Source organism: Mesorhizobium sp. B2-4-15, assembly GCF_006658505.1.
Taxonomy (GTDB): domain Bacteria; phylum Pseudomonadota; class Alphaproteobacteria; order Rhizobiales; family Rhizobiaceae; genus Mesorhizobium.
In genome coordinates this window covers 1-42,261 of sequence record NZ_VFUZ01000039.1, presented here as the reverse complement: position 1 = coordinate 42,261, position 42,261 = coordinate 1, and the positions used below count along the sequence as shown (strand labels likewise).

Here is a 42,261-nt window from a genome sequence, read left to right as displayed (position 1 = left end):
TTCTCCTGTTCGATGGCTGTCAGCAGTGACGCAATCTCCTGATCCATGCCCAGACTTGCCTGGGGGCCAAGGTTGCGTTGGCTCATGCGAGGCATCGCATTCTCTTAACAAATGATATTCCTGCAAAACACTGTGAACAGGCGGCCAGCGTTTGCAAGGCGATCCCGGCCCGCAATCCGGCCGGCCTCCGGCTCTGCACAACATTGTTCGGCAATCCGAAATTTTCCCTTCGAGCCGTCACGATGGGGGCGACGATTCAGCTCAGCGCGGTCGTCCACCGACGGTCCCTCGATCGGTTGCCATCGAGCCGGCGTTGCAGGGCATGCCAATTCCACATCCATGGTTGAGCTGGTCATCGCTGCGATTCCTCTCGAACACTGGTTGAGTCGTTATGTTCCTCCGGCTCGAAGAAGAAATGCGGTCCCGTCCCAACGGCTGAACGGCATCTCTGCGTCGACGATGATCCGCATGCCGGACGCGTTTGCGAACCGATGGATATCGTAGCGGTCGAGGGCGACCGCCCCACGGTAGGAGTAGTTCAAAACCGCTGGCATGCCGCCTGGCCTGAGCACCCGCACCACCTCCAACGAGGAACTGGTCTCGGTCAACGAGGAAGCCCAGTCGACCCAACGAGGAGCTGGAGGCCTCGAAGGAGGAGATGCAGTCCCTCAACGAGGAGCTGAACACCATAAATGCCGAGCTCACGAATAAGATCGAAGAGCTCGACCACGCAAACAGCGACCTCAGGAACCTGTTCGAAAGCACGGAGATCGCAACGGTGTTCCTCGACCGCGATCTGGTGATCCGTACCTTCACGCCCGCGGTGTCTGCCTATTTCAACCTGCGCGCCTCCGACGTCGGGCGTCCGCTAACCGATCCGTCCAGCCAGTTGGATTATCCGGAAATGCTCTGTTCAATCGGCGGCCTGTCCCGCCTGCATCGAACGGGAACCCTCTTCCGACAGCGGGATTATTCTTCATCGGGTCACTCATCACTCAATTGGAGACTGGTCATGAATGAAGAGAAAAACCGCCGTGAAACCGGCGCCACGAAGTATCCCGCCAACACCGACGCGGATCCCTCCGATCAGTTCTCCCAGGATGCCGCGGGCAATAAAAAGCCCGCTAGCGGAATGGGGCTTACCCGTCCGACCGGGCAAGTGGAGGACGAGACCCACCAGTCGGACGGCCAGAATCCTCGGCGGCAGCCGACGCCCAGTCCGGCGACGGAGAAGACTTCCGGAGCAGGTCCTTCGATCGCGGAACATTCCAAGGACGCCAAGGCGGCGAAGGGTGGCCGGCAAGCTGGAGCTTATGTGAAGGACTGACGCGAAGTCGACCCGGTCCTCGGCTTCGGGCTCGCCTCCAGGCGGACCTTTCTCGTGCGTGCATATCAGTTCCATGGATAGCCGGGTCAGCAAACGGCTACTTATTGCAATTCTGCATGTTCGACGTGGTATTGCGGTGGCGTTGTTGTTGTCGGTATCGTTGCCGCCGGTGTCCTTGCAACGGTCGGGCATTCCGTCGGAATTCGTCGGCGAGTTGGTGGCATTGGTATCCGTGTTGGTGTTGCCGTGCCGTTGCTCGTGCCAGTTCCGGTGCCTGTGCCAGTCCCGGTGCCAGTCCCGCCGCCGGCGGTGGTGCCGCCGGAGCCGTTGCCTGTGCCGCCGGTGCCACTCCCGGTTCCGTTGGATTGCGCCATGGCCGAAGTCGCCAGGACGATGGCAAATACCGATGGTGAGAGAAGTTTGATCATTGGGGCATCTCCTGCGTTGATCGTTCGATCGCGACATGGTCCCAACCTTGATCTCTCGAAGCATAACGACCCAAGGGCTGCGATCATCGCCCTGAAAATGGGGCTGGCGTTGGATACGCTCAAGAATGAGGATGTGCCGGCGCGCAGTCTCGAGAAGGCCATCGACACCAGGAAAAAACACCGGCTGAACTGACCCATGTCAGGAGAGGAGCCGGCCGCCGCGCACAAGCCATATGGGCGGCCGTCGTGACTTCACTGCGACGTAACAGTTTGTCGGCACCGGCATTTGGCAGGATAACGGGCTGAGCTTCGATCCGGACGGCCTGCTCTGGGCTGCGGGAATGTCGTCAAATATGCCCGTGCCAAACAGGGACAAGTTCAGGAACCTTTCAAGCTTGTGCCGGTTAGGTGCCAGATCGTTCGTCCCCCCAGCGATCAGGGTTGCCTACCCGAGCCGACCTGGGCCCGTTGCCTCAAGGGCAGCGGGCCTCTTGCCGAGCCCATCCCTCATCTGTTGGCAGCGGATGGGCTGCTCGCATCTCGACTCTCTGATAACGGAAAGGGCATGCATATGGCGAACAGCCGACACCTCAACATTGGCCGTAAGCGCACCCGCGTATCGGTGCCAGCTCAGGGGATTTCAAGGAGGCGGCTAGCCGTCACTGATTTCCCAGCATTTCGGTATTGTCCTGCGGGTTTTTCTTCACGCCGGCCGCTGGCGACGTGTCCTGCGGCGCGTTCCCAGCCTGGTTTTGCTCCGGCGCCCGTTTGAAGGGCGCCGTCGGCCACCCTCTGTCGACGTAGAGAAAGGCCAGCCAGCCGAACGACCAGCGCGGTCAGCCCCAAGGGCAACAGCACTCTTCTCATGCCGGGTTCCTTTCGGTGATTTCAACGGGCGGCCGGCCGCACGAGACGGCCTAAATGATCAGAGGTCGCTGCGGCGGACGGTATCTCGTGTGATACCTTCGGCATAATCGCCGGCGGCGGGATCGAACGCGGACCATCCCTCTGCTTCGTACGCACCTCGCCGCTCGGAAACGTCGACCGAATTGGGATTTTGCAGAATCTCCCGAGCCTGCGGCGCGAGGTCATCGCTCACCCGTGCCGTCACCAGTGTGCCGCCGCGCCGGATTCCTTCAGCATAGACATGGGCATCGTTCTCGGGCACGCCGGCATCGGTCAGGCCACCGATGATACCGCCGGCCGCGCCACCCACGACCGCGCCAGTGACCGCACCGGCGACCGTTGCCGCCAGCCATCCGGCCGCGACGACGGGGCCGATCCCGGGGATTGACAGCGCGCCAAGCCCCGCCATCAAGCCGCCTGCGCCGCCGACGACAGCGCCAATGCCGGCCCCGCCGGCTGCATCCTCGGCAGCGGGCGACGCCGAACCCTCATGCCAACCTTCGGAATTGTTGGCGACGACGCTGATGTCGGATGCGGGTATACCCATGGACTCAAGTTCGCCGACGGCATCGGACGCGTCGTCGTGGTCGTCGAAAAGTGCGGTGATCGTTTGCATATGATAGCTCCCTGTTGTGACTGACTATTGGCCAGCGAAGACGTTGCCTTGGTAATCCAGCGCTACGGATGTGCTTTTGCCGTCCTTCTTCGCCTGGCCGCGCCAGATGCCCTGGTCATCCTTGGCAAGCGAGGAAACGTCGGTATACCCGGCATCGGCGATGCGGCTCTTGGCTTGGCCTTCTGTGAAGCTGTTGGCGCCAGGCACCGGAGCCGTGGGCTTTGGCGTCGAAGCCGTTTTGACGGCCGGGGTCCCGGTGTCGGTCGTGGTGTTCTGGCTAGCGTTCGACGAAGCGAGTTTGTCGACCATCTGCTGGTGCATTTTGAGCGTCGGCAACGTTTCGGTGGCGAAGGCTTTCAGGCTCGCATTATCGCCGTCCTTGGCATAGGATTGAAAGAGGTTCACCGCATCGGCATGCGCGCTACGCTGCATCTGGACATAAGGCGCGTCGAAGCCGTCGCTCGTGTTGCGCAGCTTGTCGAGGTCGCTCTTGTGCGCGGCGTCGAGATCGCTCGGCACCGTCAGTTTCTGCTCGCCCGCGATCGATTGGAGCTTGGCATTGGCCGCGCCATGATCGGTGATCATCTTCTGGGCGAAGTCCTTGACTTTCTGGTCTTTCGCCTTGTCGACGGCGAGCTTGCTGGACTCCACTTCGAACATTCCGCCGACGGCAGCCTTGTCGACAAAGTTCTGCGCGTTTTCAGCGGCTATGGCGGGGAAGGTGAATAGCACCACGGTCGCGATGCCAAACGGGGCTAGAAAAGTCCGCATGGTGTTCATGATCCCAAGCTCCTTTGGTCGATGGGCCAACCAGAACAACGACACGGCGGCTTTGTTCCAGCGCGAAACCACGCGCGCTGGCACTTAATTCGGAGCCTGAACCGTTGCGCGCGACTTGCCGGATGTGCTGCAAAACGCACAGGGGCGCAAAGCGGCGCGGGTGAGGGTATCTTCTTGTAAAAGAACGTAATCGGATCGCTTGCATAGTGCAGATTGACGACCCGGAGAGAACGGCCGCGCCCACGTAGGGCCATTGAAGATCATAGGTCATGTCAACATCTTTGCCGGTTGTCGGGCGCTCCCAAGGCCGAGGGCTGGAAATGGGCCGATGTCCACATCGACTATCCGCATGCGCACGGCCTGCGCCGTAGCTACCCGCAGCCGGTCGATCTGTCGCAAGAAGACGAAGCCGCGTATCAGGCGGCACTCGGGACGTTCAACCAACTTACGGAAGACTGGAAGACTGCCGAGTAACTGCCTGACGATGTCGACAAGCGTTTCGGCGCGCTTGAAGCCGAGATCGCATCGACGCCATGCGTCATGCCTACGATCCGGATATCATCGCGCGCTCGGGCGTGTTCGTCATGCTTTCCCATGACGGGACGGCGCGCATCGAGCGTGGTTTCATCCGCGCCGAACACGAAGTACCGGAGGCGCAAGCCGAAAGTGACGGCCATACCATCATTGACGGTGACGGTATAATCATCGAGGCGGAAGTCGGTTCGGACCCCGATGGCGGCAGCGACGCCGAAGCCGAGGAAGACGGCAAGTCTCTTTCGGACCTTCTCATCCGCGATCTGAGCGCCCACCGCACGCTCGCTCTTCGCCTTGCGCTCGGCGAGCAGCCGGATGTTGCCCTTATCGCTGTCACGCATACGCTCGTCGCGCAGGCCTTCTATCAGGGCATGGAAGCCCATTGCCTGGAAATCCGCCCGACCAGCACCTTTCTCGGTGGTCATGCCGATGGCGTCGAGGACACGGCAGCGGCCAAGGCGCTGGCTGATCGTCACGCTGGATGGGCGGCGGACATGCCGCGCGACGTGGACGACCTGTGGGACTTCATCGCCGCGCTCGACCCTGCCAGGATCATGGCGCTGTTTGCCCATTGCGCCTCGCTCACTGTCAATGCCGTGAAGCAGCCTCGGGAACGCAAGCCGCGCGCCCACGAAACGGCGGACAGGCTGGCGGTGGCGCTTGGCCTCGACATGACGGCACACTGGACGCCCACCGTGCGCAGCTAGTCTATCTCGGGCGGATCACCAAGGCGAACATCCTCGATGCGGTGCGCGAGGCTGTCGGCGACGAGGCGGCGGAACGGCTCGCAGCGTTGAAGAAGCAGCCGATGGCCGAAGCCGCCGAGCAGTTGCTGGCCGGGACCGGATGGTTGCCCGCGCTGTTGCGGAGCGGGTAGCCCGAAACGGCTATCGACCCGGTTCATGTTACAGATGGGGACGCCACGGCGGGGCGAGTCTCCAGCGGCAGAGCATGTGCCCTTGGCCAGCACCAGCGATGCAGACGAGTCATCTTCCTACAGCGCCGATGAGAGCAATGCAGGCGAGGGCGTCGGCGTCGCCGCCGAGTGAAGGACAAAGCCCGGAGCCGCCTTGGCGGCTCCGGGCCGCTCAGAAAATTTCCGGCCGCACTGTTCAGCGCGGCCGGGGACCTCGACCGCACGACATGGGGAAGCACGGCAAGTGGGGGCGGCTCTTCTCTTGCGAGGCCTCGTCCACCGCAAGCCTCTCTGCAGGTCAGATCGAATGCACCGGCAAGCCATCGGTTCGGATCGGGGCGCATCCGCCCTGCTGCGACTTCGACCGTGCTCGAATGGCCTGGCTATGGGCAGAACCTTGGACCGTCGGCAGGTTGGAAGTGTGAGAATCTGGCCCCAAGATATCGTGCCTGATATCCATGCCGCGCCTGACGCAGGCACTGGCCAACGAGAGCGGGTCGCGCTTGTTTTCGGTCGTTTCCGAGGCACAGAAATCACCGCTTTGTCGGCAGGTGCTAGGCTGCTTCATTCCGGCTCCTGCACCCTTGCGATCGGAGGGCGAAGCGTAACCACGCAGCAGCCATCGCCGCGTTCCTCCTTGTCTTTTGGCCGGCCACGCCCACCGCGTCCTCGAGTGGATTGGGTCTGACCGAAGACCGGCTTCGCCTCGATCGTCTTCCTGCAACGTCCAGCCCTGGCTTTTTTCCGCCGCCGGCCAAACGGCCGGCTTTGCATCGCGAAACAAAAAAGCCAGGGCTGGCCGCCTTCCACTGCGTTCCAGCCCGAAGAACCACCCCATTGCGAAGGCGCAATGGGGACCCCGGTGGGTGCAGGCCGATCGTCTCCGGTCTCACCACCGCCATCGAGGTCGCGATGGGCGCGGCCCGATCAAACGGAAGGAACCACCACAATGGCCACCATCGGCGTGTTCACCAGCACCGCAAAAGGCTTCAAGGGCTCGGTCAAGACCCTCAACCTCAACGTCAAGGCGGTCGATTTCGTCCCCGCCGAAGGCGACAACGAAAAGGGTCCGGACTACCGCATCTTCGCCGGCGCCACCGAGTTCGGCGCGGCCTGGAAGAAGGCCTCGCGCGAGGGCCGCGACTACCACTCCGTCAAGCTCGACGATCCGAGCTTCCCCGCTCCGATCTATGCGAGCCTGGTCGAGACCGAAACGCAGGGCGAGTTCTCCCTCATCTGGTCCCGCCGCACCGCGGAGTGAAATCCGCTTGAGACAGAAAGAAGCCCCGTCCGCCGGACGGGGCTCCGCCATGTTCAGATCCGCCAACCTCCCGAAAGATAGCCGGTTCGATGGAGCAGGCTAGGCCTTGGCGGAACTTTTGCGCGGTTTCTTGAGCGGCGACTTCACGGCAACAGGCGCGGTCGCCGCAGTCGCGGCGCGAGCAGCCCGTTCCGGCTTGGGTGTGACCGCCGCTGTGGGCTCTGCCGCCTTGCGCCCGAGCCCGGATGCCTTCGCCAGCGCCGAGCGGGCGGCCGCGTAGTTCGGCGCCACCATCGGATAGTCGGCAGGCAGGCTCCACTTCGCTCGGTATTCCTCGGGGCTCAGATTGTAGTGTGTGCTGAGATGTCGCTTTAGCGATTTGAATTTTTTCCCGTCTTCCAGGCAGATGATATAGTCCGGTGTTACCGACTTCCGGATCGATACCGCTGGCTCCCGTTTTACCACGGGCTCGGCCACAGGCGTGCCAATCCCCTGCAAGGCGGCATGAATGTCGCCGATCAGCTTCGGCAGCTCCACCATCGGCACGGGGTTGTTCGACACATAAGCGGCTACGATTTCGGCAGCGATGGACATGACATCAGCTTTGTCGTGCTGTTCACCGGATACGGTCATGGAATTTTCCTCTCTCGGAAATACAAGGTGGCGCACAATCGTCTATTTCGCCAATACGTAGACAAGTCGTTGCTCTAACAATCCCTATTCGTTGTGGATTTCAAGCCAGAAAACCTCGCTTCGTTGAGGCCGACCGCTGACAAATCTGTGACTGCTTCAGGGAAGCGAGAGGACTTTCCCCTCGCTTCCCCGCCATTGCCGGCTGTGCAAAGCAGGGCCGCCGGCTCGCAAAGCGGCTGACAAACCAGCAACCGTTGACACCAGATTCATGTCCGCTTCGCTCGACCGCGCAGCCCGGCTCCGCGCGCCGGCATTGGCCCCCATCACTCCCGCGCGCTCACGCGCCCCCGGAAGGCATGCCGGGGACATGCCTTCGGCTTTGACGAAAAAGGAGTGAGAGCAATGAAAATGATCACGGATGCCAATGGCACCGACAACGGCCAGCAGCAGACTGCTTCCAGCGGCTTTCGCGTGGACATCTCGCGCGGCGAGCGCGTCGGGCGGGTTTCGTCGGAGTGGTTTTCCCGCCCCGACGATGAGCGCTATCTATCGCTGACGGAGCTTTACGACGCCGTGCGCGCCCGGGCTGACCGCGCCACCGCACGGACCGTGGAAAGCCGGGCCGTGAAGGTTGAGGCAAGCGGCGATAATGCGGAAAGGCTTTCGCTGATCGTTCCCGGACAGGACCAGCCGGTGGCGCCCACACATTGGAGTTTTGGCCAGTTGTGCAGCCTCGTCGGCGCACCTGCAACCTACATGCGCCAGCTTCCCGCGCCACTGGCTGGCATCAACCTGCAGCACGGCCTGCTGTCCCACCGTGCCGAGCTTGTGAAAACCCTTGAAGCGGAAGACGGACGCATCGAGCTTCGCGCCGTCACTGGCCCCGACTATGGCCGCATCTGGGACCACGAGCTTGTGGCAGCCGTCATGAGGATCGCTGGCAACGGCACCGGCGACACCATGTGGAAGGTGCCGGGCGTGCTGGATTGGACGACCATGAGGCATAACCCCTTCGTGGACATCACCAAGGAGACCACGACGCTCTGAACTGCTTGAGCTTGCAAAAGAAGCGCTCGATGCGGTTGCGCTCCTTGTAGAGATCGATGTCGTAGGGTCGCTGGACCTTGCGGTTGCGCTTGGGCGGGATGACGACCTGTGCGCCCTGTTCAATGATCCTGTCAGCGAGGTGGTCGGCGTCGTATCCCTTATCGGCGATGGCGGCATCGGCGTCGATACCGTCGATCAGGTCGTGGGCCAAGGCGATGTCGTTGCGCTGGCCGGGGGTGCCGATCAGGCGGATGGGAAGGCCGAGCGCCTCGGTGGCGGTGTGGAGCTTGGTGCTCAGGCCGCCGCGAGACCGGCCCAGGCCCTGGGCATCCGCCCCCTTTGACCTTGCGTGCCCCGGCGGCATGCTGGTGCGCTCGCACGATCGTGCTGTCGATCATCAGCCATTCGAGATCGGCTTCGCGGGCGAGCATTTTCAGCATATCGTCCAGCACGCCCATCCCGATCCAACGATAATAGCGTCGCTTCACTGAGCGGTAGTCGCCTAGTCGCTCCGGCAGGTCGCGCCAACGGCCACCCGAACGTGCCATCCCCAACAGCGCGTCGAGGAACTTCCGATTATCTGTGCGCGGGCCGCGCTTGCCTTTGGTGCCGCCCCACAAAACACTTGATCCCGTCCCACTGGTCGTCCCGAAGCGCGCCGCAATCCATCGCTGATCTCCAAAAATCAGCGTTGAACTGCTCCTTGGGAATCCCAAATCCTTAAATCGTCACCACGCCCTAGGTCGGCTGAGAATTGGTCGGCTGAAGGCGGCGGGCCGGGCGCCATCAGCCTAAGCGAGCGAGGACTGAGGGCCTGATGAGACGCCGCTGGTCAGCTCTTCGCCACGACTCTGATCGATCCAGTGCGGCCAAGCACGTCCACGACCACCTGGGAGCCGGTACGACGGAGCGCCACGTCCACCGACGCGGCACCCAGAGAAAGCCGCCTCAAGACGATTTGGTCCAGGAATCTAGGCAAGACAGGGGCATCAAAAACGACAAACTGCGATTTCGGATCGAACTCGAGGCCGAGGCAAGCTTGGACGAAAAGCAAGGGCGCAGCGGCCGCCCACGCCTGGGGATTGCATGCGACCGGATAGAAGGTCGGTGCTTGGGCACTTTGGCGCGGGAAGCCGCAAAATAGTTCTGGCAGGCGGCGCAGATCGAGATATGTCGAGGCGGCGAACAGGCCTTCGAATATCTTGGCAGCTTCATGTCGGAAGCCATAGCGAGCGAAGCCGGCGGCGATCAGCGCGTTATCATGCGGCCAGACAGAGCCATTGTGATAGCTCATTGGGTTGTAGCGGGCCTCTGTTGCCGCGATCGTTCTGATACCCCAGCCCGTAAAGAAGGCGCGCTCCGTGAGACTCTGCACTACACGCTTTGCTCGCTCGGCACGCGCGAGACCGGTGAAAAGTGTATGACCGGCATTCGACGAACGCACCCTGCAGGGGCGCTTGTCTCCGTCGAGCGCAAGCACATACGTGCCGAGTTGCTCGTCGAAAAAGCAGACGTCGAAACGGTCGCGGAGGTCTGATGCCCTGGCTTCGAGCTTGTTGGCTCGGGCCGAATTGCCGAGCCGACGAGAGATCGCAGCGGCCGCGCACCACGCTCCGTAAACGTACGCCTGCACCTCGGCGAGTGCGATCGGTCCCTTCGCAAGCGTTCCATCCGCGTGAAAAACAGAATCGCTGCTGTCCTTCCAACCCTGGTTTGCCAAACCATCGGGCGTCAATCGCTGGTACTCGACGAAGCCGTCTTTGTCGCGGTCACCGTAATCGTCAATCCACGCCAGAGCAGCTTCGATGTTGGGCATCAGACGCCGCAATGTGTCCAGATCGCTTGTCCTCTCTAGATAGGCACCTGCCAACATGATGAAGAGGGGCGTCGAGTCGACACTGCCATAATATCGGCGGAAAGGTACCTCCCGAAGCACCGCCATTTCACCATGCCGCACTTCATGAAGGATTTTGCCAGGTTCCGCGTCCGACACATGATCCACCGCGGTTGCCTGATTGGCTGCGAGATAAAGGAGCACGCCGCGTGCTATCGATGGGTCGAGCCAAAGCATCTCCATGGCAGTGATGAGAGCGTCGCGCCCGAACACGGTGCTGAACCATGGAATGCCAGCAAACGGATAGGGTCCCTCAGGCGTTTGTGTGATCAGCATGTAGAGGTCCGCCACACTTCGGTGCATCGCCTCATCAAAGAGTTCGTTGGAGGTCGTTATGGCGGCGGCCTTTGATGTGGAATAGCGCAGCGCCCGCCGCGCATCGCGAAGTGCAATGAAAAAAGTGCGGCGAGGCGACGGGTCGCCGATTTCCTCGTTGTCACAGCCGACATCGACGAAAAGCGAATGTGTCTCGTGAGGTGCGAGTTCGATCACGAAGGTCGCCTGTTCACCGGTGAGCGTCGCCGGCACGGGATCGAAGGACAAAATGGTAGTGCGTCGCACGCCATCCAAGCCCACGTAAGCAAGCGAGACCCGCTCACCGGTCACGTCCGGTTGACAATCCTGTCCGCGCTGGGGGCGCGGCGTGCCCCGGACTTCGAACAGATCCGCAAAGTCGGATGCGAAAACCAGTTCAAGCTGGAGACGATGCGGAACTTCATCGAAATTTCGCACAGCCAGCCGCTCGAAACATCGGGCGTCCCACAGCAACCGCGTCCGCCGGAGATGAATTAAGTCGTGCTTCAGCACACGAACGCCTTCGGCATCGAAAATGTCTGGATTGGTTAAATCGCAGGTCAAGGTCGCATTGTCGTCGCGCAATGTCGAACTGAGCAGCATAGGCCTGGCGCCATTGATCGTCAGACCAAGATGCGAAAGATAGCGTGTGTCGCGATAGTAAATCCCGTCTGGGCTACCAGGTCCGGAGAGGACGTCGCCGTTACGGTCGAAGACGCCGAAAATATCGTCATGCTTTAATGTTCGGGGCCGGCGCTCCTGCAGGGAGGGGACGAAAAGCTGGGCAAGATGCGTAACGCCAGATCCCCCGGGAAAAGGTGCATGGGAGATCGCTTCAGCACTCACGGATTGCATCGCTGAGACCTCTAGCTTCAAGCTGACAGTTGAGCGCCCCTGGCGCGAGCCGTCACAGCGCCTGACGATAGCGCGACAAGGCGATCATAAATCGACACATAGTCGGACACCATACGGTCGGCCGAGAACCGTTCTTCGAAAATAGCCCGGATCCGTCGCCGATCCAAATTGCCGACTGATCTTATCGCCTCAATTCCCTCGTCGACAGTTTTTACGACAAAACCCGAGACGCCATGGTCAATCACCTCGGGCACCGCGCCTCGATCAAACGCGATTACGGGGGTACCGCATGCCATGGCTTCGATCATCACCAACCCAAAGGGCTCGGGCCAGTTTATAGGGAAAAGCAGTGCCCGAGCGTTGCCGAGGAAATCGGCCTTGTGATGTTCATCTATTTCGCCGAGGAATTCCACGTTGGGATGCGTGGCGATCATGGGTGAGATTACGTTCTCCCAAAATAGCCTGTCCTGCTTGTCGATTTTGGCCGCGATCTTCAATGCCATGCCAGCGCGCGTGGCGATCTCGATCGCTGTCTCTGGACCTTTTTCCGGAGAAATACGGCCGAGAAATGCCAGATAATCACCCGAGGGATGCATCGTCATCGGCAGTAGATCGCGCGGCAGCCCGTTATAGACTGTTCCGACCCAATTGACGGGCGGCATCGGGCGACGTTGTTCATCCGAGATCGATACCAGCGGCACGTCGGAAAAGCTTTGATAGAACGGATGCAGGTCAGGAAGATCAAGCCGTCCATGAAGGGTCGTGAGCGCAGGAGTTTGGAGGGTGTTGAGCAGTGGGAACTGCAGCAGATCAGTGTGAAAATGAATAACGTCAAACTCGTCGGCAACCCGCCGAACGCGATCGAGCATTACAATGTGATGAGGAATGGGATCCAGAACGGTCGGATCAAGCCTCAAGGCCCGGTCGCAGCACTTTATGAGCTCCGCTGAGGTGTGCGAATCTCCACTTGCGAAAAGCGTGACCTCATGACCACGACGGACAAGCTCCTCGGCAAGGTACGACACGATCCGCTCGGTACCACCATAGAGTTTTGGGGGAACGCTTTCTGTTAACGGTGCGACTTGGGCAACCCTCATCGATCCAGTCCACTTGTATCGTTCACCCAATTCGCTGCACCCGCTTCCGACTTTCCGGGAACCAAACACCGCAGAATCCAGATTGTTCCGCCGCTAAGCGCGCCTGGGTTGTGTGCGTCAAGTTCTGCAAAAAGGGGGCGGCCATGAGGCTGGTCATGCGGCTTGGCGCAGAGCGAGCTTCTTGTGCTCGCGCAGGTCGTCCATGTTGATGTAGCGGTTGGCCTCCATCCAGTTTTCGTTGGTCTCGACGGCCAGCGCCCTGACCAGGCGCAGGCAGCTTTCGGTGTTCGGGAAGATGCGCACGACATAGGTGCGGCGCCTGATCTCTTCGTTGAGGCGTTCGAGCATGTTGGTCGACTTCAGGTGCTGCTGGCGAGCCGCAATAGCCGCTGTCCTGCTGCTTTTTGCCGGCGGTTCAGGAGGCTGGTATATGCGAGACTTTCTTGCTTCGCCGAGCGAAGGCGTTGCTGCCCTTGCCCAGGAAGCATCGGACAGTTTCACCACCTATCCGCGTCGATCTTGCCGCAATATTTGTCTCGTTAGAACTGTCTCGTTCAAAATGGCTCGTGACCTCGCTTTCGCCAGGTGCGGGCGAGAGAATGTCGAGACACATCGTGTCGGGGAGCGACATTCCGGGTTTGCTCGATCACTTCGCAGAGCTGCGACGAAAGGCGCGCCGAAAAGGGGTAGATTGTCTCTCGGGGAACGACCAGCGAACGCCTATTTTCGATTTCGAAACCAGTACCTGACGAGGAGATGACCACTTTGAATGGCGACTTCTTGACAAAGGTGTTCGAGGGGCCGTTCAGTCAGGCGAGGGAGTGGCACCAGGCAATGCAGCAGATGGTGCTCACCCGAAAAGCTAAGCCGGGCGAGGTGTATTTCTTCTACACAACGTGCCCGAAATGCGCCAAGGCCTATGGAAAGAACTATGTTGTCGGTGTCGCAGCTGCTAAAGCCTCCGAGGCTCGACAAGTGAAGGCGGAGCGCCGGCTTCGAACCACGTGCCGCGTTCACCCCTGACGACTTCGATGGCATCGTCGAGTTTGCCAATGGCAGAAGGCTTGCCTGTCGCTTCCGCAAACTCGATTGCGGCGCCGACCTTTGGCCCCATGGATCCGGCGGGAAAATATCGAGCGGAAATTTCTCCAGGAGCAACCCGCCTGAGTGCGCGGGCGGCAGGAGTGCCATAGTCGGCATAGACCGCTTCGACATCGGTCAGCATCAACAGCATATCTGCCTGCAACTGACGGGCGAGAAGCGAACTCGCCAGATCCTTATCGATGACGGCTTCGACGCCGCAAAGACTGCCGGCGTCCCGCGCCATGACAGGAACACCGCCCCCGCCGGTGCAAATGACGATGATGCCGCGTTCGACAAGGAACGAAATGACGGATGTCTCCAGGATTTCCAAGGGCCTGGGTGAGGGCACCACACGGCGCCACTTGTCGCCGTCGGGCGCGCGATTTGCCAGCTGCGTTCCGTTGCATGCCGCAGCGCGGATGCCTCTTCGTAGACTGGGCCATTTCGAAGAGCCAGGTCGGCCGCCTCTGGAGGAGATCGATGGCAAGGTGAAAGCCTTCCTCGATCGCCCGATCGAGGGTGATTGGCCCTATCTGTGGATCGACGCCACCTGTCTGAAGGTGCGCCGCGGCGGACGCATCGTCTCGGTCGCCGTCATCATTGCGGTGGGCGTCAACGCGGACGGCCGGCGCGAGGTGCTGGGCATGGAGATCGGAGCCTCGGAGGCCGAGGCGATCTGGACCGAGCTCCTGCGTAAGCTGACACGCCGCGGCCTCCGCGGCGTCAGGCTGGTCGTCTCCGACGCGCACGAAGGCCTCAAGGCGGCCGTCACCAAAGTTCCGTGCGCGACGTGGCAGAGGTGCCGCGTCCACTTGATGCGCAACGTCTTGGCCCATGCCGGCAAGAGCGGCCGCCGTGTCGTCTCGGCCTTCATCGCACCGCCTTCGCCCAGGAAACGCCGGAAGCCGCGAGCACCCAGTGGCGCGCCGTGGCTGATCAGGTCCGGCCCAAGGTCTCGAAGCTGGCGACAATCATGGATGACGCCGAGCCCGACGTGCTCGCCTACATGACCCTCCCCAAGGAGCATCGCGCCAAGCTGCACTCGACGAATCCGATCGAGCGGCTCAACGGCGAGACCAAGCGCCGAACCGAGGTCGTCGGCATTTTTCCCCAACGACGATGCCATCGTGCGCCTTGTCGGCGCACTCCTGCTCGAACAGAACGGCGAATGAGCAGTGCAGCGCGCCCGCTACATGACTCTGGAAAGCGTCGGCCAACTGAGCGATGATCCCCTCATCAGCCTGCCCGCCGTGGCGCGCTGATCAGCCCGGCCCATACCGGAGAGCGCGGCGACCAATGCCGCCAGTTACACCACTCTGTGGACACGATCCCCAACTGCGGACATCGCTGCTTAGCGCCGCACCTCAGTCGAAGTGATCATCGTCTGTGAATCCTGAAAGCAGCCGCTGTTCGCGACACCAGGAGGGCCGCCAATTTGCCGTTTCACATTGGCGGACATGCGGACCGGCGACCGTTCCGGCGCCGCCGACGGACCAAGTGCCAAGCGCGCTTTTCACGCAGTGGATTCGGCGTTCTGGCGCTGAGGGTTGATTGAATGACGCCGATGCGGGCGACAGCCGACGCCGTATTTCTACATCCTATCCATGATAATGTTTCCTGAACACCCGCTGCCAGCTCCGGTCCCTTTGAATTTGCCCGTTCCATTGTCACCCCTTATGACGCCAGTCAGGGTGTTGCCGCCTGTTCTTCCTTTATAGACAAAGGCCTGCTTCATATTGATGGCGCCACTGCCCGAAATACTTCCCGTAAATCCGGAGCTGGACGATACTTTGCCGTCACTTATCATGACGGTTGTTGAGAGTTCTCGCCAATCGCCGCAGTCCGTTGTTGCTCGTCTGACTAATTTCCATGTGCCATTAAACGCGCTTAGACCACTCGCCTGAGGCACACAACGATCGCCCTGCACCCTCATTCCGTTGTCACAAGTAAGCGGGCAGACACGTGCTCCGACTGCCCTTAGTCTTTCCAGAAGTCCCGCTGTCGGTTCCAACGATGCAAGCCCGACACCTTGTCGATCAGCATAGTCCTGAAGCGCTTCGCGGCTGCCGGCCCCCCATTCTCCGTCAGCCTGGCCTTTAAGGCATCCTATGCGGGAGAGTTCCCTTTGAGTGGCGCGCACAAGTTCGCTGGGGTCTGTGGTAGGTGCCGATGACTGCACGAGCGGGTCGCGATGTTCAAGGCTTGCGACTTCCGTCCCCTTGGCATCGTCGGTCGCGTTGGTGGCGCGCCCCACCTCCGGCAGGTGCGCCGCCTGCCGTTCCGTTTCCATGCGTTTGTCGATCGCGTCGATCTTCAACCTCGCAAGGGGGGCAAAAACGCCGCCCGGAAATTGCTGCAAATACGCCTCGAAGAAGCTCTTGTCGGTCGAGTCCTTGATCGTTGCCCAATAAGCAAGCTCGACAGCATTCTCCGGCGGCGCAGACTGTGAAGTGGGGGCAGATGCCGCTTTCGGTTCCTCGGGGAAAGGCTTCAACACGACCTCGCCAGTCAGCGAAGAGTTCTCCCACGGCACTTGCTTGCCATCCGTCGCCGCCAGCACGTCGCGGCGCACATCGATGAGTTCGCGCATGATGTCCTGCCCCGGTGTGCCGAGGTGAGCGACCAGCGCGCTCGTGAATGGAGAATTCCGCCCCGCTCCGTCCATGGCGACATTGCCCGGTTGCGTCGCGAAAGCTATGAGCGAGCCGACTCCGCTGCCAAGCCTGGCCAGACCCCGGCTCACGGAGCCTGAGCGCGTCCCCATCGAGCGGGACAGCTTCTCGGCGAACGGATTGTCCCGGCAGGCATCCAGGAAGATGAGGTTGACCTTGGTGCTGCGCTCCATCGCTGAAAGGACGAGGTCCATCGGAAGGGCCTCGAAGTCGAGGTCATTGTAGCTGGACAGTTGGGCATCAACCGGCACCATGTAGTTGTTGCCGTTCACCTGCAGTCCATGCCCGGCATAGAAGAACAGCGCCATGTCGGCACCGTCGAGCTTGTCCAGGAACTGGCGCACCGTACGACGCATTCCCGCGAGGTCGAGGTCCTGGCCGCTGACAACCTCGAAGCCAAGGCTTTGAAGCTTGGCATTCATGTCGGACGAATCGTTCTTCGGATTGGCTAGCTGTGCGGCGTGTTGGTAGGCCGAGTTGCCAATTACCAGCGCAACCCGTTTCTCGGCGGCTGCCTGTCCCGCAACAGCAACAAACAATAAAACCAACAGGATGAAAGCGCTGCGCATGGCAGAGACGGCTCCCCCAGGGAAATGTAGCAGAGGCTAATGCAACCGAAAAGAGCTTTGCCCCCGGGCTGCGGACGAATGGCCGGCGCAGGGAGGTGGCTTTCGGCGGACACCGTTTTGGCGCCAGCCCCTGCATTCCCAGGCAAAACGGGTGTCAATTTGCCTGACAGGGCCGAACGGGTATGCTGGCGGGAAGTAGCGCTTCCACTGTCTTAGGGGCTATTTCGGAGTGCGAATACCTAGAGGGATCGTCAGCCTCCGGCGAGGTGGCATCGCCGCTTCGCTCGCCTATCTGGTTCTGCTGTGCATCTCGACTGCTCTCGTTTCACCGCCCTTGGAGAATGTTCTGCGCGATGTGATGATGGTCTCGATCTCGCCGTTCACTCGCGCTCCACCCAACATCGTTGTGGTCGCAATAACAGAACAAACCCTGGCGAAATTTCCATACCGCTCACCACTGGACCGCGGGTTCCTGGCCGACATCGTGGCCCGGATCGAGTCGGCTCACCCGCTTGTCATCGGTATCGACCTGCTGTTCGACCAGCCAACAGAGCCGCAAAAGGATGCCCGGCTGGAGAAGGTTATCGAAACCGCCATCGTGCCCGTCGTGATCGCCTCGGCGTCGCGCATTGACGGCCTCACCCCGAGGCAGTTTGACTATCTCAACGCGTTCGCCCCGTCGGCAAAGCGGGGCCTTGCCGCGTTGTCGCACGACAATCTCGACGGCGTGGTCCGTGGGGCTTTTCCCGGTCGAGTATCGAAAGGAGGCTGGACGCCAAGCTTTGCTGCTGCGATTGCAGCATCGACAGGCATTGGCCGCGACCGCGGGCCGAAGGAAATGGCCTACTACCGCACGGCAAACAGCTTGCCCTTCAACTTTCCAACCTATCCGGCACAGGCCGTTCCGCTGGCACCGCTGAATTGGTTCGAGGGAAAATATGTTCTTATCGGCCTGAACCTGCAGCAAATAGACCATCATCCAACACCGTTCGCCTTGTTGAGCGGCGCGGAAACCGGTGTTCTCCCTGGCGTCGCCATCCATGCCCACGCGTTGGCCGGGCTCTTGTCCGGGGACAGAGTAACGATCCCTTGGCTTGCGGTGGGATACGCGCCAATGTTTCTTGCTGGGCTGTTCTGCCTGTGGATCGTTTCGCGGCCGATCCCGGTGGTCATCAAACCTGTTGCGGTCGCCGGTGCGCTGCTGCTGGTGTGGATTGGTGAGGCGTGGGCCTTCGCGAGGTTCGCGATCATCTTTCCGATGGTCGCCCCGGCATTGCTTGTGCTCGGTCTGTCGGCCTTCACCGGCTTCCTGGCTTGGAGACGCGACGAGAACGCTCGCCGCTTCATTCAGAGCGCGTTCTCGAAATATGTCAGTCCGGCCGTCGTTGCAGCGATCGTCAAGGAGCCCGACGCTCTCCATCTTGGTGGCGAGAGGCGTGAGATCACCTGCGTATTCACGGATGTCGAGGGATTTACGGCACTCAGCGAGAAGTTGGCGCCAGAGGTGCTGGCAGACATATTGAACGAATATCTGGACGGGCTCTGCGAGTTGTTCATCGGGCATGGCGCGACGATCGACAAGGTCATCGGCGATGCGGTGGTCGGCTTCTTCGGAGCTCCGGCAGCGCAAGATGACCAGGCGGAGCGGGCGGTGTCCCTGGCACTGGCTGTGCAGGATCAGGCCCAGCGGCTGAGAGAAAGAGGACGAGGCCATTCATTCGGCGCCACCCGCATAGGTATTCATGGCGGGCCGGCAATCGTCGGCAACTTCGGAGGAAATCGGTTCTTCAACTACACAGCTATTGGAGACACGGTAAACACCGCGGCCCGACTGGAGGGCGCAAACAAGTACATCGGCACGAAAAATTGCATAAGCTTGGAAGTCGCGAAGAAAGCAACGCGCTTCTTGCTGCGCCCTGCAGGAGTTCTGCACCTCAAGGGCAAGAGCCAAGGCATCGAGACTTTCGAGGCGATGAGCCGTACGTCAGAAAATACGATGCTTTGCGAGGAATATGGAAAGGCGTACGCCCTGCTCGCCGCCCGCGACAAGCTCGCGAGAGCGGCCTTTGAGCTGTTGGTCACAAACTATCCGCAAGACGCCCTGATCGCCTTTCACCATAGCCGTCTTGCAAGCGGACACTTCCGGGCAGACATTCATCTTCCCGACAAATAGGGCATCATGAGCCTCATGCATCCGATCTCGTGCATCGCCGCCCTGACCCTTGCCGCAGCCGTTGTTGTGACGGCGCAACGCGCGGCGGCCGGCAGCCAATACGTGGTCCTGTCGACCGAGCCGGTTGTGAATGAACTGCCACCGGGCAAGATCTTTGCGCCAAGCGACGTTATCAACGTGCCGGCCGGTACGGTCGTCACATTGCTCGGCGAGGACGGCAGCGTGAATCCCATTTCAGGGCCTGCAGCCTTCGTAGTCACCGAGGATGCCTTGACGTCCAACAATCCGCAGCGGGCCAGCGACGGGCAGGCTGGACCCTCAAATCTTGCGCTGATAGCGAGCCTATTGACGAACGAGCGCCAGAGAAACGAGTCCATCGGAAGCGCACGCACTACCGCCGATCAATCCAAACCAAGTGGACTTGACGATCCCTGGGCGATTTCCATCGAAGAATCCGCTCCCGGTTGTATCCGCAATGGCGAGGTGGTTCTTGCGCGCCGCGGGATCGGCGAGAGCGCAGTGTTCTCGGTTCGCTTCGGCGGCGGACTGTCGTTGACCGGCTTGGTCTGGAGCGCCGGCAAGCCCACTTACTCTCTTCCGGACCGTGTTCCTGCCCAGGTAAAATCTCTTATCGTCGAGACCAACAAGACATCAGCGTTGATCGAAATCAAGGTGTTTCCGGAGAACGCCGTTCTCGAAAATCCGCTGAACGTTCTCGGGTGGATGGTGAGTAGCGGATGCAAACGCCAAGCGCTGGCCTTTGTGCATCATCTTGCGACGAAACAGCAGTAGCTTGTCGGCAGGAGCCGCGCCGTGAATGACTTCTTGGCCGCCATCACCTCTTGGAAGGTACCCCCGAGTCCTAAACGGTCGGGTGAGACACGACCCACGTGTTTCCCGTAAAGTCAGGGCCTTCTGTCTGTCCAGCCTACCAGTTCGCCTCGTTGTACTGGCTGTCATGCACGGTCTCGACCAATATCAGGCCGACTGGCGTAACCAGTCATGCCAGGAGTCCGACAGCGACGGCTAGCGCTTGATTGCCTGGCCGGCACCTCGCTGATAGCCTCGCCTGTCAGATCTGGGGGAGGGGAGCATGAAACGGTGCATTCTCCTGTTTGTGATGTCGGTGGTGGCGCTGTTCGCAAGTTCCGCGCTGGCCGACAGGTTCCCTGCCGGCTTTAAGAACAATGGGCTGAACGGGCCGTTGAAACCGGTGACGAAGGGCGGCGTCACGACTTTTCAGATATTCGATCGAAAATGCAGCAGCGTGGACTACGGCGATGGCCGTGGCGAGAACGACTGCCACAACGGCAACGTACGCGCCACATTGATTGGGCCGGACGGCAAGATAGACGAGAGCATCGACTATCGCTTCGACCTGTGGGTCGATCCATCGTTCAACTACCCCGGCTTTTTCAACGGCCACGCGATGGGCTTTCTGCCGGGCGCATTGGACAGCCGCCTTCGCATCGCCAGTTGGGAGGGGCCGTTCATCCACAATTTTCTTTATATGCTGAAGGTGGACGCAACCAACGGTGTTACCTTCCTCGGCAACGAGTGCCAGTCGCCCGCGCGTTTCGGTTCCTGGGTGGCCTTTTCCATGAAGGTACGATGGGCGGCCGACAGGACGGGCTGGATCAGAGTCACCTGCGACGACAAGTTGATCTATTCTGCCGACAACGTTCCAACCAACCAGGCACCGCATTGCTACATCACCAATCAGTGCGAGCCGGGTGTCGCGAAGAATCCGAAGCGGTTTACCTTTTGTGTAGGTCCGGTGATGGCGGGCTTCGGGCCCGAATGGGCGAAGTACGGGCTCACGTCGCAGTTCACTGCGATCCAGCCAGAGGGTATCACCATCAAGATGCGCAACCTTTCGGCAAAGAAAGGGGTCAAGCGGTAAATAGCGAACGCACAATTGGCACCGAATGCCCAATTTACCACAGGCATGTCGTCACGGTTACCCCACGAAAGGAGACAGTCAGCTTTCGTGAAGAGTTTCGGGCGCCGGCAGGCGTACGATAGTCCCCGAGGAAGGAACCCGCGGGCCACAGACGATGGCTATGGGGATTTCGGATTTCGGCAGATGTCGGCGATGGCGCGACCGCCGTCGGGGAGCTCTGGGGTGAGTGCGGACAGACCGCTTCGTTGCGCCTCCGTGCGGTGTTGCCGGAACGGTGGGCGGCTGGGCGCGGCTCTGTCGGAGTCGATCATTACCATAGACGTATGTCGATCCGTTGCCGGCGGCTGAGTGCCCGCAGCTGAAGGCTGAACCATTCCATGGCGGGTCATGGCGTGCTGCTCCCGGTCGACCGGGAACCGTGTGGCGGTCCGCGCGGCTGCCTCCATCGTTCGAACACCTCGATGACGATCATGCGGCCGCCACAGCAGGGGCATGGCGGGCGGAAGTTGTCCGGTTCGTCCGTGGTGTCATCGTCGGACGGTACGGCGACGTTCAGGAGTTCACGAGCAAGCGCGACGCTGGCCTTGCGAGCAGAGCCGGCAAGCAGTCCGCAGTGCCGGATGCGGTGGAACCCCTTTGGCAACACGTGGAGCAGGAAGCGGCGGATGAACTCGTCGGTCGCGAGCGTCATGAGCTGCTGCCGGTCGGCGCCTTCGCGACGATAGTCCTCACATGAGGGTCATCACGTCAAGTCGGGCTTCATGGCGACATTATACGTTCCTAATTCGGAGGACGGCATCCACGGTCTGAGCCCGGTTGCATGACGCGGCCCGGTATCTGGGCCTGATCAACCTCACATCCGGTCGCCGCCCGTATCCGCGCCACATACTTCCGAATGCTAAGGAGCCCGAGCCACGCAAGTCGGCGGTGTAGGAAGATGCGCTTCCTTTTCCCGCACAGCCACGCGTTTCCCAACGGCCGGGTTACGGTTGAGCAGGACGGAGCCGTCGGATCGGAAGGCTTTGTCGAGTTCGGCGATGGCATCACCCTCATCGCCGACTGGCAACATGAGGGAGATAGGCTCGCGGGATCGGCGGCGAGAGCGTTACGAGCGGGCGAACGCGAGCAAGGGGCCGTAGTCGCCCGCGTCGGCGGCCTTGAGTGCCGCAATATACTCTTTTCGGGTTGCCGACGGATCAACGAGATTGATCTGGCCCCAGGTGAACCGCGGCTGGCCGAGTTCGATCGCAAGCAGGTCGCCGATCATGCGCGAGAAGCGGCCATTCCCGTTGGGATAGGGATGGATCGCAACAACCCGGTGGCTGAAACGGATCGCGATTTCATCCGGCGGAAACGTCGAGCGCTCGGTCCAATATTTCGCATCGTCGATCGCCTGATAATATTCGACGGGGATGCGATAGGCGTCGATGTCGATGTTGCGCGCCGTCGTGCGATACGTGCCCGCCCACTTCCACACATCGCCATACATCTGTTTGTGCAGCTCGTTCAGGAACCCTTGGTCGAGCACCTTGCGCTTTCGCCGCTCGACCCAACGAACGGCGTCGGCGATATTGGCAAGTTCCGCCTCGTTCAACTCGTCGCGCGTCGTGATGTAGGAAGGAATGAGCTGTTCGCGCTCCTCGGCTTCGAGCGGTGTGTTCCCGTCGTCATCACCCTCAAAAAGCGGATCGCTCATTCTTTGTCCCACAGCTTCCGCGAAAAGTGCGAGAGGTAGTCCGCCACGATGCGACGCTTTTGCCCTTCAAGGTCTTCCGCGTTCACCGCCTGATTTTCGAGACGCATCGTGTGATTGAGATGCGCGAGTTCGTTCCTCACCTTGCGCTCGGCCTGATCGTGGAGAATGTCGTCGAGGGCCTTGGTCGGTACAAAGGCATAGACGAACTGACAGTCGAGCGCTTCGGCTGTCTCGCGTAAGGTCTTGAGGGTGATCGCGCCCAGGGCTTCCGCCTTCTCGATCGTCGTCACGCGAGAGGGGGCCACGCCCATGCGCTCGGCGAGCTGGCGCGTAGTCATGCCTAGGGCCTCCCGAATGGCTTTCGTCCAGCCACGCGAGGGCGTCACGATAGGGGCGGCTCTCAGGGGAGAAAGCCGTCTATCGAGGTTCTTTCTGGCCAGTCTGGCTTGCTCGTCACTCATATATATGTGTCCATTTCAGGCAATCTTTAACACATATATGTGAGCAAAATAATTGGCTCCGCTCACTCCTATATGAGCACAATTATCGAGATTGCTCATGTCTATATGAGCGAGAAACCGCCTGAATTGGGGAAAGCCTTCCCCTGCGGCCGAGCCACGGTCTCGGCCGACCCCTTCTGCGGGGAGACCCCGCAACGCCCCCTAGAGTGAGAGTGCGGGGCGCGGCCGCGCGCACTTGGCTTGCCGAGCCCGAAGCCGACCTATTACCCGTCGGATACTTCCACGTCTTCTTCACGCTGCCCGCCGAGGTCGCCGGCATCGCCTTCTACAGTAGGGCGATGATCTACGACCTGCTATTCCGCGCCGCGTCGGAGACGATGCTGACGATCGCGGCGGATCCAAAACACCTTTGCGCGCGCATCGGCATCACAGCCGTGCTCCCCACCTGGGGTTCGGCGCTGACGCACCATCCGCATGCCCACATGATCGTGCCGGGCGGCGGCATCGGGTCGGACGGATCACGCTGGATATCGTCGCGTCCTGCCTTCCTCCTGCCGGTGCGCGCCGTCGTCCAGGAGGCCTACATCCAAGGGCATCTCGACGGGCTCGGTCCACGCGTCAGCGCCTTCTCAGCCATCCGGCGCGGCTCCAGGAAGCCAGGGAAGTAGGAGCCCTTCCTGAGCTTGGGTATGCGCAGCTCGACCGTGCCGGCGCGCGTCTCCCAATCCCTGGCCCGGTAGCCGTTGCGCTGGGCCAGCCGAAGCGGGCTCTTCTCGCCATAGGCGGCGCCGGTGGCAGCCCCCACCTCCATCTCCATCAGCCGCTCGGCGGCAAAGCCGATCATCTCGCGCAGCAGATCGGCGTCCGGGTCTTCTCCACGAGAGCGCGCAGGTTCATCATGTCGTCGGTCATCGGTGGTCCTTCCACAAAGGGGTTGGTGTCGACAACCAGACCCTACCGGGGAACATCGATGACCGCCGCAAAGCCGCTCGCTCGCTACGGCGCTGTTGAGGGCGCGCTCGCGAACGGCTGCCCTATCGCCGAGCTACACCACCTGTGGGGACGCGACCCGTGAAGACCATCCGGCCAATGTCAAAAGACCGCACTGGATCGATGCCGCCGAGATCGGGCTGCGATTCTTCGCCGCTCATCGCAGTTGGAAGTTCACGAGGCGAAGAGACACATAGTCTTGATCGCCCACAACCCAACAGTCGTGGGCACGGATGAAATCTGAAAAGCATGCGGAGGCGAGTAGTCCCTGCTTGGTGCAGCCACCCGAAATCGCGCCGGTGCACAGATCGGAGACGGAGAGCCATGCGCCGAAGATCGGGGGAGTGGCCGGGCTTCAATGCATTGACATAGATCAGCCCGCCAAGCATGAGGGTTCCGACAACGTGTGGACGAGACGTTGTGCGCGGCAGACCCGGCGGTATTTCGCGACTCCTAAGGCGCGGCACCCAGCTGTTTCATGCCCAGCCTTGCCGCGCCGTATTCGACAAAATCCTTGGGGCAGCCATCGATAGCAGCCCGATACTGCTTTATGGCGTCGGCGTCCTGCTTCGATACCTGATCGAATGCGCCGACGTAGAAGTTGGCTTCACATTTCTCGCCCTGGCTGGATGCCGCCGCCATGACATCTACGGTTTGAAGCTTGCCTTCGAGCAGTCTTACCACTGGCGCCGGCCATTTTCTCATGTCCAGATTTTTTTCGACGGAATCAGGATCGACCGTCAGGCTGTTTGCCCGCTTTGTCAGCGTCAGCATGATGGCGCCGTAGGTGTTGTTAGGCGAGTTGTCGACGACCTCCGCGAAATCCGCCTGGGCCTTTCCAATATGGCCGCCAAAAAAGAAAGAGATGCCGCGACGCAAATAAGCGCCGGCATTTTTCGGATCAAGCTCTATCACCCGGTCGTAGTCGGCGATGGCGCGGTCGCTGTCGCCCTTGCTGCTCCAAGCCGCGCCGCGATTACTGTAGGCTGTGGCATATTTGGGATCGAGGTCGATTGCCTTGCTATAGTCGGCGATGGCGCGGTCGCCGTCGCCCTTTCTACCCCAAGCCAAGCCGAGATTGTTGTAGGCAAAGGCATAATTCGGATCGAGCTTGATCGCCTGGGCATAGTCGGCGATCGCGCGGTCATAGTCGCTCTTGGCCTGCCAGGCATCACCGCGATGGCTGTAGGCTTTGGCATCGTTCGAATCGAGCTTGACCGCCTGGTCGTAGTCGGCGATGGCGTGGTCGTAGTCGCCCTTGTCGTACCAGGCGTCGCCGCGATTGTAGAAGACCTTGGCAATGTTCGGGTCGAGCTTGATCGCCAGGTCATAGTCGACGATGGCGCGGTCGTCGTCGCCCTTGCCCCGCCAGGCGTCGCCGCGATGGCTGTAGGCGTTGGCAGCATTCGGATCGAGCTTGATCGCCTGGTCATAGTCGGCGATGGCGCGGTCATAATCGTCTTTGTCGTACCAGGCGTCGCCGCGGTTGTAGAAGGCTTCGGCATTATTCGGGTCGACTTTGAGCGCCTGGCCATAGTCGGCGATGGCGCGGTCGTCGTCGCCTATGGCGATCGAAGCGTCGCCGTCGCTTATATAGGCGTTGGCGTAGTCATTATTGGCTTTGGCATCATTCGGGTCGAGCCTGATCGCCTGGTCATAGTCGGCGACGGCGCGGTCATAGTCGCCCTTTTCGTTCCAGGCATTACCGCGATTGTCGTAGGCTTTGGCATTATTCGGGTCGAGCTTGATCGCCTGGTCATAGTCGGCGATGGCGCGGTCCTTGTCGCCCTTTTCTTCCCAGGCGTTGCCGCGATTGTCGTAGGCGGCAGACCTGTTCTTCTTAGTCTCGCGTTTGTCATCAATGACGCTGGTACATGCCTCGATCTTCTGATCGAGGTTTCCGTCCTGCTTAACGCAAGGGTCGTGATCCTTGTTCGCTGCGAAGCTGTAATTGGCTGGCGCAATGGCCAGAAATATCCCAAGCGCCCAGGAGTTTCGCATTTGGCCCTCCGCAGAATCAGCAGGCGCTCTACGCCCTGTCTAGGCCTAGACCGCAGTCAACGGCTGGGTTGGAACGGTCTGGCGCCGAAGGCCAATATGAAGCCTTCATGTTGGTGACCTTTCCTAAAAACAGGTCCAACGAGCAAACGGATACTGCGCCCTATTGGTATTTTAGACAATGCTTAAATGCCCCCGAGATTTATGGACAGGCGCGCGTGATATCCCACACGAGCCGTTTCGTAGCTTCCCCGCCAATCTACGCGCCCTCTGATCGTATGATCGGGGCCTCGCGGAAGGGATTGATTTCTTCCGCTCTTGGAAGAGTCCACAAATGGCGTGTTGGAGAGTGTCGCTTGGGGGCCGATATGCTGGCGCGGCCCCTAGAACTGGCAACGACAACTTTACCATCATCGCAATGGCCAGCCCTGTTCGGCAGGAACAGGTTCTCCATTTGCCGTCCAGTCTGGCTGGGGTTCTTGGAAGCTTTTCGAACTTTCTGGGTCGCGCCTCAGCCCGGATTGCGGGCGCTCATGGACAACCTGGGACACTAGATCCGGCTTCTGGACAGTTTGTGCCGTCCTGATAGTGCAAGTCCGGATGAGCCCCCACGTGCTGTCCAAACGGCCGCTTTGCGCCTCATTCATTCCCACGGTCCAGTCCATTCAATCAAAAGCGGGCATCGCCAATGGACAGGTCTCAGGCTGTTGTCTGCCCAACACTGGTCTCGAACGACCGGAATCGATCCGATTCGGATCAACCGACCAATGGCTCCGAGCTATCTTCCTTTGGCTCGGCAGTAGTGGCAGACTGGATCGAGGGAGCACGACATGAGTGAGGCCCGTAAAATAGCAGCGATCCTGGTCTCGGATGTAGTCGGCTACAGCCGGCTAGCCAGCGCAGATGAAGATCGCATCTTGGCGCGGCTGCGGGCGCTGCGCAGCGATCTCATCGATCCCACCATCGCAGTTCATCGTGGTCGCGTCGTCAAGCGCACAGGCGACGGGATCCTCGTCGAGTTCAGCAGCGTGGTAGAAGCAGTGCGATGCGCGATCGAAGTGCAGAACGCCATGCTTGAGCGCAATGCCGGGGTGCCGGATGATCGCCGCATTGAGTTCCGGATCGGCATTCACCTGGGCGACGTCGTGCAAGAACGCGATGGTGACCTTATGGGTGATGGCGTCAACATCGCCGCACGCCTGGAAGGCATCTGCGAACCCGGCAATATCTGTCTTTCCGAGCAGGCCTACTGGCAGGTAAAGTCACGGCTCGACATCGCGATCAACGATCGCGGTGAGGTTCAGCTCAAGAACATCACCGATCCGGTCCGGGTCTATTCGCTACAGGTCGGCGGTCCCTCCAAGGCAAAGCCCGCGACACTAAGTGAGCCCCTTGTGCTGGAGAAGCTTTCGCAGCCGCCCGCACCGCCCGACAAGCCTTCGATTGCCGTGCTGCCCTTCATCAACATGAGTGGCGATTCCGAACAGGAATTTTTCACCGACGGGCTGACGGAGGACATCATCACTGATCTGTCGAATGTGTCCGGCTTCTTCGTTATCGCCCGCAACTCCACCTTTGCCTATAAAGGCAAGCCCACCGACATCCGTCAGATCGCTCGCGATCTGGGCGTCAAATATGTTCTCGAGGGCAGCGCCCGGCGATCCAACAAGCGGTTGCGCGTCAATGTGCAGCTTATCAATGCGGCAGAAGGCGGCAATCATGTGTGGGCCGAGCGCTTCGACCGCGAAATCGCCGACATCTTCGACGTTCAGGACGAGGTCACGCGACGCGTTGTTCAAGCGATTTCTGGCAAGCTTGGTGAAAAGAAACTTATTCCCCGTTCCCGACCGTCAAATCTCGAAGCCTATGATCTCTGTGTTAGGTCGCGAGGCAAGTGCAACAATTCTAGATCGGACAACAGTGAGGCGTGTGCTGACTTGGAACGTGCCGTCCAGATCGATCCAAACTACTGCGAGGGGCACAGCAATCTTGCCATCTCACTGCTATTTGGCTGGATTGTTTGGGGAGAGCCACAGGAACCCGGCCGCGCAAATGCTCTGATACACGCGCAACGGGCCGTGGAAATCGATCCCGACGATTCCCACGCTCGCAGAATCCTAGGCTGCGTTCAGCTTTATGAGCGTAATTGGGATGAAGCAAAAACTCAATTCGATGCTGCCGTTCGGCTTAATCCCAACAATGCAGATGCGGTCGCATGGACGGGTGAGCTTCAAATCTACTTAGGCGATCCGCAAGCGGCGCTGATAGCTTGTGGTGCTGCGCTCCGTATAAATCCTCGTCCACCCGGTTGGTATTTCTGGATCATGGGAATGGCGCAGATTTCCTCCGGTCGCTATGAAGAAGCTGTTGTGTCGTTGAGCCGGGAAGAAACGTACGGGACGGGTTCGAGGGAGCACCTGGTTCCCGCGCTTGCCCTTGCCGGTCGCGTTCCCGAGGCACAGGAGGAAGCCCGCCTATTCCTTGCGGGGAATCAAAATTGGAGGGTCGGTGATTTGGTGGCGAACTCTCCTTTCAAGAGCCCGAGTGATGCTCAGCCGTTTGTTGACGGATGGCGTCTGGCCGGCTTGCCAGATTAGGCGGTATGGAAAGGGAGCCGTATTCCAAGCTCGCAATCAATCTATGTCGTCGAAAAAATCGGCAGTGGCGTCGGGCTGCTCCTTAATCTCTCGCGAGTGGAGTTTCCCGAGTTTTGGGGGACGCGGTAATCCCGCCGCAACCGTGATAGGTTCGGTATGGGCAGGCAATGACCGAAGTGCCGTCAGCTCGCGCCAATCCTGGTGGCAGACATCGTCGATTTAAGACGCCTGACGGCGAACGACGAGGATCGTACGCTTGCAGGCATCCGCGCGTTGCGAAGCAACCTCGCCTCGGCAAGCACGATCTCGAATTGCCCGCTTTCTTCACGTTGTGTCAATTGCTTCGTCGCGAAGTGGAAGCAACCGCTATCGATAATGCTTCGATCGACCCTCCCCGTTTGGGACCATTCGACTCGACGGTGCCTGTTGACCAATCCGACTAATATCCTGGAAGACCGAGCGGATCTGTGGCCAGGGAAACTCAGCACAGTCTTCGGAGACTTGGCCTTCCCTAAGGCCGCGACGCCCGCAAGGGAAGCGGCAGGGGTTTCGGACAACATTTCGAGCAGTTGCTCCACTCGATCGCCGGCCTCACACTCGGCGAGCAACGTCGTGGAATAGCCAATCTCCCTATCGGCGGCATCCCAGCGCGCCTGGTGAGCTGCAAGTTCCGCTTCAGCCTTAGCGCGCACCGCCGCGTCTCCCGTCAGTTCATGAAGCGCCTCAAGTGAATGCGTCGTCACGCTCTCGCCATCACGCAGTCGAACATTGGCGGAAGGAAATCCGACAGTCTCGACGAGTTTTCGCTCCAGGCGTTGCTGCTTTCGGCACAGCCATTCAGTGAGGTCATGGGCCGCTTGCCATTTTTGCCAGACGGCCACGGCTGGATCTACGGATTGGTTCGTTTCAAGGGCGTTGCTGACGAATTCATTCCCCTTAGCTCCCACAATTGCAATTGCCGTTCCCTCAAGTACCCTCCTTCGGGTGACGAAAGGCCGAGTCGTGGTATTGTCGGAATCAGATGGGGTATTCGGCTTGAGCCCCATCTTCAACGGTGAAGCAAGAAGGTGCAGCGCTTCGAGCTGATGGTAGAACGTGGTCTGTCCAACAGCCACAAGCATCAGGAAAGGAAGCGCAATATGAAGCACTTTGTCGGTCTCGATGTCTCGGTGAAGGAAACCGCCGTTTGCCTTGTCGACGAATCCGGCAGGATCTGTCGTGAAGTGAAGGTGGTCAGCCACCGCGCATCAGTCAGCGCGCGTCACCTGGCGGTCGTTGCCATGGCTTCTTTAAGAGCGGGATGCTCTTCTGCGGAGCGCGATGTATTTGGGCAACGATGCCGTTGCGACCCGTCTGCGTGCGCAACTGGGCGCCGTCGTTGGAAGCCTTGGGTCCTATCAACCTTTCGAACTGGCGAGATGCGCGGTTCTTCGCCCGCGTTGCCAACAACAGGCTCCAGCGGCCGAACTGGACAGACATCGGGGCGGGAGTCTGGCCTACCAGCCGCCGGCGGACGAGACCGCGCATCTTGCAGCGATGGAGAAGATGCGGGGTGAGTTCGTCCGGTCGAGCGAAATCGAGGAGCGCATCAGTCTGGCGACCGATGGCAAAGGCGAACACGCAACCGCCGCAACGGCACGCGATGCGGTCGAATTTGCAGAAGGGCGACCATACCAATGCCCTCAAATCGCGCTCGACGCGGCTGATCACGACTGCCTTGTTAGTGGCGCGCGATGGGGATGACGAATTGCTCGCGACACACGACGGGTGGGTTCGTCAGGTCATCTCGACCGCGCTGGAAGAGCAATCCGATCTGGCGGCCGTTCGCAGGCTGCGCTGCAACCGTCCGGCGATACCGACGCTTGCCCTGATCCATCTCTGGGCACGCAACCCGAATTTAAGGTTCATTCGATGTGCTTCGGGAGAACATCGGATGTTTTGGACTACAGTTCCCGTCGATCGACAATATTTTTGCCGCGCCTAACAAAACTGCGCCAGCCCCCGTAGGCGGAGATATCGGATGCGTCTGCAAGGCCGGCGGTTTCCGCCAGAAATCCCTTGGCCGCGCCGCCATCCTCGAGTTCTATTGTTCCTACGCCGAGCGGTGCGGGGATGGCTGCAACGAACCGCCCGAACGCATCCGGATCAAGCCGCCAGACCTCGACGTCAATACACATGCCATCCCTAGCGACGCGGACGAGGCCCGGCTTGGGCACGGACTGGCCAGCGAGAGCATAGAGCCGGTAGGCAGCCGTAGTTCTCGTTGACCTCGAGAATTGGGCACCTAAACCCCGGAGCTGAGCGTTGAGCGGCATGCCGGAAAGGTGAGCGCCGACGACGACAAGTTCGATTGTGCCGTCGTCGGCCGGCCGAGTAGGCGAAGACTGGCCCGGCAAAGGCCAGCCGGTCGCACCGAGGGAAAGGCCGCTCTGGGCATGCAAATCGCGAGCGAGCGACGCGGCCAGCGCGTCCTGGCCGCGTATACCGAGCAGGGTCACACTCATCGGCAGGCCGTCGCCTCGTGTGCCTGTTGGCACGGCAATGCCGCACATATCGAGCAGGTTGACGAAGTTGGTGTAGGTGCCGAGCCGGCTGTTGGTGACGATTGGGTCGGCGAGGACGGCATCGACGGTGTAGTGCGTTGGTGCCGTCGGCACGCAGATCAGATCGACGGAGGCGATGACTGAGGCGAGCTTGGCCTTGTCGGCCTGCAAGGCATAAAGGCCCTTGAAGGCGTCTGCCGCCGACAGCTGGCGCGCGCCACCGATGATCTGACGCGTCACCGGATGCATCGCCGCTTCGTTGGTGTCCATGAAATCGCGGATCGCAGCATAGCGCTCCGCAACCCAGGCGCCCTCATAGAGCAGGTTGGCGGTGGCGTAGAAATCGCCGAAGGGGATTTCGACCAGCTTGCAGCCGAGCCTTTTCAACATCGAGAGCGCAGCGGCGAAAGCGGCTTGCATGGCATCATCGCCAAAGAATTTGAGGTCCGCCTGCGCCGGAACCCCGACGGTCAGCACCGGCGGGCGAGCGGCGAGAGGCGGCGCGGCAATGGCGCGCGAGTAGGGATCGGCCTCGTCCTTGGCGGCGGCCACTCTGAAGACCGTGTAGGCATCGTCAACGGTGAGCGCGAAGATCGAGATGCAGTCGAGCGTGCGGCAGGCCGGTACCACGCCGGCGGAAGACAGTGCGCCGACGGTCGGCTTCAACCCAACGATGTTGTTGAGCCCGGCCGGGATGCGGCCGGAGCCGGCGGTGTCGGTGCCAAGCGCGAAGGAGACGATGCCGCGTGCCGTGGCGACGGCCGAACCGGACGATGATCCGCCAGGCACCAGTTTCGGGTCGAAGGCGTTCTTCGGGATAGGGTAGGGCGAGCGCACGCCAACGAGACCGGTGGCGAACTGGTCGAGATTGGTCTTGCCAATCACCAATGCTCCGGCCGCTTTCAGCCGGGCAACCACCGTGGCGTCCTTTTGCGGCGTATAGGCATATTCGGCGCAAGCCGCCGTGGTCGGCATGGCGGCGACGTCGATATTGTCCTTGACCGCGAAGGGTATCCCCCACAGCGGCTTCGTCATGGGATCGAAGGGCCCGAGCGCGACCGCCTGCTCAAGCAGGTCGGCCCTGCCGGCAAGGTGGATGAAGATGCCGGGGTCCGCGGCTTGGGCGATGCGCTCGAACACCGCGTCAATCATGGCTGACACGGGCAGGCCCGCCGCATAGGCGGTGTGCAGGCTGCCGAGATCGAAACGAATGTCGCTCATTGTCCTTCCCCCAGAATGATTACCGGCAGATCCCACTGGATCAGCACGACGCAGCCGTTTTCCGTCCACACCGAATGCTCGGTGCCGACCGGATTGAGGATGACGCACCCGGCGGCATAATCGCCATTCTCGTCGCTTTGCGTGCCCTCCAGCACGACAATGGTCTCCAGCCCGACATGGCGATGGCGTGGCACACCGGCGCCGGGCTGGTATTTCAGGATCGCTACGGAGGGCTCTACCGGGCCGCCCTTCAGCAGCCAGTGTACCGTGATGCCTTCGCGAAAATGCTGGAGCGCAAGTTCGCGCCAACCCCCGTCAAGGAGGCCGGCAAAACTCAGATTAGGCATTGGCAATTCCCTCGAGCACCTGGTCGGTCGTCGCCGTCCAGCCGACAATGGCGCCTTGCGCCCGGATCATCGCAATCGCCGCTGTCTTGAATTCGGCGAAATAGCTTTCGGTCGCATCCTCGGCCAGGAGGCACTCGTAGCCGCGATCGTTGGCTTCACGCATCGTCGTCTGCACGCAGACCTCGGTGGTGACACCGGCGAAGACCAGTTGCTGCGCGCCAAGTCGCCTGATGTTGTCACCGAAGCTGGTCGCGTAGAATGCGCCCTTACCGGGTTTCTCGATCACTATCTCGCCGGGCAGGGGGGCCAGTTCATCGAGGATCGCGGTACCCGGCTCACCTGATATCAGCACCCGCCCCATCGGGCCGACATCGCCGATGCGGATCGACGGGTTGCCGCGATTGCGCTTGGTCGGCGGCAGGTCCGAGAGATCGGGCTTGTGGCACTCCATGGTGTGGATCACCGGCAGGCCGGCGGCCCGAAATCCCTCGATCAGCTTCTTTACCGTCGGCACGATCGCCGTGATGCGCCCGACATCGTTGCCGAGGCTGGCGCCGAAGCCGCCCGGCTCGGCGAAATCGCGCTGCATGTCAATCACGACGAGCGCCATCGTTTGCGGCTTGAAGACAAAGGCAAAGGGCAGGGCATCGATTTCGGCCATCAGTGATGTCCCGCCATATGCTCGCCGATCGTCTGGACGCTGGCTTGCGCGATCGGTGTTTCGTAGACCAGCGCGCCGTCCGACATGACGAAGATGCGGTCGGATAGTTCGAGCAGTTCGTCGAGATCCTCCGACATCAAAAGCACCGCGGCACCGGAATTTCGCGCGCGCATGATCCGCGCCCGGATTTCAGCCACGGCGGAAAAATCGAGGCCGAAGCAAGGGTTCGAAACGATCAGCAGATCGACCTCGCCAGTGAGTTCGCGGGCGAGCACCGCACGCTGGACATTGCCACCGGAGAGCGACGAGATCGGTGAAGCCAGCGACGCTGTCTTGACCTTGAACTGCTCGACCAGGCTCGCAGCGAAGCTCTTGATGCCACTGGTGTTGATCCAGTTCACCGGCTTGCCGTTGCCATCGATGTCGAAGGTGCGAAAGGCGATGTTCTCGGCCACCGTCATCCTCGGCGCGCAGGCGTTCTTCAGCGGCTCCTCTGGAATGAGACGTACATTCAGCGTTCGCGCCTCGGTACGGCTCGACGCGTAGGGCGAGCCCTTGACCAGCACCGCGCCGCCGTCGCGCGCACGCTGCCCGGCCAGCACTTCGAGGAACTCCTTTTGACCATTGCCGGAGATGCCGGCAATACCGACAATTTCGCCGGAGCGCACCCCGAGATCGTCGATGCGGATCGATTTCAGCCCGGTGCGGTCCGGCGCCTTCAGCGAAGTCACCTTGAGCACGAGGTCCGCGTCCGGCTTTGTTAGCGCGCGGCTGTCGAGCGCGGTGATCGGCTGGTCGCCGATCATCATCCCCGCCATCGCCTTGTGATCGAGGTCGGCGACCCTACCGGTGCCGGTCAGCTTGCCCTTGCGCAGCACGCTGACATCGTCGGCGAACGCGGTCACCTCGTGGAATTTGTGCGAGATCATCAGCACGGTCAGATCGCCGGCCTTGGTCATGCCGCGCACCAGGCCAAGCACTTCCTGTGCTTCGCCCGGCGTCAGCACCGAAGTCGGCTCATCGAGCACGAGGAAGTTACGGCCGAGATAGAGCTGCTTGACGATTTCGAGCTTCTGCTTCTCGCCGGCGGCAAGCTCGGCCACTTTCACGTCGAGCGGCAGCTTGAACGGCATGCGCTGCATGAAATCGGCGAGGTCGGCGCGCTCCTGCCGCCAGTCGATGATCCCGGGAACCTTCTCGCGAGAAATGACCAGGTTTTCCGCGCCCGTCAACGAAGGCACCAGCGTGAAATGCTGGTAGACCATGCCGAGGCCGAACGCCGAGGCATCGCGCGGGCTGGTGACAGATACTTCGCGCCCCTCGACCAGGATGTCGCCCGCGGTCGGGTGATAGAAACCCATCATGCATTTCACCAGCGTCGACTTGCCGGCGCCGTTTTCGCCGAGCAGCGCATGGAACGACCCCGCCGGCACCTTGATCGACACGGTGTCGAGGGCGGTGAAGCCACCGAAGCGCATCGTCATGCCGATCGTCTCGACGCCAACCGCTTTTTTGTCGCCCTCACTCATGGCTGAGTCCCATCATGGCAGTTGCGCGGCGAAGGCTTTCGAATTCGACACCGCGCCGAACACGCCGCCCTGCATCGTGATCATCTTGATGGCCGCCAGATGGTTGCCGTAGTCGGTGGCGCCGCAGCAGTCCTCCAGCATGACGCACTCGAAGCCACGGTCATTGGCTTCGCGCATCGTGGTGTGCACGCAGACATCCGTGGTGATGCCGGTAAGCACGATGTTCTGGATGCCGCGTCGGTTGAGGATCAATTCCAGGTCGGTGGCGCAGAACGAACCCTTTCCCGGCTTGTCGATGATCGGCTCGCCTTCGATGGGGTAGAGATCGGGGATGATGTCCCAGCCCGGCTCGCCGCGCACCAGGATGCGCCCGCACGGGCCGGGATCGCCGATGCCGGCATTGATGCGGCGCGAACGCCAGCGCTTGTTGGCCGGCAGGTCGGCAAGATCGGGACGATGGCCTTCGCGCGTATGAATGATGGTGTAGCCCTTGGCTCGCATCGCCGACAGCACAGCCTTGATCGGTTCGATCGGCGCCCGCACCAGCGACAGGTCGTAGCCCATATGGTCGACATAACCGCCAGGCCCGCAGAAATCCGTCTGCATATCGATGATCATCAACGCCGTGTTGTCGGGCCTCAGATCGCCATTGTACGGCCACGGATAGGGGTCGGCATCAATGTAGTGCTGGGCGAATTCGGCTCTGGCGTTCATGCGGAAACTCCAGTCATCTCATTTGGTGATTGACAGCTCGCCGGGCGCGCCGGCCAGCGAGCGGCCCGGTGAGGAGGTGGCGATCATGATGACGAGCGTGAGGATGTAAGGGGCGGCGTAGAACAGGTAGTAGCCTTGCGTGACGCCGACCGACTGCAGCGCCGGCCCGAGCGCTCCAGCGCCGCCAAACAGCAATGCGGCGGCAAAGCAGCCGAGCGGGTTCCAGCGCGCGAAGATAACCAGCGCCACCGCCATCAGCCCTTGTCCGGAGGAAATGCGCTCGGTCCAGCTGCCGGGATAGTAGAGGGAGAGATAGGCGCCGCCGATGCCGGCGAACGCGCCGCCGACGCCAGTGGCGAGCAGGCACACGGTGTCAGGGTTGAGACCCATGGCGCGTGCCGCGTCGGAACTGTCGCCGACCACACGCACAATCAGGCCGGCGCGCGTGTTGCGGAAGGCCCACCACAGCACGGCCGACAGCACCGCCCCGATCAGGAACAGCACGTTGACGTCGAGTGCGGCCTGCACCTGTGGAATATCGGACCAGCCGCCGAAGGGGATCGCCGGTAAACTGGGTGCCTTGGGCTGGATGAACGGCTTGCCGAAGAAGAAGGCGAGGCCGGAGCCGAACAGCATCAGCGCTATGCCGATCGCGATGTCGTTGACCTTGGGAAATTTGCAGATCCAGCCGTGGAACAGGCCGAAAAAGGAGCCGGCGGCTGCCGCCGCGAACAGGCCGAGCCATGGCGAGCCTGATATCACCGCGATCGCATAGGCGGTCATGGCGCCGAACACCAGCGTGCCTTCGAGGCCAAGGTTGATCCGGCCCGAGCGCTCGGTGATGGCTTCGCCCAGCGAAACGAAAATGAAGGGCGTCGAAACGCGGATGGCGCCGCCGAGGATGGCGAGCGGGACGCCCCAGAGGCCGATGTCGGTCGGGTCCATCAGGCGATCCTCTTCAAGTGATCGGACCTCTTCCAGAGATCCGGATTGAATGCCTTGAAGCGACCGTAGAAGGTCTCGCTGAACAGGATGACGATAAACAGCATGCCTTGCAGCACCAGCACGGTGGCGTCGGGCAGGTCCATGCGCCGCTGGATCAGTCCGCCGGAGGCCTCGATGCCGCCGAGCAGGAAAGCGACCGGGATGATTGCGAGCGGATTGTGGCGGGCGAGGAACGCGACGAGAATGCCTGTATAGCCGTAGCCGGCAGCGAGCGAGGCGTTGGCGCTACCCTGCACGGCGGCGACTTCGAGCATGCCGGCGACACCGGCGAAGCCGCCGGCCAGCGCTGTGAATCCGACGATCAGCGGCCCGACGGCAAGCCCCTGCACCTGGGCGGCCTTGACGTTGCCGCCCGCGATGCGGGCGGCAAACCCCCAGCGGGTCTTCTCGATCAGCACCCAGGACAGCACGCAGGCGACGATGCCGACGACGATACCCCAATGCACCTCCATGCCAGGAATGTTGCCGATGCGGTAAGCCTCCGCCAGCGGCTGTGTCGACGGCTTGTTGAGCGAGGCCGGATCGCGCAACGGCCCTTCGACCAACTGGTTCATCAGGGCAATGGCGATATAGGCCATCAGCAGGCTGGAGATGGTCTCGTTGACGGCGCGGTAATGGCGCAGCGCGCCGACGGCACCGATCCAGATGCCGCCGGCGGCCATGCCCGCCACGCCCATGACGAGAATGACGATGAACGACGGCGCGCCATTAAACGCCATGGCGGCCGCGGCCGCCGCGACACCGCCGAGCACGATCGCACCCTCGCCGCCGATGACAACGAGGCCGAGCCGCGCCGGCAGCGCCACGCAGAGCGCAGCGAGCAGCAAGGGGGCGGCGCGAGACAGCGAGTTCTGGATGGAGAACCAGGAGCCGAAGCCGCCGCGCCACATCACTTCATAGAGCTGCAGCGGCGACTTGCCGACAGCCAGGATGAACAGGCTGAAGATGGCCATGCCGACGATCAGCGCGGCGACCGGAATGACGAAGGCCTCGGCCCGTCTGGCGACCCGTTCGAGCGCCGCCGGATAACCCCTGACGCCGAACATCGGCACGTCCGCGTTGCTGACCGTCTCTGCCATGGCCCCGTCTCCGTCCTGCCGGATCAAGCGGTGGAGCCGACGACCCCGTCGACCAGGTAGTCCATGCTTTCGAGTTCGATGGCGGTCTCGGGGAAGGCCTGGCCTTCGGTGGCGACGACGGCGCCCTTGTTGCTCTTCAGCGGCCCCTTGATGACGGCGAAGCCGCCCTTCATCATTTCCGCCAGCGTGGCGTCGAACTGCTTGCGCGCCGGCTCGCCGACCGCGGGGCCGAGCGGGCTCATCTTGACGAAGCCGTCGGCGAGGCCACCGCGGGTGAAGTTGGGCAGCGGCTTGCCGGCGACGAAGTCATCGACGAACATCTTGTAGACCTTGGCCCAGTTCCACTCCGCGCCGGTGAGGTATTTTTCCGGTGCCAGAGGGCTCTGGTTGGCGTGGTAGCCGCAGACGAAGGCGCCGCGGCCGGCGGCCGTCTCGACCACCACCTTCGGGCTGTCGACATGGCAGGTGACGACGTCGATGCCCTGGTCGACCAGCGCATTGGTGGCCTCCGCCTCCTTGACCGCCAGCGACCATTCGCCGGTGAATATAACCTGGCAGGTGATGGTGGGGTCGACCGAGCGCGCGCCGATCAGGAACGAGTTGATGTTGAGCAGCACCTGCGGGATCGGTTTGGCGGCGACGAAGCCGAGCTTCTTCGACTTGGTGGTGTGGCCGGCCACGACGCCATTGAGATACTGGCCCATGCCGATGTAACCAAAATAGGAGCCGGCGTTCATCGGGTGCTTGGCCTTGTCCCACATGCCGCCGCAATGGCGGAACTGCACGTCGGGGAATTTCGCGCACATGGCGAGCATATGAGGGTCGAAATAGCCGAACGAGGTCGGGAAGATCAGCGCGGCGCCGTCGAGATTGATCATCGATTCCATCGTCTTCTGGACATCGACCGTCTCGGGGACGTTTTCCTCTTCGACGACGGAAATGCCTTCGATACCTTTCAGCGCGGCAGCACCTTCAGCATGCGCCTGGTTGTAGCCATAGTCGTCCTTCGGGCCGACATAGATGAAGCCGACAGTGGCGGCCGCGGCAAAGGCACGGCTCATGGGCAATGCGTTGGAGAGACCGAGAGCCGCCACACCGGTGGCGGTGGTCTTGAGCAAGTCGCGGCGCGTCAGCATGAATCTGTCGGTCATCTGAATGTTCCCTCTGTGAGGCTCTTCGGGAGCCTGTTAACACCTCGCTAAGAAAGTGTATGCAATCTCCGTGCCAGCTTGAGGATTCCAGATTATCTAATAGATTCAACAATCATAGCGGCGTGCGCTGCACAAAGTCCCAGCAATTGCATACACTTGCTGCCTATTACGTACGCTATTTGACAAACGGATTAAAATATAGGCATAGAGGAGCAAGTGGCGAGTCGAAACAGCGGCTGGGCCTGCTGGGTTGGGCCGTTTCGGCCACGCAAAAAGACTGTACGGGAGAGAACGTGTCGGGAAAGCGCAGCTTGCTCAGGTCGGGAACGACCGTCGATCAGATGGTGAGGGCGATCGGCGACCGCATCGTCACCGGCGTGCTGCGTCCTGGCGAGAAGCTGGACGAGGCATCGCTCGCCGCGCGCTTCGATGTGTCACGCACGCCAGTGCGCGAAGCACTCGGCCATCTAAGCGCGATGGGATTGGTCGAGAGGCGGCCGAACCGTGGCGCGATAGTCGCCGTGGTCACCCAGGAACATCTTGCATCGATGTTTGAAAGCATGGCTGAACTGGAAGGAATCTGTGCCCGATTTTCCGCCGAGCGCATGAGCGCCGGCGAACGCCGCGCGTTGGAAATCGAGCATCAGGCATCGGCCCGGCTGGTTCGCCTTGGCGCCGAAGAGGACTACGAATATTTCAACACCGAGTTCCATTCACGCCTGTATCGCGGCGCCCACAGCACGCACGTCTTCGAGCTCACCGTCATGACGCGCAGCCGCTTGGCGCCGTTCCGGCGGGCGCAATTCCGGCTTGACGGCCGGCTGACCAAATCCTGGAAGGAACACGACGCGATCGTCAGCGCGATCCTGCGCGGTGATGGCGTGGCAGCCGGCGCTGCCGCCAAGGACCACGTTTCCATAGTCAGCGAGGCCAGCGCTGTCTTTGCCCTCGGCGAGCAGCCAAAGGGCACAATTACCACGATGCCGGTCATCGCCAGCTGAGAAGTGATCCTTGCCAAACGACATGACTATCGAAAGGCGAACCGAGGACCAAAGTCGGCTATAGGTCAGTCGGACACCTTTGGCGCCATCAGGCGGCATGTCCGTTGTCGCTTTTCGGACGCCAGAAGCTGCCAGTTCATTTCTGGCCAAAAGCAGTCGTCAGGCGGTTCTACAACTGGCCATCGACTGGGGTTCCTGGAAGCTTTTCGAACTTTCTGTTTGACACCTCCAGCTGAACTACGCGCGCTCGCGAGATCGGCTGGAATGTCAGAATTCGGAGGGCGCGGCGATGCCTGGCGCCAGCGCGCTTGCGCCATTGGTCCGACCGACTGTCGTAACAAGATTTGTCCACGTCCCCCAGCTCCCAATAGCAGAATGCGTCCGTCTCGACGCAGAGTCCCGAAGTGCCGTTACCGGGAGCGGAACATTAGAGCATTCTAACGGTTATCCGGGTAGATTTGCCAAGGGGCAGAGCGATGGCCGTGCTGGCGCTTGATTTCGTATATTTTCCCGGGTTGAGCGGGAACGATCTCTTAGGCGGACTCGTCTCGCTATTGGCGTGCCTTGTGCTCTACAACGTGATGGCAGAGGATCGCCCGAAACCGTAGACGCGGGGCGCCGCACGCTTATTCAGCGGGAATGCACAGCCAACCGAATTAACATTTCATTGAGGCCGATATCACCTGCCTCAACCCGATTGAGCGGTCATTGACGGGCCTTGCGACGTGAAGACCACCCCGGCCAGTTCAAGCGCTTGTCGGATTGCTGCGATCTTCTCTTTGCGCAAGATTCTTCGGCCGCTCTCGAAATCACGAATGGTCCCCTCGCTGAGACTGCATTTAGCGGCGAGCCGCACTTGCGGCCATTTCAATAGTCCTCGTGCTATTCGGCAATGGTGCGGGGTCAGATCCTGCAATTTTCAGCTATCTATCTCTAGCGGGCTTGGCTGTTTGTGCCACATGACTTGCCGCAGGTGCTCATGTCTACCCGCTGCCCGCACATGGCCCAGGTGTAGAAGTGATCGTGCCCATCGTTGGCCGGTTCACCACGATGCAGGACGCCAGCGGTAGGCGGCTCAATGTCGGGTAGCTTCGTCATCGGCCGTTCAGCTTCTTCGCCTCTCGCTCCAGAACCTCGCGGCTGTTTCCGTGCTTCTCGATCAGGTCCCTCACCTGCTGCGGAATGATGCCCACCTTGCCATCTTTGTTCCTCCTGTGCGAGATCCGCAACGTGCCATCGGCCGCTTCGTTGCAGCGGGCGACATTTCCCTTTCGGAACTATTTCAGCCCACTGCGGTCGCGGCGTGCTCGCCGTAAAGGTCGGTCGCGGAGTGCAGCGCAAGCTGGGGGTCAGCAGTTCCGCCGGCATCAACGCGATCGCGCGTGGGTGGATCTGAAGACATTCCATAACATGCCACGCGATCGACAGCGCGACAACCAATCAAAGACAAGGTCTTTTGGGGAGCGTCGTGTTTTCCGCCTCGGCGAGCTGACCACTGTGATTGCTCATCAATCCGCACGGCTCCGGCTGGCGGCGCTTTCTTCATTTGCGAGGTGATGACTTCTGTTTTTTGTCCGCCTTGCCCGACTGCAGGATCAGGGCCAGAGCTTCTTCAATTGTGAGGCCACACTTACGAGCGAAATAGCTTGCTTCGGTAATCACTTCGGGCGACCCCGAAGTGGGGACGCCAACAGTTCGCTTGGCCTTTTTTAACTTTCCCATCGTGAGTTTCCGCACCTCGCCGATTCGGAATTTACTCCGAATTCACTGATCCGCATATCTCTGGCACAAACAAACCGTTAGGTGGGCAGCGTTACGCGGCCTAATTGGGCCCACTTCGTCAGTGAAGGTGGACGGGGCCGCCGTGCAGATACGGGGCCATCACACCAGCCAACGTTTCGAGAATGCTTCGATCGCTGACTTGGCCATTCGGCTCAACAAAAAAGTCATCGTCCTGTCGCCCGACATGATTGACGACTACCTTGAAGCGGTAGTGAGGCATCGTGGCCCGCAGATCGCGTTCCAGATCCGCAACGAATCGAGCGTTGACGTTCCCGCAAATGCGAGGCGGAACAACCACGAACCCAGTGGCAACTCGGGGCAATTCGACGTCCTCACAGACGAAGCCATCGACAGACAAGTTATCGTAAATCTGAGGGTGCCGATAGATTAGGCCTCTCGTCATTGCAGTCGAACAATCGGGCATTCCTGCCGCCGCCTTGAGGCGCATCCTGTGCTTAAGTCACGATGCTGGACGGCCGGCGCCAGTGGGCGGGGGGG

At 61.0% G+C, this 42,261-nt stretch carries 32 protein-coding genes and 11 pseudogenes; 17 read left to right on the top strand and 26 right to left on the bottom strand.

Annotated features, from left to right (window positions below; translation table 11 throughout):
• Positions 1 to 579 precede the first annotated feature (579 nt).
• Together FJ930_RS28460 and FJ930_RS30205 are read left to right on the top strand one after the other, a co-directional pair.
• A pseudogene (locus FJ930_RS28460) lies at positions 580 to 907 on the top strand (PAS domain-containing protein); the annotation flags it as partial.
• A gap of 792 nt (positions 908 to 1,699) precedes the next feature.
• Complete coding sequence (locus tag FJ930_RS30205) at positions 1,700 to 1,948, top strand: hypothetical protein (protein ID WP_181176466.1); 249 nt, start codon at positions 1,700 to 1,702, stop codon at positions 1,946 to 1,948.
• 732 nt (positions 1,949 to 2,680) lie between these two features.
• Here the strand turns inward: FJ930_RS30205 and FJ930_RS28440 are convergent.
• Both FJ930_RS28440 and FJ930_RS28435 read right to left on the bottom strand, forming a co-directional pair.
• A complete protein-coding gene (locus FJ930_RS28440; protein WP_140745336.1) occupies positions 2,681 to 3,277 on the bottom strand; it encodes a hypothetical protein in 597 nt (198 codons plus the stop codon).
• Positions 3,278 to 3,301: 24 nt separating this feature from the next.
• On the bottom strand, positions 3,302 to 4,048 hold the full coding sequence (locus FJ930_RS28435) for a DUF4142 domain-containing protein (RefSeq protein ID WP_246677074.1): 747 nt from the start codon (positions 4,046 to 4,048) through the stop codon (positions 3,302 to 3,304).
• 312 nt (positions 4,049 to 4,360) lie between these two features.
• Between FJ930_RS28435 and FJ930_RS28430 the strand changes: the two are divergent.
• Positions 4,361 to 5,462 (top strand): annotated as a pseudogene (locus FJ930_RS28430) (chromosome partitioning protein ParB); the annotation flags it as partial.
• A 994-nt stretch (positions 5,463 to 6,456) separates the two neighbouring features.
• Positions 6,457 to 6,768 (top strand): DUF736 domain-containing protein, encoded by a 312-nt coding sequence (locus FJ930_RS28425; protein ID WP_140745339.1) that lies wholly within the window; start codon positions 6,457 to 6,459, stop codon positions 6,766 to 6,768.
• 99 nt (positions 6,769 to 6,867) lie between these two features.
• Here FJ930_RS28425 and FJ930_RS28420 read toward each other — a convergent pair whose 3' ends face one another.
• Entirely contained in the window at positions 6,868 to 7,401 is a 534-nt protein-coding gene (locus FJ930_RS28420; protein WP_141840975.1) for a MucR family transcriptional regulator, read from the bottom strand.
• Positions 7,402 to 7,803: 402 nt separating this feature from the next.
• On the opposite strand from FJ930_RS28420, the pseudogene FJ930_RS28415 reads away from it, so the two are divergent.
• Positions 7,804 to 8,445 (top strand): annotated as a pseudogene (locus tag FJ930_RS28415) (DUF932 domain-containing protein); the annotation flags it as partial.
• Here FJ930_RS28415 and FJ930_RS28410 read toward each other — a convergent pair.
• From FJ930_RS28410 to FJ930_RS28395, 4 genes and pseudogenes are all read right to left on the bottom strand, one after another.
• Positions 8,444 to 9,117, bottom strand: a pseudogene (locus FJ930_RS28410) (IS5 family transposase); the annotation flags it as partial. The pseudogenes FJ930_RS28415 and FJ930_RS28410 sit on opposite strands and share 2 nt — an antisense overlap.
• Before the next feature lie 163 nt (positions 9,118 to 9,280).
• Positions 9,281 to 11,491: an amylo-alpha-1,6-glucosidase gene (locus tag FJ930_RS28405; RefSeq protein ID WP_140745342.1), complete on the bottom strand. Its 2,211-nt coding sequence runs from the start codon at positions 11,489 to 11,491 to the stop codon at positions 9,281 to 9,283.
• Between the two features lie 17 nt (positions 11,492 to 11,508).
• Positions 11,509 to 12,588: a glycosyltransferase family 4 protein gene (locus FJ930_RS28400; protein WP_140745344.1), complete on the bottom strand. Its 1,080-nt coding sequence runs from the start codon at positions 12,586 to 12,588 to the stop codon at positions 11,509 to 11,511.
• Between the two features lie 153 nt (positions 12,589 to 12,741).
• Positions 12,742 to 12,963, bottom strand: a pseudogene (locus FJ930_RS28395) (transposase); the annotation flags it as partial.
• Between the two features lie 98 nt (positions 12,964 to 13,061).
• Between FJ930_RS28395 and FJ930_RS28390 the strand changes: the two are divergent.
• Together FJ930_RS28390 and FJ930_RS30865 are read left to right on the top strand one after the other, a co-directional pair.
• Positions 13,062 to 13,262: pseudogene (locus FJ930_RS28390) on the top strand (IS110 family transposase); the annotation flags it as partial.
• Between the two features lie 16 nt (positions 13,263 to 13,278).
• Entirely contained in the window at positions 13,279 to 13,611 is a 333-nt protein-coding gene (locus FJ930_RS30865) for a hydrolase (RefSeq protein WP_348642214.1), read from the top strand.
• Here the strand turns inward: FJ930_RS30865 and FJ930_RS28380 are convergent.
• A complete protein-coding gene (locus FJ930_RS28380; protein WP_348642764.1) occupies positions 13,541 to 14,020 on the bottom strand; it encodes a hypothetical protein in 480 nt (159 codons plus the stop codon). The two genes, FJ930_RS30865 and FJ930_RS28380, sit on opposite strands and share 71 nt — an antisense overlap.
• 92 nt (positions 14,021 to 14,112) lie before the next feature.
• Between FJ930_RS28380 and FJ930_RS28375 the strand changes: the two are divergent.
• A pseudogene (locus FJ930_RS28375) lies at positions 14,113 to 14,933 on the top strand (IS256 family transposase); the annotation flags it as partial.
• A 329-nt stretch (positions 14,934 to 15,262) separates the two neighbouring features.
• On the opposite strand, the gene FJ930_RS28370 reads toward FJ930_RS28375, so the two are convergent.
• Positions 15,263 to 16,912: a caspase domain-containing protein gene (locus tag FJ930_RS28370; RefSeq protein WP_140745348.1), complete on the bottom strand. Its 1,650-nt coding sequence runs from the start codon at positions 16,910 to 16,912 to the stop codon at positions 15,263 to 15,265.
• Between the two features lie 229 nt (positions 16,913 to 17,141).
• Here FJ930_RS28370 and FJ930_RS28365 point away from each other — a divergent pair, with 229 nt between their 5' ends.
• The 3 genes from FJ930_RS28365 (at position 17,142) to FJ930_RS28355 (ending at position 20,988) form a co-directional block, all read left to right on the top strand.
• Positions 17,142 to 19,085, top strand: coding sequence for an adenylate/guanylate cyclase domain-containing protein (locus tag FJ930_RS28365; RefSeq protein ID WP_141840974.1), 1,944 nt, complete (start codon positions 17,142 to 17,144; stop codon positions 19,083 to 19,085).
• 6 nt (positions 19,086 to 19,091) lie between these two features.
• On the top strand, positions 19,092 to 19,877 hold the full coding sequence (locus FJ930_RS28360; protein ID WP_140745351.1) for a hypothetical protein: 786 nt from the start codon (positions 19,092 to 19,094) through the stop codon (positions 19,875 to 19,877).
• Positions 19,878 to 20,178: 301 nt separating this feature from the next.
• Positions 20,179 to 20,988 (top strand): hypothetical protein, encoded by an 810-nt coding sequence (locus tag FJ930_RS28355; RefSeq protein WP_141840973.1) that lies wholly within the window; start codon positions 20,179 to 20,181, stop codon positions 20,986 to 20,988.
• 385 nt (positions 20,989 to 21,373) lie between these two features.
• Here FJ930_RS28355 and FJ930_RS28345 read toward each other — a convergent pair.
• From FJ930_RS28345 to FJ930_RS28335, 3 genes and pseudogenes are all read right to left on the bottom strand, one after another.
• Positions 21,374 to 21,718: pseudogene (locus FJ930_RS28345) on the bottom strand (transposase); the annotation flags it as partial.
• A 375-nt stretch (positions 21,719 to 22,093) separates the two neighbouring features.
• Positions 22,094 to 22,684 (bottom strand): mobile mystery protein B, encoded by a 591-nt coding sequence (locus FJ930_RS28340; RefSeq protein ID WP_141840971.1) that lies wholly within the window; start codon positions 22,682 to 22,684, stop codon positions 22,094 to 22,096.
• On the bottom strand, positions 22,681 to 23,145 hold the full coding sequence (locus FJ930_RS28335; RefSeq protein WP_140745357.1) for a mobile mystery protein A: 465 nt from the start codon (positions 23,143 to 23,145) through the stop codon (positions 22,681 to 22,683). Before FJ930_RS28335 ends, FJ930_RS28340 begins: the two co-directional genes overlap by 4 nt.
• 209 nt (positions 23,146 to 23,354) lie before the next feature.
• Between FJ930_RS28335 and FJ930_RS28330 the strand changes: the two are divergent.
• Positions 23,355 to 23,714 (top strand): annotated as a pseudogene (locus FJ930_RS28330) (transposase); the annotation flags it as partial.
• Between the two features lie 47 nt (positions 23,715 to 23,761).
• On the opposite strand, the pseudogene FJ930_RS28325 reads toward FJ930_RS28330, so the two are convergent.
• Together FJ930_RS28325 and FJ930_RS28320 are read right to left on the bottom strand one after the other, a co-directional pair.
• Positions 23,762 to 24,057 (bottom strand): annotated as a pseudogene (locus tag FJ930_RS28325) (transposase); the annotation flags it as partial.
• 531 nt (positions 24,058 to 24,588) lie between these two features.
• On the bottom strand, positions 24,589 to 26,136 hold the full coding sequence (locus tag FJ930_RS28320) for a tetratricopeptide repeat protein (protein WP_141840970.1): 1,548 nt from the start codon (positions 26,134 to 26,136) through the stop codon (positions 24,589 to 24,591).
• 827 nt (positions 26,137 to 26,963) lie between these two features.
• Here FJ930_RS28320 and FJ930_RS28315 point away from each other — a divergent pair.
• Positions 26,964 to 28,730: an adenylate/guanylate cyclase domain-containing protein gene (locus FJ930_RS28315; RefSeq protein ID WP_141840969.1), complete on the top strand. Its 1,767-nt coding sequence runs from the start codon at positions 26,964 to 26,966 to the stop codon at positions 28,728 to 28,730.
• Between the two features lie 182 nt (positions 28,731 to 28,912).
• Here FJ930_RS28315 and FJ930_RS28310 read toward each other — a convergent pair whose 3' ends face one another.
• Positions 28,913 to 29,782, bottom strand: a complete 870-nt coding sequence (locus FJ930_RS28310) for a hypothetical protein (RefSeq protein WP_246677070.1) — start codon at positions 29,780 to 29,782, stop codon at positions 28,913 to 28,915.
• 33 nt (positions 29,783 to 29,815) lie between these two features.
• Here FJ930_RS28310 and FJ930_RS30675 point away from each other — a divergent pair.
• A pseudogene (locus tag FJ930_RS30675) lies at positions 29,816 to 29,968 on the top strand (IS110 family transposase); the annotation flags it as partial.
• Between the two features lie 13 nt (positions 29,969 to 29,981).
• Here FJ930_RS30675 and FJ930_RS30200 read toward each other — a convergent pair.
• The gene (locus tag FJ930_RS30200; protein ID WP_181763497.1) at positions 29,982 to 30,440 is read right to left on the bottom strand and encodes a hypothetical protein; all 459 of its coding nucleotides are present in this window, start codon (positions 30,438 to 30,440) and stop codon (positions 29,982 to 29,984) included.
• Here FJ930_RS30200 and FJ930_RS30670 point away from each other — a divergent pair.
• On the top strand, positions 30,334 to 30,714 hold the full coding sequence (locus FJ930_RS30670) for a hypothetical protein (protein ID WP_141840967.1): 381 nt from the start codon (positions 30,334 to 30,336) through the stop codon (positions 30,712 to 30,714). The two genes, FJ930_RS30200 and FJ930_RS30670, sit on opposite strands and share 107 nt — an antisense overlap.
• On the opposite strand, the gene atzF is transcribed toward FJ930_RS30670, so the two are convergent.
• The 8 genes from atzF to FJ930_RS28260 are packed head-to-tail and all read right to left on the bottom strand — an operon-like array spanning position 30,674 to position 38,980.
• Positions 30,674 to 32,494 (bottom strand): allophanate hydrolase, encoded by a 1,821-nt coding sequence (gene atzF / locus FJ930_RS28295; RefSeq protein ID WP_140745369.1) that lies wholly within the window; start codon positions 32,492 to 32,494, stop codon positions 30,674 to 30,676. The genes FJ930_RS30670 and atzF overlap by 41 nt on opposite strands.
• Positions 32,491 to 32,841 carry a cupin domain-containing protein gene (locus FJ930_RS28290; protein ID WP_140745371.1) on the bottom strand — a complete coding sequence of 117 codons (351 nt, stop codon included), beginning with the start codon at positions 32,839 to 32,841 and terminating at the stop codon, positions 32,491 to 32,493. Before FJ930_RS28290 ends, atzF begins: the two co-directional genes overlap by 4 nt.
• A complete protein-coding gene (locus FJ930_RS28285; protein ID WP_140745373.1) occupies positions 32,834 to 33,502 on the bottom strand; it encodes a cysteine hydrolase in 669 nt (222 codons plus the stop codon). The genes FJ930_RS28290 and FJ930_RS28285 overlap by 8 nt, the downstream gene beginning before the upstream one ends.
• On the bottom strand, positions 33,502 to 35,031 hold the full coding sequence (locus FJ930_RS28280; RefSeq protein WP_140745375.1) for an ABC transporter ATP-binding protein: 1,530 nt from the start codon (positions 35,029 to 35,031) through the stop codon (positions 33,502 to 33,504). The genes FJ930_RS28285 and FJ930_RS28280 overlap by 1 nt, the downstream gene beginning before the upstream one ends.
• A gap of 12 nt (positions 35,032 to 35,043) precedes the next feature.
• Positions 35,044 to 35,745, bottom strand: coding sequence for an isochorismatase family cysteine hydrolase (locus FJ930_RS28275; protein ID WP_141840966.1), 702 nt, complete (start codon positions 35,743 to 35,745; stop codon positions 35,044 to 35,046).
• 18 nt (positions 35,746 to 35,763) lie between these two features.
• Complete coding sequence (locus tag FJ930_RS28270) at positions 35,764 to 36,690, bottom strand: ABC transporter permease (RefSeq protein ID WP_141840965.1); 927 nt, start codon at positions 36,688 to 36,690, stop codon at positions 35,764 to 35,766.
• Entirely contained in the window at positions 36,690 to 37,829 is a 1,140-nt protein-coding gene (locus tag FJ930_RS28265; RefSeq protein WP_141840964.1) for an ABC transporter permease, read from the bottom strand. Before FJ930_RS28265 ends, FJ930_RS28270 begins: the two co-directional genes overlap by 1 nt.
• 23 nt (positions 37,830 to 37,852) lie before the next feature.
• A complete protein-coding gene (locus FJ930_RS28260) occupies positions 37,853 to 38,980 on the bottom strand; it encodes a BMP family ABC transporter substrate-binding protein (RefSeq protein WP_140745383.1) in 1,128 nt (375 codons plus the stop codon).
• 341 nt (positions 38,981 to 39,321) lie between these two features.
• Here FJ930_RS28260 and FJ930_RS28255 point away from each other — a divergent pair, with 341 nt between their 5' ends.
• The gene (locus FJ930_RS28255; protein WP_140745398.1) at positions 39,322 to 39,981 is read left to right on the top strand and encodes a GntR family transcriptional regulator; all 660 of its coding nucleotides are present in this window, start codon (positions 39,322 to 39,324) and stop codon (positions 39,979 to 39,981) included.
• Positions 39,982 to 40,669: 688 nt separating this feature from the next.
• Here FJ930_RS28255 and FJ930_RS28250 read toward each other — a convergent pair.
• Together FJ930_RS28250 and FJ930_RS28245 are read right to left on the bottom strand one after the other, a co-directional pair.
• Entirely contained in the window at positions 40,670 to 40,837 is a 168-nt protein-coding gene (locus FJ930_RS28250; protein ID WP_246677072.1) for a hypothetical protein, read from the bottom strand.
• 686 nt (positions 40,838 to 41,523) lie between these two features.
• On the bottom strand, positions 41,524 to 41,703 hold the full coding sequence (locus FJ930_RS28245; RefSeq protein ID WP_140745385.1) for a hypothetical protein: 180 nt from the start codon (positions 41,701 to 41,703) through the stop codon (positions 41,524 to 41,526).
• 142 nt (positions 41,704 to 41,845) lie between these two features.
• On the opposite strand from FJ930_RS28245, the gene FJ930_RS28240 reads away from it, so the two are divergent.
• Positions 41,846 to 42,154: a hypothetical protein gene (locus FJ930_RS28240; protein ID WP_141840963.1), complete on the top strand. Its 309-nt coding sequence runs from the start codon at positions 41,846 to 41,848 to the stop codon at positions 42,152 to 42,154.
• Positions 42,155 to 42,261: the final 107 nt, after the last annotated feature.

Excerpts from the sequence above, each read along its gene's own strand:
- FJ930_RS28260 (WP_140745383.1), bottom strand. The coding sequence starts at position 38,980 with ATGACCGACAGATTCATGCTGACGCGCCGCGACTTGCTCAAGACCACC.
- FJ930_RS28425 (WP_140745339.1), top strand. The coding sequence starts at position 6,457 with ATGGCCACCATCGGCGTGTTCACCAGCACCGCAAAAGGCTTCAAGGGC.
- FJ930_RS28440 (WP_140745336.1), bottom strand. The coding sequence starts at position 3,277 with ATGCAAACGATCACCGCACTTTTCGACGACCACGACGACGCGTCCGAT.
- FJ930_RS28405 (WP_140745342.1), bottom strand. The coding sequence starts at position 11,491 with ATGCAATCCGTGAGTGCTGAAGCGATCTCCCATGCACCTTTTCCCGGG.
- FJ930_RS28360 (WP_140745351.1), top strand. The coding sequence starts at position 19,092 with ATGAGCCTCATGCATCCGATCTCGTGCATCGCCGCCCTGACCCTTGCC.
- FJ930_RS28285 (WP_140745373.1), bottom strand. The coding sequence starts at position 33,502 with ATGGCCGAAATCGATGCCCTGCCCTTTGCCTTTGTCTTCAAGCCGCAA.
- FJ930_RS28265 (WP_141840964.1), bottom strand. The coding sequence starts at position 37,829 with ATGGCAGAGACGGTCAGCAACGCGGACGTGCCGATGTTCGGCGTCAGG.
- FJ930_RS28245 (WP_140745385.1), bottom strand. The coding sequence starts at position 41,703 with ATGGGAAAGTTAAAAAAGGCCAAGCGAACTGTTGGCGTCCCCACTTCG.
- FJ930_RS28315 (WP_141840969.1), top strand. The coding sequence starts at position 26,964 with ATGAGTGAGGCCCGTAAAATAGCAGCGATCCTGGTCTCGGATGTAGTC.
- FJ930_RS30205 (WP_181176466.1), top strand. The coding sequence starts at position 1,700 with ATGGCCGAAGTCGCCAGGACGATGGCAAATACCGATGGTGAGAGAAGT.
- FJ930_RS28270 (WP_141840965.1), bottom strand. The coding sequence starts at position 36,690 with ATGGACCCGACCGACATCGGCCTCTGGGGCGTCCCGCTCGCCATCCTC.
- FJ930_RS28280 (WP_140745375.1), bottom strand. The coding sequence starts at position 35,031 with ATGAGTGAGGGCGACAAAAAAGCGGTTGGCGTCGAGACGATCGGCATG.
- FJ930_RS28370 (WP_140745348.1), bottom strand. The coding sequence starts at position 16,912 with ATGCGCAGCGCTTTCATCCTGTTGGTTTTATTGTTTGTTGCTGTTGCG.
- FJ930_RS28355 (WP_141840973.1), top strand. The coding sequence starts at position 20,179 with ATGAAACGGTGCATTCTCCTGTTTGTGATGTCGGTGGTGGCGCTGTTC.
- atzF (WP_140745369.1), bottom strand. The coding sequence starts at position 32,494 with ATGAGCGACATTCGTTTCGATCTCGGCAGCCTGCACACCGCCTATGCG.
- FJ930_RS28320 (WP_141840970.1), bottom strand. The coding sequence starts at position 26,136 with ATGCGAAACTCCTGGGCGCTTGGGATATTTCTGGCCATTGCGCCAGCC.
- FJ930_RS30670 (WP_141840967.1), top strand. The coding sequence starts at position 30,334 with ATGGCAAAGGCGAACACGCAACCGCCGCAACGGCACGCGATGCGGTCG.
- FJ930_RS28420 (WP_141840975.1), bottom strand. The coding sequence starts at position 7,401 with ATGACCGTATCCGGTGAACAGCACGACAAAGCTGATGTCATGTCCATC.
- FJ930_RS28275 (WP_141840966.1), bottom strand. The coding sequence starts at position 35,745 with ATGAACGCCAGAGCCGAATTCGCCCAGCACTACATTGATGCCGACCCC.
- FJ930_RS28335 (WP_140745357.1), bottom strand. The coding sequence starts at position 23,145 with ATGAGTGACGAGCAAGCCAGACTGGCCAGAAAGAACCTCGATAGACGG.
- FJ930_RS28290 (WP_140745371.1), bottom strand. The coding sequence starts at position 32,841 with ATGCCTAATCTGAGTTTTGCCGGCCTCCTTGACGGGGGTTGGCGCGAA.
- FJ930_RS28340 (WP_141840971.1), bottom strand. The coding sequence starts at position 22,684 with ATGAGCGATCCGCTTTTTGAGGGTGATGACGACGGGAACACACCGCTC.
- FJ930_RS28400 (WP_140745344.1), bottom strand. The coding sequence starts at position 12,588 with ATGAGGGTTGCCCAAGTCGCACCGTTAACAGAAAGCGTTCCCCCAAAA.
- FJ930_RS28255 (WP_140745398.1), top strand. The coding sequence starts at position 39,322 with ATGGTGAGGGCGATCGGCGACCGCATCGTCACCGGCGTGCTGCGTCCT.
- FJ930_RS28435 (WP_246677074.1), bottom strand. The coding sequence starts at position 4,048 with ATGCGGACTTTTCTAGCCCCGTTTGGCATCGCGACCGTGGTGCTATTC.